The following is a 57,671-nucleotide window of genomic DNA, read 5'->3' as shown; positions in this document are numbered from 1 at the left end:
ATAACGACCATATGGACAAGGGCCGCAGTAAGCGTGAAACCGCTAAGCTGGTAGTACAAGCACTAATAGGTGTTTGGTTAATCATTGGTCTTGCTACACACATGGCGTCAGTGGGCCTTATTGGTCTGTCAGTTATTGTACTTGCTACTTCTATGAGCGGTGTTATCGAAGAACACGCACTTGGAAAAGCGTTCGAGGAAGCACTGCCATTTACCGCATTACTTTGCGTATTCTTTGGTGTAGTAGCCGTTATCATTGACCAAGGCCTTTTCCAGCCGGTAATCCATTGGGTACTGTCGTTTGAAGGCGAAACGCAAATGGTTATGTTCTATCTTGCTAACGGTGTGCTTTCGATGGTGAGTGACAACGTGTTTGTGGGCTCTGTTTATATCACTGAAGTCACAGCGGCTCTACAGGCCGGTCAAATCACACGTGACCAGTATGATATGCTTGCTGTAGCAATCAATACGGGAACCAACTTACCAAGCGTGGCAACACCAAACGGTCAAGCTGCTTTCCTATTCTTGCTGACCTCAGCCATCGCGCCACTGCTTCGTTTGTCGTACGGCCGTATGGTTATGATGGCATTGCCATATACCATCGTGCTGACCATCGTTGGTTTGTTAGCAACTTACATTGGACTTGCTGATGCTACTCAGGTGCTTTACGACATGCACCTCATTGAACACCACACCGCTGCTGAAGCGGGTGCTCAAGCGGTAGGTCACTAGTCTATGCGCGGAATCATTCACAGCATTAGCCAATGGGCAGAGCACAAGTCTTCATGGCTTGTGCTTTTCGCCACGTCATTGGCATTAGAAATTGCTGCGCTTTACTTTCAGTATGGCATGGGTTTAAAGCCGTGCATTATGTGCATTTATCAACGAACCGCCATGTACGGTATTGTTTTGTCAGCACTTATTGTCGTTATTAAAAACAATGGCTTTACACGCATGCTTGGTTTCGCTGGTTGGGCTGTATCTGCAGGATGGGGCTTCTTAATTGCCAAAGAACACGTTGGCATTCTCAATGCTGCGAACCCATTTTTTGCCAGCTGCGAAATTGTGCCAAACTTCCCTTCGTGGTTACAACTTCACGAGTGGCTACCCGCTGTATTTGCTGCTGAAGGTGACTGTTTAGAAGATTCATGGCAGTTTTTGTCTATGGGAATGGCTGAGTGGATGCAGATTATTTTTGCTGCCTACTTTGCTGTATTCGCTATTGTGTTTGCATGTCGATTATTGGATAAGAAACCCTTTTGATCGACTTATCCATTCTGCCCTCTCGCCTGCCTCCTATACATACTGAGCAAGGCCCGATTAGCATTCAGCGCATTGCGGAGAAACACTGCTATGCGCTTTGTGAGGCTGGGCAACAGTCTATCCATCACGTAAAACCTTGGTTTGGTTCAGCGGTTTGCCCTGTTACGCCTGCACTCTCCAAGCAGTGCATCGCCAACATGGAAAAGGCCCGAGATACAGGCTATGGACTTACCTACTTGCTAATGCACGACGAAAAGTGCTTAGGTATGGGCATTATCAATCATATTCACCACACGCACCTTACCGCTAATCTTGGCTACTGGCTCAGACCAGACGCATGCGGGAAAGGTTTAGCTACCGCGATTTGTGAAGCCTTGAAGAAGCTTGCGTTCTCTCAAATGAATTTGCATCGATTAGAATGCTTTATAGAGCCTAACAACAAGGCAAGCATACGTGTAGCAGAGCGAATTGGTGGTACAAAAGAAGGGCTTTGTCGCAAACGTGTATTCGGGCGCGATGCGTTGCTTTATGCGATTGTTAATGGCGATTAACGCGCGTTCTGCGCGTTAATCTAAGTCTTCTAAAGGCCAAATGGCTATATAGTCTTCAAAATTATTTAAATCCACATCGGTTTCAAAAACAGTCTTATTGCGTACCGACATGCCCTTTGCGTGCATCACGTGCTTCTTCCCTTTGTTTAACAATGGGTGCCACGATGGTATGCCCCTTCCCTCATAAAGACGGCGATAGGTGCAGCTATTAGGCATAAAAAAGATATCCTTCAGATTCTCTTTTGTCAGCTTCACGCAATCAGGCACCAGCTCTGTTCGCCTTTCATATTGGGTACATTCACATTTTTTTGTGTTCAAATACGTACACACAATATTGGTATAGTGAATCTTCTCATTATCGTTAATATGATCGGTGACTTCGTATTCTTCTACCGCGTCATCATCGATAAATTTTTGCAGACAACATTTACCACATCCATCACAAAGTGATTCCCATTCCTTTTGGGTCATCTCTTCTAAAGATTTGGTTTCCCAAAACGCGGCTGTCATTCTGCTATTACCTCGGTTTCCACAGTTAAATGATTGTCTAGCGTTGCAACAATCGTATCTTGCGAGCAAAGCTTACCTACCCCTTTGGGCGTGCCCGTTAGGATCACGTCGCCGCTGTCTAACGTAAATATAGATGACATATGAGCGATAAGTGGGATGATTTTGTGTAGCATCAGCTCGGTATGTCCCTGCTGTCTAACCACCCCGTTTATGGTTAAGGTAAAACGCAGGTCTTCCAAGTTTTCTATTTCACTTAACGGCACAAAGCCTGACAGCGGTGCACTGTTATCAAAAGACTTCGCTCTTTCCCAAGGCTGGCCTTGCTTTTTAAGCTCGGCTTGAACCTCGCGAAGGGTTAAATCGAGACCAAGTCCAATACCCCATATCGCGGCTTTTACGTCATCTACACTCGCATTCTTCAATGATGATTTTAGCAGCACAGCGACTTCAAGCTCGTTGTGACACTCGCCTTTGTCGGTAGGAATGGCAATAGGCTTCTGCATATAACATAAGGCAGCCTTTGGCTTCATAAACAGCAAGGGTGCTTCAGATACGGTAGAATTCATTTCTTGAATGTGGTCGAGGTAATTTCTACCTATACACACTACTTTACTAACGGGTAGTGATATTTCATTGCCTTGAGAATCGATGTGACGATAAGCCATTAGTAACCTCCTTTTATCCGCTCTGATAAATACCCAACCGAAACGCCAAAGTAAGACGAGCGGTTCCACTTCATCAGTGTGTGAAAATTGTTATACACCAAGTAAATTCGGCCTTGCTCACCATCTGGCATAATAAGCGATGCACTGATTTCTGCATTGGGGAGTTCATTTCCGTTGTAGCGCTTGACGCCATTCTGCTGCCAAAAGGCCAACGGCTTCATGTTAGATTTCGCTAACCCTGAAAAAGGTACTGGTTTGGTTAGTATTACTTGGCGTCCCCACGTCCCTTCACTATCCCAACCTTCAGATGATAGATAGTTGGCGATTGACGCAAATACGTCTGCCTTGGTCCCCCAAATATCCTTTCTGCCGTCGCCGTCGTAGTCCACTGCGTAATTTAGAAAGGATATGGGCATAAACTGTGTTTGTCCCATCGCACCGGCCCAAGAGCCTTTAAGCGCCTCTACAGAGATATGCCCTTCATCTAGAATCTGAAGTGCCGCAAAAAAATTGTCTTTAAACAGCTTTTCTCTTCGCCCTTCATACGCCAAAGATGCCAGTGCAGACAGCACACTAAAGTTGCCCTGAATTTTACCAAAGTTAGACTCATTACCCCACAGCGCAACAATAAAGCGGGCCTGAACCCCGTATTTTTGAGCAATTTCGTCAAGCAGTACTTTGTGTTCATTGTACTGCTCAACCGCCTGCTTCACTTTCCAGTCGGGTACTCGCGTTGCTAGATAATCATCTAACGTAATTTTTTTCTCTGGCTGGCTTTTGTCAGACTTGACCACCGTGGGCCTGAAAGTAATGTCAGCAAACGCTAAATCTAATTTAGTCTTATCTATGCCCTTTTCGGCCGCTTCTTTTTTCAGTTGAGCAACGTAGCTTTTGAAGCCCGTCTCACTAAGCCCACTGTCATTACTTGGCTGATTTTCGGCATGAACTGTCAGTGAAAAGCTTAAGGTTATACTCGATAAAACTAGGGCAATATTGCGCGGTTGAGGAAATAAGCTACGGTTTTTACGCTTAGCTATAAAGGTAATTCGGTTAACTAAGCGGTTTAGAGTCTTTAATAACATGGAAATTTAAAACTTCTTATCGGGCGTTTTTGACAGCCCAAGAGATTCACGGTGTTGCTCTAGCAAGTTATCTTCTTTTGGCGGCATTTGAAGGTAAAAGCCTTTTTCATTAAGCTCGTCGATAAGTTTTTGCTTATCAACCATGCCAAGTTTCTCGCGCTTTTCTAGGGCGATGATAGTCACTAGCTCTGGACGACCAAACTTTGCCATAAGCGGCTCTGGCACGTCTTCAAAATGGTCTTTCTTTGGCACGTACAAATACATGCCGTCTTTCTTTCGCGTTTTATAAACTGCGCATAACATAGAATTTTTACTCTTTCTTAATTCGTTTGTTTAGTTCTTTTGGGGTCACTATGCAGATTGAATTGGCCAGAGAACATACACCTCTCGCCAATACTGCTCACCCATATTGCTTTTAAGGCACTATTGGGCCGGAGCGTCGCCAAGTAGACGAGTTACGTGAGAGCGAAACAATGGCTCTCTCCACGTCGACAGTACATCGGGCATTAGTCCCTGCACGCGGGTCTCATCAACCGAAAACCAGTACCATTTTAACAGTTGATTCAGCTGTTTTTTAGAGGCAATAACATCACTATTTACAGCATTGTCTTTCGCTATCTGGTCGCTGATAACTTTAAGCTCGGCCAGCGTTTTTTTGTACTTGGCGATATCAATTAACCGCAGCACAACCGGAAGTCTGAGCTTTTCTGGTGTTTGCGCGTACTTTGCTCTCGCCTCTTCAATTAGCGTGATGATGGTGTCGCCGTAGCGGCGTACCGATTGATGATTCACGCCGTTAATACGCGAAAGGCCAGATTTACTATCGATAAGACGCTGCGCCGCTTCAAACAAATGCCCTTCTTTGAACACGAAGTTTAGGGCCAGATCTTTTTTTCGTGCGGTATTCAAGCGCCATGCCGCTAGTGCCTGTAATACGGTGAGCTGCTCGCTGTTCAATCGCCAGTTATTCTTAATGCTTAAGTACGCAAAATCTTCAGGCATTTGAGCGCGCTTCTTATCAACTAGCAAAGCGATCTCTTGGTAAATCCAGTGCACTTTCCCCGCCTCTTGTACTTTACTGGCTAACTGTTGGTAGCAAGGCAGTAAATACAGCACATCATTCGCTGCGTAGCTAAGCTGCGCTTCACGTAGTGGTCTGGCTAACCAATCGGTTCGCGACTCCCCTTTGTCCAAACTGATATCACACAGCAACTCTACAAGCTTTGCATAGCCAAGTGACGGTCCCATGTCCAAAATACTTCCCGCAAGCTGCGTGTCGAACACAGGCGTTGGTACGGTATCAAAAGCGGTAAGGAACGCCTCAATGTCTTCAGAACACGAGTGCAGTACTTTTACGACTTCGGTATTCTCCATGAGATCGATAAATGGCTGCATATTGTCTATGGCGAGCGGATCAATGAGTACCAGCTGATGGCCATCATAGAGCTGGATAAGGCCTAAATGAGGAGTGAGGGTTTTCGTTCTTACGAATTCGGTGTCTAAGGCTACCGCCTCTTGACGCTGTGCGGCAGTGCACACTTTTTCGAGTTGTTCAGATGTTGTAATTAATTGATATTGCATATTTTTGCACAGTAATAAAAAAGCCGGCTTACGCCGGCTTTCACAAAACTATTTCAACGAAATTAGTCTCGAAGCTCCCGACGCAGTATTTTACCTACATTGGTTTTTGGTAAGTCGTCTTTGAAAACAACTTGCTTAGGCACTTTGTAACCCGTTAAGTGATTACGGCAATGCGCGATAACGTCTTTTTCAGTAAGTGAGTCGCTATTTCGAACTACGAATAATTTCACAACTTCACCACTGACTTCATGAGGAACCCCAACCGCAGCTGCTTCAACAATGTTTTCATGCATTGCAGCCACTTCTTCAATCTCGTTAGGAAACACGTTAAAGCCTGAAACTAGGATCATATCCTTTTTACGGTCAACAATATAGAAGTAACCTTCATCATCTACCGTAGCGATGTCACCTGTGGCTAACCAACCGTCTTTTAGAATTTCTTCTGTCGCTTCTGGTCGGTTCAAATATCCTTTCATTACCTGAGGGCCTTTCACCCACATTTCACCAGGCTCGCCCTTTTCGACACGGTTACCGTCGTCATCAAGAAGCTTAATGTCTGTAGAAGGAACAGGCATACCGATTGCGCCTTTATAAGCTTCAATCTGTGGTGGGTTAACCGCTACCACAGGCGAACACTCTGTTAGCCCGTATCCTTCAAGAAGCACTGTACCGGTGACCTTTTCCCACTTTTCTGCTACGGGACGTTGAACAGCCATACCGCCGCCTAAACCAAACTTAAACTTGCTGAAATCAAGTTCGCTGAATCCAGGCGTATTTAACAGGCCATTAAACAAGGTATTTACACCAGGTAAAATGGTGAACGGATATTTGCTAAGTTCGTTTACAAAAGCCGGCATGTCACGCGGGTTGGTGATAAGCAAGTTACGGCACCCGTATTTAACGAACATCAAGCAGTTCGCCAGTAGCGCAAAGATATGGTAGAGCGGAAGCGCGGTAACAACAAAGTCTTCGCCTTCTTCAATCACTGTTTCTAAAATTCCCGAGACCTGCTCAAGATTAGCCACCATATTGCGATGAGTAAGCATGGCACCTTTAGAAACTCCAGTCGTGCCACCTGTGTATTGAAGAAACGCTAAATCGCCGCTATCGATGTCTGGGCGTTTATATTCAAGAGATTGCCCTTTTTTAACCGCCGACATAAACGATGTCGTTTCAGGAAGATTAAACGAAGGCACCATCTTTTTAACGTACTTCACTACTGCGTTCACGATCCAGCGCTTAGGTGCCGGAAGCATATCGCCTAAAGCGGTCAGAAAGACTTCTTGTAGATTTGTATCTGCGATGACTTCTTCTAGAGTACACGCGAAGTTTTCAACAATAACGATGGCTTTCGCATTAGCATCATTTAGTTGGTGCTTTAACTCACGAGCTGTATAGAGAGGGTTTACGTTAACCACAACCATCCCTGCGCGCAAAATACCAAACATGGCAACAGGGTATTGAAGAAGGTTGGGCATCATAATTGCCACAGCATCACCGCGTTTTAGTCCGCTTGCCTGCAAATAAGCAGCAAATTGAGCTGATAAGGTATCTAACTCTTCAAACGTGATTGAATGCCCCATATTTATGAAGGCTTCTTTATTTTTGAACTTCTTTACCGACTGCTCGAAAATGTCTACTACAGATGCGTAACGATCGGCATCAATTTCTGCGGAAACGCGAGGGTCGTAATGCTTAAGCCAGGTTTTTTCCACCAAAACCTCCTCTACTTTATTCTTATACTATTTTATAAGCGCATGGGGAGCTGCACTTATATAACTGGTCTGATAACTTGCGAATAGTATAGGATGTGTAAAAAAAAATAAACGGCACAATTTACAATTGCTCAACAAAATGACGAATTAATACCCCTACATCGTCAGTATTTTCCATGTGAATATGGTGACCGCCTACTAATTGTTCGTATTGCGCATTTAAAAACCACCCCTTGCGATTGGGGAAAACAGTCTCAAGGTTTTTAAAACTGTTAGATGCACCAATAAAAAGAATTGGGCATACAATAGCACGCATTAGCGATTCTGCCTGCTTTTCTGTGAGTCTTAGTGTAGATTTTGTACGAAGCTTCGGGTCGCTCGACCAGAAGCAATGTCCCCCCGCATCTTGGGTTAAATTTCTCGATAAAATAGAACGCGCGTGTTCGGCAGGAATATCGGATACCTTGCACCTGGCTTTAACTGCGTCGTCTAAATCAACGATTCGCAGTTTATTTCGCGACTTCGCGTGACGACTCACTATTGCGTCACGCATTTGTGCTGCGGTTGTTTCTTCAGTTTCGGTAAGCGGCCCACAAGCATCAATACTTATTACAGCAGTGACTTTTTCCGGAAAAAGTGCGGCGAAAAGGCTCGCTAGTATTCCGCCGAGAGAGTGTCCTAATAAAATGACTTCTTCCCACGCTTGAGATTCTATTAGCGCATAAAGGTCTTGCAGGTAATCAGCTTGATTGTAATGTGCGCCTAGTGCACGGTGACCAGAACGACCATGACCAGCTAAATCTAGCGCAATAAAGCGGTGAGTTTGAAGGTATGGCGCTAACAGCCGTAAGCTCTCTGCGTTATCCAAGTAGCCGTGTAAACCAAGTACGACTTTGCCGACACCTTGATTATCTAACGCAGCTAAATGTAATGCCCCAATGTTAAATTCTGTTTCAATCATCTTTCATCCTTTGCGGCAATAAATCGCCGCGCGCTTTCCATGACCGTCCTAAAAATAAAAAAAAGGCGGCAATATTTTGCCGCCTCCATGATGAGATTTTTACTTCGCTTTATCCTGCCTTGCGGGCTGTATCGTTGCTTTTGTCTTGCTTCGTGTAGACTTAGATTTAGAAGGAAGCGTGGCCTTGCTCGGCGCATTTTCGTAACGAATTACGCGCGTTCGATTAAAATGCGGATACATCCAAGGGCCATTGAAGCGATAAAAGGGTGAATACCAACCTGTGTGGTAATTGAAGAAGTAAGTATTTACATCATAAACCTCTTGCTTCCTCCACATGTGGTAGTCATCGGCAATGATCGTGGGATAAATGTAGGGCTGCTCACCCACCATGCCCGCAGTTGGAGCGGTAACTGTACCTAGAAACGTTGCCGCACGCCCTTCTTCAAAAACAATTGGGTCGACGAAGCCATCAATTTGTACTTTGAATCGACCCGACGTCTCTCCATTTGTTGAAGGCTTGCCATAATGATTTAGCGGAAAATGAGCGAGTTCAATGAACGTTTTGTTGGGCTTATTTTCAACACCAACAATCATTCCTCCCCATCTGGCCTTTTGGCCTTGCGCGTTCGCCCCCGACGTAACCGCTTTCGAATAGCTAACTAGCTGCGTTCCTTCAGGCACTTCTATGCTATCTGGGACTATTGTGCAGCCCGCAAATAAAAAGACTGTAAGTAAAACTAAATACCGAGACATCGACGAGCTCCTATAAATCCTAGAAAATGCTGCGTTTGAATAAAAGTCAGTCTACAAGCACTGGGTTGTTTAAAAAATACAGTGAAATTTCGATTACAACCCGCCTCTACTTTCATGTATCTCTTTATGAGAAAAAGAAAAACCGAATACCAACAACCAAACATTAGCATTTATACGAATGGACAACCACTGCCGTTCAAACACTATGTCGCTTAAATGAGATAGATCATCCCAACCAACAATTTGTAGAGTATGTACGGTAGGCTTTTGTTCAAAATAAACAGCGGGTTTTAACAATTTGTTAAATTTATCTACGGTGTGAATTATGGTGCTTGGAATTGAACTACGCGTAGATGTCCACGCCGAACATAGATTGAATAGACTCGCGTTGCTGCTGCTTTTCAAAGCTTGTGTATGACGCTATGGCATTTTGAGAATACGTGTTGCCATCTTCACGAATGAATTGTTGGTACGCTTTGGCGTTATCCGTTCCCTGTTCGTCGGGCGCAACAACAATCGCCCTAGCAGACGATTCGCTTTGCCCTTTACTTTGCTGTTCAGGGTCTTTGTTAATTTTAGCGACACGGCCTTGCGAAGGTTCGGAAGACGGTACGGCGAAATTATTATTGATAATCATACAGAGTTAACTGAGGCAAGAATCGTACCATTGGGAAGCGAGCTTTAACCTTAAGACTCGCTCCTCTTTTCCCGTTGCTCGATTTATTTATTGTTAGTAATGGGCGCCCAATATTTGGCAGCGTGTCGTTACTCTCTGCCTGGTAATTTTTTCCACGTAACTTTATCGCGCAGATATACAGGTTCTACATTCACAGCATCAGATACTTCGCCTTTACTATGTGCATCTGTTGCAAGTTTAAGCATGTATTGCGCGTTTGGAAGTGTGATGTCAGACGCTACCTCACCACATACTTCAGACTTCCAGTTATCAAGCTCCTCGTAGGCAGACCAGCCGGTGCCAGCTGCAATCACAGCCGCGCCGTTTTCTTCTCTAAGTACTTTTAGCTGTTCAATAGCCATTTCGGGCGGACAAACTTGCTCTTCAACGCAAAGTACAAGCCCATTTTGCGACTGAGAGTAAACCGCGAAGTACACTTCCCCCATACGCGCATCAGACGCGACGGCAATCAATGCATCTTTGTGCTGAGTTTTAGACGCTACTTCAAACGCCATAGCTTCAAGCGTACTCACGCCCGCTACTTTTAAGCCTGTCCCTAACGCTAAACCTTGAATCATTCCCGACGCTATGCGAACACCGGTAAAGCTGCCTGGGCCTCGACCAAAGGCCAGTAAATCTAGGTCGCCCAGCGAAACCTTTGCTTCTTTTAACACCTCATCGACCATAGGAAGAAGTCGCTGACTATGCTGCTGAGGGCATATCTCGAAACGCGTTATGACGGTGTCTTTGAATTGAAGCGCAACCGAACAAGCTTCGGTTGCGGTATCTATAGCTAAAATGTTCATGTTTATCTCTTATTTCATATAAGCTGAAAACGGGGCTAATGGCGTAATACACGCTTACCGCTTTTTCAGTGCTTTAACTTAGGCTTCATCAATGCCGGCTAAAAATTTTTCCACTTCGTCCAAGCTTCTTGTTCTTTTCATATCTGGCAAGCTTCCGACGAAGGTTTTGGCGTAAGGCTTCGTCACTAATCGATTGTCACATATAACCAGCACGCCTTTATCTGAAGGATCTCGGATGAGTCTTCCCGCGCCCTGCTTTAACGTAATAACAGCTTGGGGAATTTGAATAACACCAAACGGGTTTGCTCCACGTTTTTTTACATCTTCCATACGGGCTTGAAGCAGCGGGTCATCAGGTGACGCAAAGGGCAGCTTATCAATCATCACGCAAACCAAGTCGTTGCCGCGCACGTCTACTCCTTCCCAAAACGCGCCTGTGCCCATTAATACCGCTTTTTCATCTGCAAGGTACGCATCCAGCAATGCTTGCTTGGTGGTAGTCCCTTGCACCAGTAGCGGATTATCTATCTCATCTTCTAGCTTCTGCGCAATTTCTCGAAGCATAGCGTGACTAGTAAACAACAAGAAACATCTCCCGCGACTTGCTTTGATTAGCCGTTTGGCTGTTTCTAGCAAAGTTTCACGCATAGCGTAGCTGTTTGGTTCTGGTAAATATCGGGGCACGCAAAGCATGGCCTGTTCAGGATAATTAAACGGGCTATCTAATCCTAACGTTTCTGCGTCTTCTAAGCCCATGCGGCGCTGAAAGTGATCAAAACCGCCGTTTACCATTAAGGTTGCCGAGGTAAAAATCCACCCGCGCGGCGGCGATGATACGAAACGTCTGAATTTAGCGGCAATTGATAAGGGCGTTAAATGCATAATGAGGTGGCGCTGAGTAGTTTCATACCACAAACTTACATTTTCTTGCTTATTGTCGCTTAACGCATCTAACTGCTCTCTTGCAGCCACAACACGTTCATACATGTTGTCTAAATCTTTATCGCGGCCAATATGTAGCTTACACACTTCATGCAGTACACCCAGCGCTTCGGCCAGCTTGCCCACCTGCATGCGTACGTCGTCACGGTCTAACGCCTCAGCCCAGTTGCCGCGTTCAGCCGTATCTGGGAATAATAACCGTAAGTCAGAGGCAATCATCCTGCATTTGTCAGCCGCTTTATCTAGCTGACCAGCATCTTTTAGCACTGTTCTGAACAACAGCGTGATATCTTTCGCAATATCGTGAATTTGTCTTGTCGAAAGTGACTCGCCAAAGTAATCGCTGGCAATATCGGGAATTTGATGAGCCTCATCAAAAATAATCGCATCAGCTTCTGGAATAAGTTCGCCAAACCCTGTGTCTTTCAGTGCCATATCAGCAAAGAAAAGGTGGTGGTTTACCACAATAATATCAGCATCCAGCGCCTTTCTGCGCGCTTTTACCAAGTAGCAATCTTCATAATCTGGGCAATCGCGGCCCAAGCAATTATCCACTGTAGAGGTAACCAGCGGTAAAACACGGGCATCTTCGGGAAGGGTTTTAAGCTCCCCCATATCACCTGTTTTCGTAGTACTAGACCAACGTTTCACTTCTGAAAGCTGACCCAATACCTCTTTTTCAACCAGCGTAGAGTTGCCGCTGTGCTGCGCTACACGGTGTAGACAAAGATAGTTTGAACGGCCTTTTAACAGTGCAGTTTTTCGCTTGCTGCCTAAGGCCTTTTTTACCAGCGGTAAGTCGCGGTGAAATAGCTGTTCTTGTAAGTTTTTAGTCCCTGTAGAAACAATGGCTTTTCCGTCGCTCAACAATGCCGGAGCGAGATAAGCGAAAGTCTTTCCCGTTCCTGTACCGGCCTCTACTATTAAACTACTAGTGGTATCAATAGCGCGCTTAACCGCCTTTGCCATTTCAGTTTGAGCTTCGCGAGGTACAAACCCCTTGATAGCACCTGCAAGGAGGCCATCTGAAGAGAATACGTTATTAATTGTGGGCATGGTTTAAGCGCTGTCATTACTTTTCTACTTTAGGCCGCGCATTATGCCAAAAAGCCTATGGAATGCCCATTAAAGGTTTGCATTTTAGCGTCAGTATTTGCTACATGACGCCTTTTAGAGTCAAAGCAATTGTTAAATTTTTGATGAAAAGAATTTGTCTTCTAGAACAAAAAAATTAGCTTTTTAATCTTAACACTTAGGCGCAATATCCAGCTTGTAAATGTTTATACTCAACTATTAAACGAGGTAATTATGAAAGGTTTACGCTTTATAGGTTTAGGCTTAGTAGGTTTAAGCGCAATGGCGTTCTCTGTAATTGCAGCTGCGTCAGAAGAAGCACCTGCAGAGCTGGTAGCGGAATTAACCCAGTTCTGCAAAGAAATCGCTGAAGAAGAAGGTACAAAAGGCAAATCGGAAGACGTATTTGTATTAGAGTGCGTAAATGATGAGCTAGAAGCTGAAGGTTACCAGAAACTGAAATCTTTAAACTGATCTATTAAGGTGAGTTACTGATTCACTTTAACTGAATGATAAAGCCTCGCCAGAAATGGCGGGGCTTTTTTGTGCCCTGCTTTTGAGATGCCTTTTCGAGTTCCCTAGCATTGTATATAGCAATGCATGCGAAGGTGGCTTTAGTTAAACGCATCAGCGTTCAAAAAATGCATCAACCAAATCGGCGAGTGACTCCTCTAGCTCTTCTTCGAAAGCATCGATATCAATACCAAAGCTATCCATATATTTAGCCGCATTGTCACGGGAAAGTACGGCATTTTTTATCTGGAACTCAAGCTCTGGCAGTGTCTTGTCGTAGCGGGGCTTAATGGTCCATCGCAAACAATGACCATGGTTGTCTTTTAGCCTTTTTTTGGCAAATACACAAAACTCCTCGACGTAGTCAGCACCTTGCGGCCCAAGACATCCCGGTTCTATGCGGTACATTACCAGCAGCTTTTTATATAGCGGAAGTCGCGTTTCCATCACATCTTCAATTAGCTTAAAGAGTTGATTATCGGAAAGTTTGGAGGATTTTGCCAGCCAAGTAAGGGGAGAATGCGAGAAATTTCACACTCCCCCGTATCATTACTCTGCAAGCTCAGGATCTTTTATGAACAAGATGTCCATGATGATTGCAGGATCCCACTCGCGCATTTCTGCTTCGCATTTCAGTCGAATTTCGTCTAGCTCACTGATCGTTGCAATCGAGAATGCGTCATCCACGATAATATGGACTAACAGATAGACATCCCTACCCCGCTTACTAATTCTCACTTCCACATGTTCGTATGGGACGTCAGCCAACGTTTTTTTGAATTTTTTCTCGATTACCGCCGAGATAGCTTCAGGCGGCGCTTTGTTAATTACTTCATTAAGGCTTTCACGCAAAATCTTAAAAGGCACCGGCAACATTGCCGAACCAAGAATAATCAATAAAACAGGATCAACGTACGGCGACAGTGTTCTATATTCCGTCAACTCTAACGCGTAGGCCAAAATAAAAGCGAACAAGATGGATGCACTTAGCACGCCGTCTATCATCCAAGTGTGAGAATCCACTTTTACTAAATCAGACAGTAAATGCTTACCTTTTACTCGCATGTACAGAGAGATACTAAAACAGCCAACCGTTGCCACAACACCGTAGACCATACCAATACCATACTCAGCTGCGTGCCCACCTGCTAATAAACTCTGAACAGAGCTCGCGACGGCATACACACACGTGGCAATGATAATAAGCGACTTAAACATGTTTAGCGTAGGTTCAATTGCCGTGTAACCAAAGTGAAACCGGTCATCGTCAGGGCGTTGAACCAAATTGGCCACTTTAAGCGTTAGCATTGACATAACAAAAGCGATTAACGAGTACGCGGCATCAAATAAAATAGCGCCTGAGCTCGTTAAAATGGCAAAACCAAGCGCAATAATGACAAATGCGCCGGCAATATAAAAAGAAAGCGTTAATAGACGCTTCTCTTCAAGGTGATGGAAGCCAATGTCCATGAAAATCACTTCGAAATTAAGGTGCGCGGATTCTACTCCGATATTTTAAAAAAAATAGTGCTTTAAATAAAATATTGCTATTTTTTTAAGCAATTCAGTGATACATAGCGCCTATATTATTTCGACTCAACGCACTGCGTTTTTAGCACCTGTTTTAAACTATGAAAATCGTTACCCATCCTTCTATAAAAAGTTACTTTGATGCTGATGAAAGCCGGCAGGAAGTCGAGCAGGCATTCTCTCGAGGGCTTGCTTATGCGGGCCATTCCCTAATGGTGCCAGGGAAGTTTAGCTATCAAGTACTGCCTCACTTTAACGACCGTTATGTGTTATTTAATCAGGGTGAGAACTATGAACTTATATCCAATGTTTGCTTACATCGACAAGCTCAACTTCTTGAAGGGCAAGGCCGGGCACGCAGCATAGTTTGTAAACTCCACTGCTGGGGCTATGACAATACAGGTCAGCTTAAAGGTGCGCCCCACTTTAAGGATGCCCCTAGTGGTCAGTTGAAAAAGGAATCACTGTCAGTGTGGAACGGTCTTCTATTTCGAGGGCGATCTCCTAATATGGACTTATCTGCCCTTGGGCTTGAGGACTATCTCGACTTTACCGATTTCTTTTACGCCGGTTCTGAAACCACGGAATATCAATTTAACTGGAAGACATTCATCGAAATCTATCTAGAGAACTATCACGTGTACTCCATGCACCCTGGGCTTCGCCAGTTTGTTAAACCCGATGATTTAGAATGGTCGTTTGGCGATGATTTTTCAGTTCAAAAAGTTGGGCTAGGCGACCAGCTTACCAAGCGCACAACACCGCGTTACAGAGAGTTCCAAGACGCATTATTGGCACGATTTGGGCAAACACTTCCTCGCTTTGGCGCAATATGGTGCTTTTTGTACCCTAATATTATGATTGAGTGGTACCCAGATATTATTGTCGTCAGCACGATTTATCCCAAGGGTGCAGGCGCATGTGTAAACCACGTTGAATTTTATTATCCCGAAGCACTTTATAAAGATATGCCAGACTACTTTGCAGCGGAAAAAGCGGCCTATATGGAAACAGCGGTAGAAGATGAAGAAGCCTGCCTATTGTTAGAGAAAGGTCGACGTGCACTTTATTTATCAGGCGAAGAAGAACACGGTCCCATAGAACCGTTTTTAGAAGCAGGCGTGGCGCATTTTTACGATTGGCTTGCTAAACAGTAGCAGTCTTGGTGCTTTAAATAGTGTTATTTCACAAAAAAGGAGTTTTGATGAACAATTACAAAGGGTCTTGTTTGTGCGGTTCGGTAACTTTTAAAATTGAGGGTGATTTTGACAGTTTTTATCTGTGCCACTGCAAACATTGTCAAAAGGATACAGGTTCGGCCTTCGCAGCCAACCTGTTTTCAAGTTCGGCTATATTAACTTGGGCATCGGGTGTTGACGCTGTAGTCAACTTCACGCTCGAGAACACGCGTCATAGCAAAAGTTTCTGTAAAATTTGTGGTTCAGCCCTTCCGTGTACTCAACTCGGTGACATTCTAGCCGTACCCGCTGGGTGTCTGGATACGAAACTACTAATTAAACCTACTGCACATATCTTCGGCGTAAGCAAAGCTGCGTGGGAAGTAAGCTTAGAAACCATCACAAAATTCGAACGTTTACCGTAACAAACATTGAGTACTCATTCGAAACCTAATGGCTTTATACTAAACAAAATTCGCTGCTTGAATAACGGCAGCTCGATTGTTGCTCGCATTCACAACATTCTCCGCTTAACGTGTTCCGTTTTTGTCAAAAATAGCGAGTAACTTTTTCAGAAAATTCTATAGTTCTCACAATTCCGCCTGTTGTCACCCAACCATTCAAAAAACATAAACCAATGATCTAAAAACATTTTATTGAAATGGCATATGCTGTGAATAACTCCATGTGAATACTCTCCTCCGTTTTTAAGCAGTATGGAGGCCGAAAAACCAAGGAGTTAGATATGAAAAAATTAACAATTGCTACACTAATCAGCGCCGCACTTTCTACTGCCGCGTTTGCTGGCAATGGTATCGAAAAAATAGACACCACATTTGCCGATTTGGATAACGATGACAACGGCTATATTTCACGAGAAGAAGCTGACGACGATGAGATTTATGCGCACTTTTCCAAAATTGATACCAATTCAGACATGCAGCTTTCAATTAAAGAGTTCAATGCTCATGTAACGAAGCACCCTCAACATTTCGATGACGACGTGCTTGCAACGGTACAATCGATGAAAGAGAGTATGGGTACAGAAGGTACAATGGAAACGGAAGTAAAAGTTGATACTGATGTCGATGAAGTGGTTGCCGCGACGAAAGACAAAAGGCTGACTCACGAACTAAGAGCTAAGACTGAGTTGAAGGCTAACGGAAACTTAGAAAAGACAAACGTTGACAAAGTCGCTGAAGATACTGTTGTTCACGATAATACGGTTATCGCAGATGAAGCGGTCATTGCGCGCAGTAAATTTGAGATGATGGACGCTAACAGCGACGGTAAGCTTACTAAAGCTGAAGCCTCGCGAAGTGGTGTAACACGTGATTTTGATAATATTGACGCAAATGACGATGAATTAATTACGCGTACGGAATTTAAGCGTTATCAGAGTAAGTCTGAAAGTAACTCAAGTGATAGTTCTGAAGAGTAATGACTAAGTTGTACTAGCTCAGATTAGATCTGAGCTAGATTCTTTAGCATCTAACTTTCGGGTGTTGACTTAATCACTTCCTCGATTTCACTGTTACCACTCAAGCGTGCGAGATCAATAAGATAACCTTTTTCTAGCTTATCCAAAGTGTGTCCTTCAAGTCGCGCTTTTACCTCTTCAACATCACCATTGGCAATAGAAGTTTTAAGCGCTGCATGATTATTTAACGATCGGTCTTCTGTTTTTTCAGCTGAATCATTCGCAGTCATAGTTCATCCTTAATTTTCACTTAGTAAAAAAAACATTAGTGCTTTTTACCTTTTGTAGTTAAAGATGACACTAAACGATCACACCGTCATGCCACCCATATCTCGAACTGCCAAGGCGTGAGTTTACACACTGAATCAGCTCCGAAGGTTTTCTTTTCGTCGCGCTCCCAGTGCGCATACTCACCTTCAAACAATGGTTCTTCAAACGTTACATCAAGCTGCTCATTTGAAAAATTAATCGCAACGAACACTTTTTCATTTTCATTACAACGTACAAAACTAAAAACCTTATCCATCTTAGAGTTTGGCACCTGTATCATTCTTGCCCCGTACTCTCCGTTCCCTAGCACGGTTTTGGACTTTTTAAGAGCAATTAGCTTACGGTACAAGTTGCCTATTTCATGTTCTTGCCAGTGTATAGGATCGTGCTCAAAGAACGCTAAACGCTTGGTTTCCCCAGCTTCTTGCCCGTTGTGAATGAGCGGCATACCTTCACCTACCACAGACAACGCAATGCAGGCTTCAAGCGCATCACCAAATTGTTCGCGCTGAGTGCCATCCCAGGCATTTTTATCGTGATTGCTAACAAAGGTCATTCTGTAAGCGGAGTGAGGCCAGCTGCGTTCGTTCCACGAATAATACTTGCGCAACCTATCCAGCGAACATTGTCCGTGTGCGAGTTCGTGTAGCGTCTCGTTCCAACTCCATGCGTATGTCATATTGAACGCATTTTCGTGAAGATCTCGATTCTCCCATTCAGCCAACATGAAGACTCGTCTGATTGCGCTTAGCGTTTGCACTGCTTGCTGCCAAAAATCGTTGGGGACATACCCCGCTACATCACAGCGAAACCCATCAATGTCGAACTTTTCAACCCAATAACACAACGCGTTAATCATGTATTTGCGAAGGCCAACGTGTTCATAATCAAACTCTATGATATCGCTCCAATCCCACCACGGAGATGGACGAAAATCTCCTTTGTAGTCTTTGGCGTACCACTCGGGGTGCTGTTCAACCAAAGGATTATCCCACGCACTGTGATTTGGCACCCAGTCTATGATGACTTTTAGCGAAAGCTTGTGCGCTTCATCCACCAGCGCTTTGAAATCCTCTTCGCTACCAAATTCAGGGTTAATGGCCAGATAGTCTTTTACTGCATAGGGGCTACCAAGCTCCCCTTTCCTGTTTTTTTCCCCAATAGGATGTACAGGCATTAGCCAAACAATATCAGCGCCAAGTGATTTAATGTGGGATAACCCCTTTCTCACTCCTTCAAAATTACCTTGCTCTGAAAACTGTCGAGTGTTGACCTGATAAATAACTGCGTGAGATGACCATTCTGGCTGAAGCACGTTATATCGTTTCTTTGGGACAGGATTGATATCCATATTATCTTTCCTTATCGAGATTAGCGTTTAGAAAAAGAATGTGGTTCTGCGTCGCGTTACTTTTAGGCTTTAAACTGAGGTGAGCTAAGCTGTTAACTGCCGCAAGCTCGTGGCTTAAAGAATAGGTAAACTTGTAACACCTAAAATTAGTACCCAAATACCGAAAAAAAGTTTTAGACGCTGAACCGAAAATGCTAAAACAACAAACTTTGCAATCGTTCCACCGACTATTGCACCTGCCCCAGCAAACAAAACAACCTGCCATACCACAGACTCGCTTATAAAAGCGTGATATGGCAATGCAGACCACACAGTAAAAGCCGACAAGATAACCGCGCTGGCAATAGACAAAGTTACATTAAACCCTCGAATTATGAGGTAAACAGCGACTAACTCTCCTACTCCTACCGAAAGCCACGCGGTGATAATGCCGCCTAAAAAACCAATGAAAGGTAAAAGCAAAAGATCTTTCGTATGTAAGTCTTTTTTGAAATGGGTACGCTTCATTAGCGGAATAGAAGCAAATATTGCGATTGCTAATAGAATAGAAAAACTACCAAAAGCGATGTGAAGGTTATTGGCCCCACCCCACAAATGCTCTAGAAGCCTTGTACTTTGAGAAGAATACTGAGCGAATCCTATGCCGCATATTGACGAGGGAACCGTTAACATCAGTACACTGGGTAATGCCTTCCAATACTGATCATACTTGTGTTGGTGTTTATAATACGCGGCCCAAGTTAGTGCCCCCGCGGTCATACCACAGCATTGGATGGCGAAACTCGTTGCCACAACGCTTTGCGCAGAAAATGACAGGTAGTTAAAAAACGGAACGAAAACCACGCCACCGCCAGCTCCAGTGGCATTCGCAAATATAGCACCAATAACGCCAAGAACGCTGAAAAGCCCGAACTCTTTAACAAGCTCAATAGGGGCTGGTTGCGCTAGCAAACTGCCGATCCATAAAAATAAAAGTACTATCAACGCTGTTTTACCAGCGTTTTGCTTGATGAGAGAAATCACATACGTCCTTAAGGCAGAAAATACGGCAAGTTACACGGCATGACTTTTTTAAGTACGCAGCCAACTAGCACCTGTACAATTTTCAAACTATTGTTATTCAACTACGTATAAGGTTTTACTTACACAGATATCATATACAGCATTTTAAAAAACATGGTTGAAGTATCTACATTTGAGCATCAGGTGCAACTGCATCTTTCGCCAAACCGCTCAGCAACATGGCAACAGACAAAGCACCTTATTGCAGCTTTTGCCCTTTTTATCAGCTCGATAGCTATTGCTTGGTCACTGGCCGGTGCGTGGGTCATATTACCTTTTGCAGGATTGGAGGTCGGGTTACTAACGCTGATTATGTATTTAGTTTCTAAAGCGACATACCGCTGGGAGACGCTCTTAATTTCATCAAACAGCATTCAAGTCACTAGCTCAACCGGTATAAGCATAGAATTCTTCCGCCCTGATACGTCCTTGTACTATAAAAAAGACTTGAGCTTAAAATGTGCGCCACAGCTTGTGCTACAAGCCCCTCTGCAGCAATTTGAAGTGGGATCATTTTTAAATTTAGAGGACAAAGAGCGTGTCCATAAATGTATGCAAAAGGCAGGGGTCGCAGTATGTTCGAATAAGTGGTGGTAATTCGTGTTGCTTTGAAATGCAACCAATGCGTAAGGCTCCTTATCGTGCATGACACAAAATTAATGATCATTGTGGCTATTTTCGACTAATTAGATATAAGACGCAGCGATAACGAGTTGCGACCTAATGAGGGTTACACTATGAACTTATACATCGAGTCACTAGAAGGCGGCAATTACCTCGCATCAACCGGTATGGGCGCCTCACGCACCTTGGTTCGCGACAACAAGTCACAACCTAAAACGTTTCACTGTTTGAACGAGATTAGGGAGCATTTTGACTCTCAAGCCTTTGAGAAAGTTTGGCTCCGTCAAAGCACACCGTATGAAGAAATGGTTGGTCAAACCGATCATCCCGGTGCGTTAGAGCTTGAAATTGAGTGGTAGCGACTTGCAGGTGTACTAGCAAGTAAGACCAATAGTTTTCAATGTTCAATGCACCACTTAGCACGTTTTTTGCGTACAACTAATGTGACGTAAATTAAAACGGTATTTTATTGAATTAGAAACAGTAAGAATGGTCTTCTTCTGTAGTTAATAAAATACCTACATGCTAAGGAGAATTGCATGAAAATAAGTAAGTTAGCTATAAAATCTGTGTTTGTGGCTGCCGTGTTAGCCTTGACGGCGTGCGCTTCGATGGGCGACGGAACTGTTGCTGAAAAGCGACAAGCTATTTTAGATATGCAAGATAACGCGCTTGCCCGCCTTTATTCTGAAAAGCCCGATACGCGCTCTCAGGTAAAAGACGCTGCCGGCTACGCCGTATTTACCAATGCTAACATTAACGTATTCTTTGTGGCGGCGGGCACAGGCTACGGTGTAGTAAACAATAATGTAACCGGCGCAAAAACATATATGAATATGGCCGAAGGTGGCGTAGGCCTTGGCTTAGGCGCAAAAGATTACCGAATTGTTATGGTTTTCCACACACAAAAAGCGATGAATCACTTTATTGAAAATGGATGGACCGTAGGTGGTAACGCGGATGTAGCAGCGAAAGCCGGTAACAAAGGTGCATCTGCAGAAGGCGAAGGCTACTTGGGTAACGTCACAGTGTATACTATGACTGAAAGTGGCCTTACATTACAGGCTACTGTTAAAGGCACGAAATTTTGGGTAGATAAAGAACTAAACTAATTCTGCCCTAACTATTCCTAACCATATTAGCGATTAGCGCTCCAACACACCGAAGGCCTCTTGAATGCAAGAGGCCTTTTTATTTTTTCTGCACAACTGCCAGCTACCGCTCTAAATCTTTAGGCTGTCTGAATCACAGTAATAGGCAGTGTCGTGTTCCCCATAGCTTCTCTTACCACCGCCGTGTATACGAAAGTCTAAATTTAGGGGGAAACCCTCATAACTGAATTGAACACTCGTGACTACGCTTTACTTGTAAAAGGCTCGCTTAGCAGCACGCTAAGCCATAAACGAGGGTTTCATCATGCAACCACAAAACAACAAAGTGATAAGAGCAGTAGTAAGAACGATATTAACGAGCGCATTGTTCGCTTCGGCGACGGTAGGCTTTTCAACTAACGCGGCAATAATAGGCAGCAGTTATGGGAATGCAGTCCATGTCGATCTTTCCATTACAAGTAATGTAGGAGGTATGGTCTCTGTAATCGCTAACTCAACTATCAACTTAGCTCATACCAGCGGTAGTGCTCCTGAAAATTATTCTCAGATTGACACTATCATTGGCGCAAGCGCAGATGCTTCGGGTACGTTGGGCAGCCCCATCGACGTTACAGAGTTTGATGGCGCGCTATCCACCGCCATTATTGAAGGCGAATCTCAATCGTCTTTAGCGAGTTTTGTTCCGGCAAGCTTTTTTACGTCAGGCCGCGGAACCATAAACGACCTTAATCTTGACTTATTTTCAGACTTACTTGGAATAAGTGGCTTTTTAACGCTAAGTGCTGATGTACTTTCCACAGTCTCGCAAATTGACGGAAACGCCACGACCGGCTCAAACGTGAATCTATCTACAGCAGGTTCATCAGACATCGTGGATGTGGAAGTGAATCTTTGGGGAAATACCGTAACGGCTACTGCACTTGAAAATCAGTCTCTCTTTGCGGGTTTGAATATCGCTGACTTTGGCTTGGGAATATTTGTTAATGAAGTCGAAAAGTCGTGTTCCAACACCTCTTGCACAGAATCACGCAACGCGGTTAGAGTATCTTTCGATGATTTCTCACTAAATGCATTTTACGATGCGCTATTCCCTGCTGGCGGGCCGTTAACCGGGCCTGTGTTTAACTTGACCAACAACCCTATTGTCAACGGCGAGATCATTTTAGCTAGCTCGTTTGCTACAACCTCTTCTTCAACTGAGGTAAGTGCACCCTCTACGTTTGCAATTTTTATTTTCGCAGTAGGCTTATTGAGTGCAAGAAGATTTAATAAACACAAAATGCTACAGAAATAACGTTTGAAAATCTCAAGGCAGAAGGAGCAAGTCTACGGTTTCTCTCTTTCTTGCCTTGAGAATCATATCGCTCACATTTTACTGAGCACGGTTTTCCTCAATCTGCATCCACTGTGCTCTTGTACAATTCTCGAGAAGCTCAAATGCTTCAACAACCACATCTTCTCCTTGTATAAATGGATGTGCCTGATTATCTTTCCTATCCGTTAACGCCTTAAGCTTATCTCTTGTTCCGTCTCTTCCAGGGTGATTTGACAAAAATACATCAATATTTTGTTCTTTCACCAACGCTTTCATTGCATTGGCCGAGTTTGTATAAGACTTTATTTTGCATTAAACCATAAACAATATTTTGCATAAGCACTTTTAATTGGGCATATTTTAAACACAACTGACGAAGGGATTTCTTATGATAATCGTGGTGTTTAATCAAAAAGGCGGCGTAGGCAAATCGACCATTAGCACCAATTTAGCTGCGCAAAGCGCTAAGCTGGGTCATAAGACCTTATTGGTAGACTTAGACGCTCAGGGAAATAGTACTCACTACGTGGGATTTAACGCCAGAGAACAAAGCCTTACCGTGGCCGATATGTTCAAACAAGTAGTTGGCATTTTCAGAACAGCCAAGAAGCCTAACGCGTTCGTGCATGCAACGCCTTATGAAAACCTCTTCGTTATGCCTTCTTCTCCTGCGTTGGCGGAAGTCGAGCGAGAGCTCGAATCACGATACAAAATTTTTAAACTTAAAGACGCGTTAAAGGAGTTAAAAGACGAATTCGACAACATTTTTATCGACACGCCTCCTAATTTTAATTTTTATTCTAAAGCGGCACTTATTGCTGCTGATGGCTTTTGCGTCCCCTTTGATTGCGACGACTTCTCGGCACAGGCGATTGAGCGTTTACTTGAAAATGCAATGGAATTAAAAGAAGACCACAACCCTGAACTGCGTTTGTTGGGTATTGTTGTTAATCAATTCAATAGCCAAGCAAAGCTTCCAAGAGAGTTAATTGAGACACTTAAGCAGCAAGATTTGCCAGTGTTAGAAAGTTATATAAGTGCCACGGTAAAAGTGAAAGAGTCTCACTCTAAGCGAATGCCGCTGCCTTTCTACTTACCTAAGCACAAAGTGACGAATCAAATTGCGGCTTTATTTGAAGAACTCAATGCGAGCAAAACCTAACGCTAACAAGTTTCGCTAAACATCAATATCAATATGCTTAAGCCCACCCTCGCTGTTACCTCGCTCTTTATCTTTCGAGTTTTCAGCTGATTTTTCGATAATCTCAGTTCGCTTCACGTCTTGAAACTGATCGCGCTCTTCTTCACTGAAATGCTCGGACTTTTTGGTCTTTTGCACTTTCTTCACGCGGTCGTCCGTCTCAATCGGCACTTTTGTGTTGCGAGGCAAAATGGGAAACAGTAGATCGTTGCTCATACGCCCTCCAGAAGTTTGCATTTGTCTCTATAACTTATCGGCAACGAGTTGCCTAAAATTACGGTTCAAAACTAATTCATAACGAATTGTTTTATTATATACACATTAAATTAGAGTTAATGTGCCAAAAGAGTTCACTTTAACCTTGCAAATCCTAATTCAAAACGCTAATGTTTCAGCCGTTCGAAATTAGGAATTAAAATTTTCAAAATGATTAACTGCGCGACGAAACATCACCATCACCACAAAGCATAACCTTTCAGGTTCGTGCTGGAAGGTCTATGTATCCTTCCAGTGGCGCAGATAAAACAAATTCTCGACCCTCGGAAGGAAACTTCCGGGGGTTTTTCGTTTTAGGCGCAATCAAAAGTTAAAACACAACGTGTAAGGAACGTTTCAATGAGTAACAGCAAAAGACTTCGAATTGCCGTACAGAAATCAGGTCGATTGAGCGATGACAGCATTGCTCTACTGAAAGCTATAGGCATTAAACTCAATATTCGTGATCGCCTGCTGATTGCGCATTCTACGAACCAGCCTATTGATTTGCTTCGCGTGCGTGACGACGATATTCCAGGTCTTGTTATGGATGGTGTAGTAGACCTAGGCTTTATTGGCGAAAATGAGCTAGAAGAAAAAATGCTAGAGCGTAAAGCTGCGGGCAAGCCATTCGAATATGAAGTATTGCGTCGTCTAGACTACGGCGGCTGCCGCTTGTCTATTGCGGTACCTAATGAGATGGATTATCAAGGAATCCAGTCGCTAGAAGGCAAAAAAGTAGCAACAACTTACCCCTACCTACTTGAGCGCTACTTTAAAGAACAGGGCATAAATGCAAAGGCTGTAATGCTACAAGGTTCTGTGGAAGTGGCCCCACGAGCAGGTGTAGCTGACGCTATCTGTGACCTTGTATCTACCGGTGCAACCCTTGAAGCTAACGGTCTTGTTGAAAAAGACGTTATTTTCCGCAGTAAAGCGGTACTTATTAAGCGCGCTGATGGCGAGCTTAGCGACGAGAAAGAAACACTGGTTAACCGACTAATGCCACGTGTTGATGGCGTATTACTAGCAAAAGAAAGCAAGTACATCATGCTACACGCACCGAAAGCGTATTTAGAGCAGGTGAAAAGCCTACTTCCAGGTGCTGAAAATCCTACGGTTCTACCACTTGCTGGAAATGAAGAACAAGTTGCTATCCACGTTGTTTCTACAGAGACCTTGTTCTGGGAAACCATGGAGAAACTTAAAGCCCTTGGTTGTAGCTCTATTCTTGTAATGCCAATCGAAAAAATGATGGGCTAAAAGGCAGGCAATTATGATTACTTGGTCATCTCTTTCGGTAAATGAGAAAAAACAGGCGCTAGCCCGCCCGGCTATGGCCAATAGCCAACAGTTAAAGCAGACCGTGGGCGACATTATCGCCCGCGTTGAAAAAGAAGGCGATGAGGCAGTACTTGATTACACACGTAAATTTGACTGCCCAGACTTAACTAGCCTTGTACTTTCACAAGAAAACATTGATGCTCTTGCTGCGAAGGTAACGCCAGAGGTAGCAAGTGCTATCGATACTGCGTTCAACAACATAAAAATGTTTCACGAAGCGCAAATGCCTAGTGATATCGCGCTAACCACAACGCCTGGTGTTAAATGCGAGCTGCGCTTCACCGCCCTTGATGCAGTGGGTCTTTATATTCCAGGCGGCAGCGCGCCGCTTCCTTCTACCGTATTGATGCTAGGCGTACCTGCATTGGTGGCGGGCTGCGAAAATAAGCTACTTTGTACTCCACCAAACAAAGAACAGCTTATCGCGCCTGAAATTGCGTATGCGGCCAGAAAATGCGGCATCGACAAGATCTTCTTGTGTGGTGGTGCCCAAGCAATCGCCGCTATGGCCTTGGGAACAGACAGCGTTCCTCAAGTAGATAAGATTTTTGGCCCGGGTAACAGCTTTGTGACTGAAGCTAAACAGCAAGTAAGCCAACGTGCTGATGGTGCAGCTATTGATATGCCGGCCGGCCCATCAGAAGTGTTGGTACTTGCTGATGAGTTCGCAAACCCTGAGTTTGTAGCGGCCGACCTGCTTTCCCAAGCCGAGCACGGTCCAGACTCGCAGGCTATTTTGGTGTCTAACAGCGCTACACTTATTGAAGAAGCAAAAGCCGCGGTTGAACGTCAATTAGCAACCCTATCTCGCGCTGAGATTGCACGCCCTGCTATGGAAAATGCGCGTTATATTTTGGCTGATTCCATTGAGCAAGCCATTGAAGCAAGTAACGCCTACGCCGCTGAGCACTTAATTGTACAAATAGAGAATGCCCGTGATTATTTGCCAAAAATTAAATACGCAGGCTCTATATTCCTAGGCCCGTGGTCACCAGAATCTGCAGGTGATTACGCGTCGGGCACTAACCACGTACTGCCAACCTATGGCTATGCTAAGAATTACTCTAGCCTTGGATTATTAGACTTTATGCGTCGCTACACTATTCAAGAACTAAGCGCAGACGGCATGCGTAATTTAGGCCCTGCGATTATGGCACTGGCCGCTGCCGAGGGCTTAGATGCACACGAACAGGCCGTTGCACTTCGCATGCAGGCACTTAAGCAAGGAGACGCCTAATGTCGGCACTTATCGATAACCTAATTAACGAAAATTTAGTACCGCTAAAGCCGTATGAATCGGCTCGTCGCTTGTTTTCAGGTGGTCAAGACTGGCTTAATGCCAACGAGTCACCTTATGCCAACGAATACAGCGTAGATAGCAGCAACTTTAACCGCTATCCGTCATGTCAGCCCGAAGCGGTAGTGAGTGGCTACGCTGATTACGCAGGACTCGACAAATCGCAGCTTATTGTTACCCGCGGCGCAGATGAAGGCATTGAGTTACTTATTCGCACCTTCTGCACGCCGGGTAAAGACAGCATTCTGATATGCCCGCCTACCTACGGTATGTATGCAATCAGTGCAGAAACCTGTGATGTGGGCATTAAGAAAGTACCGCTTAACGACGACTTCAGTCTTAACGTGAATGCTGTATGCGCTGAAGATGACGTTAACGTGATTTTCATCTGTGCGCCAAATAATCCAACCGGTACGCCAGTTGCTCGTGAAGACATTAAAACCGTGCTCAATCACTTTGCCGATAAAGCACTGGTTGTTGTAGATGAAGCGTATATTGAGTTCGATGCCGACAATACGTGGGCAAATGAGATTAACAACTATCCAAACTTGGTGGTACTTCGTACGCTGTCTAAAGCGTTTGCACTGGCTGGGCTTCGCTGTGGTTTTACACTTGCTCAGGCACCCGTCATTCAAGCTCTGCTTAAAGTGATAGCGCCCTATCCCATTCCAGAGCCAGTAGCGCAGATTGCTGCACAAGCATTGTCGGCTGAATCGCTAACGTTACTTGAGCTTCAGGTGGCTACCATTAACCGGGAAAAAGAGGCCCTAGCCGAAGCGCTGGAATCTATCGAAGGCTTTGAATTAGTGGGTGATAGACGAGCAAACTTTATCTTATTCCGCTACGCAAAAGCGCAAGCCCTAATGCAGTACTTGGTAAGCCAAGGCATGCTTATTCGCGATCAATCAAAACAGCTTAATTTACAAAACTGTTTACGCGTAAGCATAGGCACTGAAGAGCAAAACCAGCGTTTAATGCAGCTAATTAACGAATTTAAAAATAATGAGGACGCGGCATGAGTCAGCAAGCCATTTTATTTATTGACCGCGACGGTACACTCGTAGAAGAGCCGCCAGTAGATAAGCAATTAGATAGTTTAGAGAAGCTGGTATTCGAGCCAAACGTTATTCCTGTGCTACTTAAACTAAAAGCAGCTGGTTATAAACTCGTGATGGTAAGTAACCAAGACGGCTTGGGTACAGACAGTTTCCCACAAGAAGACTTCGACAAGCCACACAATGCCATGATGGCCATTTTCGAAAGCCAGGGCGTGGTATTCGATGACGTGCTTATTTGCCCGCACTTCGATGCTGATAACTGCACATGCCGCAAACCAAAGCTTGGCTTAGTACAAGAATACCTACAGCAAGGCAAAGTGGATTTCACCCGCTCGTTTGTGATTGGTGACAGAATTACCGATGTACAGCTTGCTGAAAACATGGGTATTCGCAGCTTTCAGTACAACCGCGAGAGCTTAAACTGGAATGATATTCAGAAAAGCTTGCTTGCATCTTCACGTATAGCAGAAGTGGTACGTACCACCTCTGAAACCGACATTCGCGTTCGCGTAGATTTAGACTCGCAAGCTAAGTCGACAATTCAAACCGGCATGGGCTTTTTTGACCACATGCTTGACCAAATTGCGACCCACGGTGGCTTCGAGCTAAACCTAACTACTAATGGTGATTTGCACATTGACGATCACCACAGTGTAGAAGACACCGCGCTTGCCCTTGGTGAAGCGCTTAAAAAGGCACTAGGCGACAAACGCGGTATTGGCCGTTTTGGTTTTGCGTTGCCAATGGATGAGTGTCGTGCGGAATGTATCATGGATATTTCTAACCGCCCTCACCTTAAATTTGAGGCTGAATTTAGCCGCGACCAGGTAGGTGAAATGGCTACTGAAATGGTGCCGCATTTCTTCTACTCGCTTGCACAAAGCATGGGGCTATCGTTACACCTATCCACCAGCGAAGGTAATGCTCACCACCAGGTAGAGAGCTTGTTTAAAGTATTTGGCCGTGCCCTACGTCAAGCCATTACCCGTCAAGGCGATGCACTACCAAGCAGTAAAGGAGCCCTGTAATGTCAGTGGTAAATACCAGCCAGCGACAAAAAATAGTCATAGTAAATACAGGCTGCGCGAACATTTCATCAGTACGCTTTGCCCTTGAGCGCTTAGGCGTTGAAGTGGACGTATCTGACGATGTAAACGTGATAAAAAACGCTGATAAAGTGTTTTTACCCGGCGTAGGAACAGCGGCAGCAGCGATGGCAAGCATTAAGCAAAAAGCGCTAGTGGAAACCCTGCAGTCGCTTACCCAACCTGTGCTAGGCGTATGTTTAGGCATGCAACTTATGGTTGAAACCAGCGCTGAAGGTGGTTTTCAAGGTACAGGCAACATCGACTGTTTAAACCTAATGCCAGGTCATGTGGCTCGCATGGAATCAAAAGGCGTGCGCTTACCTCATATGGGTTGGAACACAGTCTCTCATAAAGAAGAAAGTTTATTTAAGGGCATCCCACAAGATACCTACTTTTACTTTGTGCACAGTTTTGCCGTTCCTGAGTACGAGCACACGCTTGCAAGCTGCACTTATGGTAATACGTTTTCAGCAGCTATAAATAAAGACAACTTTTACGGGGTGCAATTTCACCCAGAGCGTTCTGGCGAGGCCGGAGCACAATTACTGACTAACTTTGTGAACCTATAATGATTATTCCAGCGATTGATCTTATTGACGGACGCGTAGTACGCCTTTATCAAGGCGACTACGAGCAGAAAACCCAATACGAACTGGACCCAGTAGACGTGGTTCACGACTATGCCGACCAAGGTGCAACCTGGCTGCACATTGTTGACCTAACAGGCGCTAAAGACACCAGTAAACGTCAGCTTTCACTAATTAAGTCTATGGTCGATACCAAGCGCATGAAGTTTCAAGCCGGCGGCGGTATTCGTAGTGAAGAAGAAGTAGCGCAATTACTAGAAACGGGCGTAAGCCGCGTAGTGATTGGTTCTTTGGCGGTAAAACAACCCGAGCTTGTGAAGTCTTGGGTAGAAAAATACGGCCCAGAGCACATTGTGTTAGCGCTTGATATCAATATTAGCGACACCGGTGAAAAGCTGATTGCTACCCACGGCTGGCAAGAGAATTCTGGCGTAGCCCTTGAAGGCTTACTTGAAGACTTCGCTACAGTGGGCGCAAAGCATGTGCTGTGTACCGACATCAGTCGAGACGGCACACTACAAGGCGCAAATACCGAACTGTATCAAGAAATGGCGGTCCGCTTCCCACATGTTAGCTGGCAAGCGTCTGGCGGCATTGGCAGTATTGCTGATATTGAAGCGCTAAAACCTACAAATGTTGGCGGCGTTATTTTAGGCCGCGCGTTGCTTGAAGGTAAGTTCACGGTGAAGGAGGCTATCGCATGCTGGCAAAACGCATAATACCGTGCCTAGACGTACGCGACGGCAAAGTTGTTAAGGGCGTTCAATTTAGAAACCACGAAATCATCGGCGATATTGTACCTCTTGCCGAGCAATATGCGAAAGCAGGTGCCGACGAGTTAGTATTTTACGATATTACCGCAAGTTCTGATGCTCGCGTGGTAGATAAAAGCTGGGTAAGCCGTATTGCACAGGTTATTGATATCCCATTTTGTGTAGCTGGCGGCATTAAAAGCATTGAAGACGCTGGGCGCATTTTGGAAATGGGGGCGGATAAGATTTCGATTAACTCCCCTGCCCTTAATAACCCAGATCTAATTAACCAGCTACACGACGTATACGGTCAACAGTGCGTCGTGATTGGTATCGACAGCTTTTATAACGAAGCAACCGACCAATACGAAGTGTACAAATTCACTGGTGATGAAGCGCGTACTCAAAAAAGCCAATGGCAGACCATCGATTGGATTAAAGAAGTTCAGTCGCGCGGTGCGGGTGAAATTGTTCTGAACTGCATGAACCAAGACGGCGTGCGCAAAGGCTACGATGTGAAGCAGCTGAAAGCCGTGCGCGATGTCTGTGAAGTGCCGCTAATTGCGTCGGGTGGTGCAGGTGAAATTGCCCACTTTACGGATGTGTTTCAACAGGCTGACGTAGATGGCGCGCTTGCAGCATCAGTATTTCACAAGGGCATCATCAATATTGATGAGTTGAAAGCAGAGTTGACCAGCAATGGCGTTGCCATGCGTAAGCGTCACGGATTAACGGCGCAAGCAGAAGGAGTAAACCCGTGATCATTACTAACGAAAACAGCAATAAACTGTCTTGGGACAAAATGGACAACCTACTACCCGCCATTGTGCAAGACGCACTGTCTGGCAAGGTATTAATGCAGGGCTACATGGACCAAGACGCATTGGCGAAAACCCTTGAAACGGGCAAAGTGACATTCTTCAGCCGTTCAAAACAGCGTCTTTGGACCAAGGGTGAAACATCTGGTAACACGCTAGATTTAGTGAGCGTTGCTTGTGACTGCGACCAAGATTCACTGTTGGTACTTGCCAACCCTAACGGCCCGACATGCCACACTGGTGTTGAAAGCTGTTGGTTTGAGGGCAACACTCCAGCCTTTACGTTTCTTGCAGATTTAGAGCGTGTATTGGCTGCCCGTAAAGACGCTGACCCTAAAAGTAGCTATACCGCTAGCCTCTACAACAAAGGCATTAAGCGCATAGCGCAGAAGGTGGGCGAAGAAGGTGTAGAAACCGCATTGGCGGCTACTGTGCACGACAAAGAAGAGCTTAAAAACGAAGCCGCTGACTTGTTGTACCACTTAACGGTACTGCTTCAGGCGAGCGATATGTCGCTAAACGATGCACTTGATGTGTTGCGTGAGCGCCACAAGTAATCCGCTGTAAAACTCGTTTATTATTTAAAATGCCCTTCTCGTTTTCTACTCGAAGGGTATTTTTGTATCGCAGAGCTTTGCACTTTATTGAAATTAACACTGCTTAGCCTGTTTAAAAACTGAATAAAAAAATAATCCATCAGTTAAGGAAACGAGACTAGCGCGGCGTTCCCAATATCCAATCTATTCCATGGATAGCAACGGTGGGAAATACGGTCGCATGCGACGCGCCGCCGATAACATGCAATTGTAGTGTTATGTTTTGATCTGCCTTAGCGTTGATTTTACTTGCCAATGCTTTGCTCCCCGCAACCATATCTTGACCCTCGCCAAACTCAGGCGTTTCAAAGCTTCCCACACCAATGTAAACACGCGTGGGCGATTGAGTTTCAGCCATTTCTAAGGTTAGTAAGTAATCGTCATTAAACCACACTGAAGGGCTAACAAGCACATAGTTAGAAAAGGTTTCAGGGGATTGCATGAGCACGTAGCCGCCAAATAGCCCGCCTAATGAATGCCCAATAAAAGTCCGTCGATTGGCGTCTACTCGATATGTAGACTCAATAAATGTTAATACATCTCATCTAATAAATGACAGATACTCAGCAGCAAGACCGGTTTCCAGTTTCCAACTATCGGCTATGGCAGGAGTGTAGTCCCTTACTCTACTCTCTACGCCTTTTGATTCTAGGGAATAAGACAACCCTACTATGACCGCTTCTTCCATTTGGCCTACGTTTACTGGCATTCGCATAGAGCCTACAATAATAGGAAAACTGTAAGGCGCATCTGTTGTGTATATTACGGGGTAATCCTTGGAAGGAGATGCGTTATAGCTTTTTGGCAACTGTACAAATAACGTATATTTACGTGCAGTTTCCGTATCTTCTATTGTCACCATTTTGCTTCTAGGTAACGAAACAGACGCTTCAGAAATGATAGGTTTAATGATTGATTCAGCAAAAGCACATGAAAATGCACTTCCGACAAGAATTATTGCTGTTAGAAAGCGAAGCACCGTAACCCCTTAGTGGCTTAAACGGCATGTTATAACGCAGCTAATTTCAATTAACCACTGTTTGCACACCAAGGGTCACTTTTTGACTTCTCTATTTCTCGATTTCCCTTACCACTTGGCCATAAGCCAGCAGCGCGAACAGTCCCGTTCCGCCCACAATATTTCCTAGTAATGTTGCACCAATGAGTGAGAGTGTTTCAAGAACGCTTATTTTATTTTGCAGTGCTAACAAGAAAAGTTCTGTTGAACCGGCTATCACGTGCGTAAAATTTCCTATAGCAATTAAATAAGTAAAAATAACTATCATCAATATTTGAGAATGCTTAACCGATGGCTTCATCCATACAATAGCGGCAATGATAAACCCTGACGTAATGCCGTATGAGAAAGCGTCTGATGGTGATAGCTTGGCATAATGTTCAGAAATAGCGGTCATCCCTTCAACCAGCTCTGGTGGAACAGATTGCAGCGAAAAGCTGAAAAACGCAGCCAAAAAGGTGCCGAACATATTGGCGGTGAAAACGATGAACCACAGGCGCGCAATGCAAAAGCCCATATTGAACGAAGGTTTACTCAACAAAGGAAGAATGACCGAAAGCGTATTTTCGGTAAACAATTGAAGTCGACCAACAATCACCAGCACGAAACCAACCGTATAGCCCAAGTTTTCGATAACAAACTGATTGGGAGAGTTTGCAAAGAGGTGATGCAGAATTCCTTCAGCAAGAATTGAAATCGAGATGCCAATGCCTGCCGCCACACCAGACCACCACAATGACATCATAGGACGCTGAAGTTCTTCTAACCCTTCCCTGTGGACAATGGCATACAAAGAAACAGAATTTAAGCTCTGATTATCTCGTACATCTTTTTCTTCAGTATGACTAAGGGCAACGTCTTGCTCTTGGCGCCCAGACTCCTTTATTTTTTCCGTCACTCATGTCTCCTGCAACTCTTTGCTTAACTAGGACGTTTGCCTCAATTACATAGTATTTGGTCTACGACACAGTTATTTAACAGGCACTAACAGACCACCCTATTCGGTTACGTTGATTAAGCACGTTTTTGGTCACAATAATTTTGCCTATTTCAGATATAGCACTCATTTTAATAAAAAAGCCCGCGTGAACGCTGTTCACACGGGCTTTGATCTTATTAACGGCCGTTATAATGCTCGCAAAACGTAAAACATGAACTAAGGGTTCAACAAGGTTGGTTGCCCTAACCCAAGCGCTTTTAAACGTTCAAACTGGGTATCTTTGTCCCCAACTATCAAATAAATCATTCTATCAGGATGTACATATTTACCGTAAAGGCGCTTTATCTCACCCACGGTTAACGCTTTTACCTCAGCTTCTTGCTGTAAAACGTAATCATTGGGCAAGCCAAAATCGCTGATTTCGCTAACCATACTCAGTTTAGCGCCTAACGTTTCAAACGCCCTAGCGCCAGATTTGAGAGTAAATCCTTTCGTAACGTCTAAATCTTCATCTGAATAGTTTGTGCCAAACGCTGCTAATATATCCATGATAGCTTGCGTTGCTTCTAAGGTAACGTTCGACCTTACGGCGCTTCGTATGGTGAATTCACCCGTATATTGATCGCTAGAGAACGACGAACGAATGCCATAGGTGTAGCCTTTGTTTTCACGTAGTTCCTGCATAAGCTGTGAGGCGAAACCGCCCCCGCCTAAACGATAATTCATCACACTGACTTTATAAGCATCATCATGAGTAACATTCGGGGCGGAATGGCCGAAATAAAGCACTGACTGTTTAGCCCCAGGAACGTCATAGAAAAAGAGTTGGGCGCTTTCTGGCAGCTTGGGCTCTGGTACCTTCGCAAAAGTAACATCTTTTGGTAACCATCGCGCATTAAGTGGCGCTAGGCTTTTTACAACGTCCTGTTGTTTGATGTCTCCCACAACATGGAACTTTGCCAATGACGGTGTGAAGTATTTCTCGTAATACTTTTTAACATCTTCGAGCGTTGTGTCATCTACAGTTTGCTTATCACCAAGAACCGTTTGAGCAAACGGATGCGCCTTTCCGTAAAGCAGTGTTTTAAACTCAACCGATGCAATGGCATTAGGGTTCGCTTTTATTTGTTCAATCTGGTTGATTGTATCGTCTTTAGCTAATTCAAACTCTTGTTCATCAAAGCGAGGAGAAAGTATCACTTCAGTGACAAGCTGCATTAAGTCACTGTAGTGCTTAGACAATACCGTTCCGCTAATAGTAATGTCAGTTTCAGAAGCACTGGCCTCCAGAGAAGCGCCTAAAAGCTCAATTTCCTGTTCCAGCTGCTCGGGTGTTTTTTCCGCCGTACCTTTAAGCAAGGTTGCGGCAAGTAAATTGGCGGTTCCTGTTTTACCTTCTGAGTCTAGAAGCATGCCACCATCTAGCTTTAACTCAAACGCGACCAATGGCACTTCGTCATTAGCAATACCCGTTATTTTGATGCCAGACGACAGTGTATTTTGCCAAACCTTAGGTGGTGTAATTTCTATTGATTCACCATAAGCAGGCTCTTTCGTGCGATTAAACGATGACGGAGTACGTTCGTATTCAGCCGCAACTGACGCATCAAAGCTCTCTTCCGCACCCGCGACAATTTGCTCCTCCACTACATTAGCTTCAGTAGAGCCGCTTAACACCAACTCTTGCTGTCCCTTAGGTACAAAGCTAGTGGCGACAAACGGTTTATCCTTGATATAGGTGCTATAAACACGCATTACATCTTGTTGTGAAACGCCCAGAATTTTCTGAACATCTTGGCTGATAAATTCAGCCCCGCCCGCAAAGATTTCGTATTGCGCCAATTGAAAACCTTTACCTAAGACGCTTGAAAGTCCTTGATAAAATTCTGTTTCTTGACCTGCTTTTATGCGCGCCAAATCCTTGGAAGAAATCCCGGCTTTCTCAAAGCGGGCGAACGCTTCGTTAACTCCATCTGCAACAGTGTTTAAGTTCACGCCATTAAATGCCATAACCTGCAGCTGTAGCTGTCCAGCGATCTCAGCATCATAGCCATAAAGATAAACATCACTGGTGAGCTTCTTCTCGTCAACAAGCACCTTGTTCAGCGGAGCATTTTTGCCTTGGCTTAAATACTGAGAAAGTACTTGAAGTGGATAATAGTCATCGTGATATTCAGGTACGGTTGGCCACACCATAGTTAAAAGTGGCGCTTGTGCAAAATTATCTATATGGAATCGTTTTTTAGTCTCATTGAGCTTCGCAGGTTGAGGCGGTAATTTATTGATTTGCTCTCCCGCAGGAATTTCATCGAAATACTTTTTAACCCACGCTTTAGTTTGATTTACGTCAATATCACCCGCGATGGTAAGCACCACATTATTAGGTACATACCATTTTTTGAAAAACTCTTTCACGTCAGCAAGCGTTGCGTTTTGCAGATCATCTAACGACCCAATCACTTGCCAACTATAAGGATGCCCTTCAGGGTAAAGGTTTTTATCAATCACATATTGATTGTGACCATAAGGACGATTATCCACACTCTGGCGCTTTTCGTTTTTCACCACCTGCTTTTCTTTGGCGAGCACAGGGTCTGTTACGGTATTAATGAAAAATCCCAACTTATCGGCTTCAGCCCAGATCATTTTTTCTAAAGCATCAATGGGTACAGTTTGGAAGTAATTGGTACTATCACGACTCGTCGAGCCATTTGCACCTGAGCCGCCAATTTTCGCACTGAGTTTATCAAGACCGCCTTTTCCCAAGTTCTCTGATTCGAGAAAAAGTAAGTGTTCAAACAAGTGCGCAAAGCCTGTTCGCCCTTCTTTTTCTCTGGCTGAACCCACATGCGCAGTGAGGGCGACTGCAGCAACGGGATCAGACCTGTCAACGTGCAGTACAACGGTAAGCCCGTTATCCAGAGTAAAACGCTCGTAGTCCACGTTGAACAGTGACGTATTTAGGGAAGCAGTACTATTATCTGCATTAGTGGTTGTTTCGCTGGTTATATCGGAAGCAGTTCGTACATTTTGTGGATCATTGGTGTTATGCGTACACCCTGTCGAAACTGCACTTAATGTTATTACAGCAATTGCAGTGTACATTCTTGTTCGTTTGAATGTTTCAAGCATTATGTATGTTCTTTGCGAGTCAAAAATGTAACAAGTACCACAAGTGCACCACCAGTGCCATGACATTCCTTTTTCAGACATTTTAAGCATGCCTAAACGGGCGGCGTTCATCTTTTACAGAGTGAAATATAAACATATGATTTACATGAGTTTTATTGCTTTTTTTCAACGCTCAATACCCTGTAGCTAGAGCAACCTTAATTAGCTACCGACATAGTTCGTTACATTTTCCACACCTCAATTTTGAACAAATTAGGTAATTTACAATCTACATCTATTACACAAGCCATGTCGTGATAAAACTTTGATCCAACGAGCAATCTACGAAAAGTGAGAACCGAAGCCGTGTTAAATCTAAAACAGAGCGTTAAGAACAACCTGCCTTTCATTTTATTTATGGTTTTGCTTTTCTCGTTTCGAAGCAGTGTTGCTGATTGGTATTATGTCCCTACAGGCTCTATGGAGCCCACCATTCAAGTAGGCGACCGCGTAGTGGTTGATAAATCAGCCTACACGCTAGAACTGCCGTTCACAGACGTTGTTGTCGCGAAAACTGGTAACATCAATCGCGGTGACATTGTAATTATTGACAGTAATGCAGCTGATACCAGACTCATTAAACGTGTGGTTGCCATTGAAGGTGATAAGGTCAAATTAGAAAACAACGTTCTTTTTATCAATGGTGAAAAAGCAACGTTAAGCGTCAAAGGTCACAATCTTTATTCCGAGCAGATTTTAGGCCAAACACGAACCATAGCGCTTAACCCATTACCTAGCCCTGCGAAAAACTTTAATTTGATCACTGTGCCCAGAGATCACGTGCTGGCAATGGGGGATAATAGGAACAATAGCGTTGATTCTCGTTATTATGGCTTCATTCCAATTGAAGAAATTCAGGGCAAAGCCAACTCGGTTGCATTTTCACTAGATCCGGACGATATGTATTTACCGCGAAAAGACAGGCTTTTCACATCACTTCAGTAGGGCTGAACAATACCGTTACTTGCAAAAAGGCCAAGCTAGACCTTTACTTGCGTTCAATTTTTCGGCAAAAAAAATCTGGTCAGATCTGATAAAGCGGTGATATTCACGTATATGAAGAAAAATGTAGGAGCAATTGCATATACGTAAATTCTTACTAATGAATTACAAATAGCGGTCTTGTTCCTTATCAAATTCCCACTTCCTCAACACCAATTAACTAAGCCGCAACCCTTTATTTTTACGCTGTTTTTAGTTTAACTTCACGGCCGCTTCATCCCGCTTCACATTTAAAAAAGTAATACATGGTTTACACACTTTGTAACCAAGTGTCACATCTTTCGTGTTTTACCCTATTGCAACTTAAGTATTAGGAGTGCTATTGATAAATCTGCAACATCATCGTGTTGCAAAAACACACAACAAGTAAAATGGAAATAAGGAAATAACAATGAAACAAGGTCGTAAAGTAAGTGCAATTGCAGTGGGATTAGCACTTTCAGGATTAACCTCTCTATCTCCTGCGTATGCACAGCAAGCTGACGAAGAAGCAGCCAACCTTGAACGAATTGCAGTCACCGGTTCTCGTATCAAACGTACAGATATGGAAGGCCCTTCACCTATTCAATCAATAGATGCAACAATGATTGAAGGCATGGGCTATGAAAACCTTCAACAACTACTCGAGCGTATGCCGGCCACAGGTGCGGGTACCTTCTCGACGCGCAATAACAGCCAAGACTCTACAGCCAATGGCGCGGCAGCGGTATCCCTCAGAGGTATGGGGCCAGATGCAACGCTTGTTCTAATAAACGGACGTCGCGTGGCAATTAGTGCCTTTGCTGAAAGTATCACTAACTCATTCGTTGATATTAACTCTATTCCTGTATCCGCCATCGAACGTATCGATATCTTAAAAGACGGCGCCTCTGCGATTTACGGCTCAGACGCTGTTGCAGGTGTAGTAAACGTAGTACTGAAGAAAGACTACGAAGGTCTAGAGATTAATGCAGGTTATGGTGGTACAACAGGCCCAAGCTATGATGAGACCACCGCCAGTATTCTATGGGGCTCTCAAAGCGAAAAAAGCAGTGCTACAGTTATCATCGACTATTTCAACAACAGCACGCTCGGCGCTGACGAAATGGGTCGTTACGGTACAGCCAACCAATCTCCTTATGGCGGTATGGATTTTCGTTCATCACGTGGGTACCCGGGTTATTTTTATGTTGATGGCGTAAAAACTATCGACCCAGACTGCCCGGAAGATAGCGCCACAGCGTCTGGTAGTTGTTTATTCGACTACGGCCCGTTTGGTTTAACGATTCCAGCCTCTGAGCGCGTAGGCTTTATCGGTCAATTCGACTATAAAATTGGCGATGAAACTACCGCGTTTATGGAAGTTGCTATGCAGCACAATACGTCTGAAGCAGGCGGTGCAGCAACGCCCCTTGATGAAGACGCAGGCTTGACAGTTCCAGGCACTCACCCTGATAACCCTTTCGGACAAGACATTGAAATAGGTCGCTACCGCCCTGTGGATGCTGGCGCTCGCCGTTGGGATATCGAATCTGACACCCTTCGTTTAGTCGCTGGCCTTCGTGGCACGTTCAATGATTACGATTGGGAAGCATCTGTACAAAAAGGCCGCAGCCGTTCAGAACAAAGTGGTGATCAGTCACAAGGTTGGGTTCGCGTTGATTGGCTTCAGGAACAAATTAACCTTGGTAACTACAACCCGTTTGGTGGCGTTACTAACCCACAAAGTGTAATTGATGATATTACTACTAGCCTTGTGCGCCGTGGTGAATCTCGAATGACCAGCGTTGACGCTCACATTACCGGTGAAGCATTCAGCTTCGGCGACGATGTTGTCATGATGGCAGCGGGTGTTGAATACCGTGAAGAGCAAGTGTCTGACGTTCCAGATGTTCAGTTTCAACGCGGTCTGATCTTTGGTACTGAGTCAGTATCAGCTTCAGCAGAACGCGATCAATACGCAGCATATTTAGAGCTTTCAATTCCTTTGGCTGAAGAGCTAGAGCTGCAGCTTGCAGGCCGTTACGACCACTACAGCGACTTTGGCAGCACGACTAATCCTAAAATTGCGTTACGTTGGGCACCAAGCGATGAAGTAACCGTGCGCGGTTCATGGGCTCAGGGCTTTAGAGCACCATCTCTTGCACAAGTTGGCCTTGGCCCATCACAGAAAAGTGTTTTCTTCGTAGACAAATATCGCTGTGATGCAACAGGTCAAGATTGTGAATCGTTGGATTACAATATCGAGTTTGCGGGTAACCCTAACTTGGATGCAGAAGAATCAGAGTCATGGAACGTGGGCGTAATCTATGCGCCTATTCAAGAACTGGGCCTAAGCATCGACGTGTGGAGTATTACTCAAGATAACAAAATTGACGAACAGCAATTTGGTTTGGTTTACGACGCTGAGTGTAATAACCAAGACAGCACAATCTGTGTTCGCTTAGATCCGCAGCCAGGCGAGTCATTAGGTGTAATTCAAAAGATTTTCAACACCTACCAAAACGTATCATCTCAAGAAGCGTCTGGTGTTGATTTCAGCGCTAACTACCGCATGGAGTTGCAAGAGTTCGGTAACGTACGCTTTAACCTTGATTGGTCTTACATGAACGAGTTCGAAAAAGACGGTCTTGAGTACACTGGCGAATATGGCTATCCAGAACACCGTTGGTTATTCGGCACAACCTGGTCTAAAGGTGCGTTCGATGCCAACTTGAACATTAGCTTTGTTGGTGAGTTTGAAGACACGCCTGACATTGATTTCGACGGTGTGTTGGACTTTGAAGAAAATACCTCGAGAACAGTTGATTCTCAAATGTTGGTGGACTTGCAGTTTGGTTACAACTACAGCGATAACCTTCGCCTTGTAATTGGTTCAAACAACTTGCTTGACGAAGAGCCTCCGTTTGCTATCGGTGATGGTGATGGCGACTTATACGGCTATGTAGGCGGCGTGCACAACCCGCGTGGCCGCTTCGTATACTCTAAACTAACTTACCGCTTCTAAAAGCCTATAAGACGAAAAAGCGCTCAACGGCATTGCTTAACAATGGCATGCCTTGAGCGCTTTTTTTTCATTCATGTATTAACGTGTGTTTAGAAAAAAAGATATTCAAAGAGCACCGTAGTGAGCCATGCGAGAATCACAGGCAATACAATCATCACATAAACCATTACCTCAGACCCCACCTTTTCGGCGCGCCATGCCTCCATCATCTTCACTTTAAACCTACGCTTCAGCAAGTAGGTGTAAAAAACTAGAAATACCAAAATTATAAGAATCTTTAGCATTTAGACTCCAACCGAATCGGTTAAACGGCCAAACAGGACGAAACTCTTAGGTGGCGAAAGTTCCGTCAAGTCGCTTCGTTGCGTTTTTTTCTCTGTTGCAGGGACTATACCTTCGCAATACACACAGCGAACCTGTCCACAATATCTGAATTAGCTCAACCTGATTGGAAATGAGGTAAAAAAAATGCCTGCTAAGCTGGCATTTTTTCTATATGTATTTACTTCTTTTGCAACGCTTACAATCCGAAATGAATGAGCACCAAATTACCTATTGCTGCACACAGCATAGCAAGGAAAGTCAGGATCATACCCGCGAAGCGCTGCCAGCTAACGCCTGAGTGACGACCTAAGCCATAGGCATGTAATACACGGCCAAATAACAGTGCGCTCCCCAATGCGTGAACAGCCCACACTTGGCCAGTATTAGCTTCAAAACACGCTATCATAATAAGGGTGATGGGTACGTACTCGCTAAAGTTGCCGTGCGCTCTAGTCAAACGACTTAGATCTTCATGACCACCATCGCCAATTCCCACTTGGTGGCGACGTCTGGCGCCAATGACTAAAAACGACAAATACAGGTAGCAAATACCCAGTAAGCTGGCGTAAAACGCCGTGATTGGCAAAACCATGGTCTACTCCACATGTTCTAGTTATATCGCGTTGTATTAATCAGCGCTTAATTCAACATTCATGGTTGTCATTAAACGTTATCCGCTAATAAGTTACAAGCAACAAAAAAGGCCGCCTAAGCGACCTTTTGTTGACGTTGTTGGCAATTAACCTAAACGTTCAGCAAGTTCAGCACTCACTTCTTCAACTGGGCGCGTACCGTCAAGCTTGTGGTACTCACAGTTTCCAGCTTCCGCTTCAGCGCTGTAGTAGTTCACAAGCGGCTTTGTTTGCTCATGGTAAATCGCAAGACGCTTGCGCACTGTTTCTTCTTTATCGTCATCACGAACGATAAGGTCATCGCCTGTTTCATTGTCTTTACCTTCCACCTTTGGTGGGTTGTAAACAACGTGGTAAACGCGACCTGATGCAGGGTGTACACGACGACCACCCATACGTTCTACGATTACATCATCAGGAACGTCAAACTCGATGCAATGATCAACAGTGACACCTGCTTCTTTCATTGCGTCAGCCTGAGGAATAGTGCGAGGGAAACCGTCTAACAAGAAACCGTCTTTACAGTCATCTTGTGCAATACGCTCTTTTACTAGGCCAATGATAATCTCATCAGATACTAGTTTGCCTTCATCCATTACACGCTTTGCTTCAAGGCCTAGCTCTGTACCTGCTTTAATTGCAGCACGAAGCATGTCGCCCGTTGAAATTTGTGGAATGCCATATTTGCCCATTAAAAACTGAGCTTGTGTGCCCTTACCCGCGCCAGGAGCGCCGAGAAGAATGATTCGCATGAGTGCGTTCTCCGCTTATGATTTTTAAACTTTTTACTTCGGGCACTTTACACATTCAACACTGGGGTGACAAGTGTAAGCAGTACCGTAAAGTTAATCTTAAGACTAATGGCGAATATATGTTCAGCTTATAGGCACTTTTGTAAATTTGCGCCTACACCCATTCAGTAACTCATCTTATTTAAGATGAATAAGCTAACTCTTAATATGATTAACTTGAAATTTTAGACCGCCAAAATATAGCACAATAAAATGGTTAAACTTACTTTTGTTAGTCGTAGAAATAAAAAAACGGGCATTACGCCCGTTTTTAAATGTAAACCTAATGGTTTATTGCTCTATTTAGCTAACTTCATTAGAAGCGTGTTCAAGTTCTGTACAAAACTAGATGGGTCTTTCAAGCTACCTTGTTCTGACAATGCAGCTTGGTCAAACAATACGCCTACCCACTGATTAAACAGCTCTTCATCTTGGGTATCTGCCAGCAGCTTCACCAAGCTATGCTCAGGGTTAAGTTCAAAGTGATACTTCACGTCTGGCACGGTCTGCCCTGCTGCCTGCATAAGCTTCATCATTTGCGTAGTCATGCCATTGTCATCTGCTACGATGACCGCAGGTGAATCTGTTAAGCGATGGGTAAATTTAACGTCTACAACCTTATCGCCAAGTGCAGTTTTAGCTCGCTCAAGAACACCTTCAACTTGCTTTTCTGCTTCTTCTTGCGCCTTCTTAGACTCTTCGTCTTCTAAGTCGCCTAAATCTAAGTTTCCTTTCGCAATTGAGACAAACTGCTTCTCGTTAAACTCAGTAAGGTGAGACATTAACCATTCGTCAATGCGCTCGCCCATCAATAGCACTTCAATTCCTTTCTTGCGGAAAATCTCAAGGTGAGGACTAGACTTGGCAGCTTGCAAGCTATCTGCTGTCACATAGTAAATCTTATCCTGGCCTTCTTTCATTCGCTCAATATAGTCAGCTAATGATACGGTTTGTGCATCAGACTCACCGTGTGTAGAAGAGAAGCGTAGCAAGCCAGCAATTTTCTCGCGGTTACTGAAATCTTCAGCCGGCCCTTCTTTTAACACGTTGCCGAATTCATTCCAGAACGACTGATATTTTTCATTGTCGTTCTTCGCCATTTTTTCAAGCATCTGTAATACGCGCTTAGTACAACCTTGGCGTAGCGCTTGCGTTATCTTATTGTCCTGTAGAATTTCACGAGACACGTTAAGCGGAAGATCATTGCTGTCTAGCAAACCTTTAACAAAACGTAGATAAGTAGGCATGAACTGTTCGGCGTCGTCCATAATGAAAACGCGTTGAACGTAAAGCTTAAGACCATGACTTTGATCGCGATTCCACATATCAAACGGCGCTTTAGAAGGGATATACAATAAACTTGTATATTCTGTTTTACCCTCTACTTTGTTATGCGCCCATGCAAGCGGATCAGCAAAGTCATGAGATATATGCTTGTAGAATTCGTTATACTCGTCATCAGAAATCTCAGACTTTTCACGAGTCCAAAGAGCGGTGGCTTTGTTTACAACTTCCCATTCACCAGGCTGGCCTTCAATTTTTTCGCCATCAGGGCCTTCACTTTCAGGCACTTCATCTTTCCACATCTGCACAGGAATACTGATGTGATCAGAATACTTACTTACGATAGAGCGTAAACGCCATGCATCAGCAAATTCTTTTTCGTCTTCGCGTAGGTGAAGCGTAATCTCGGTGCCGCGTGTAGGCTTGTTGATTTCGGCAATAGTGAATTCACCTTCACCGTCTGAAATCCACTCAACACCTTGCGATGCATCTGCACCAGCAGCACGAGTTCGCACCGTTACTTTGTCAGCTACGATGAACGCAGAGTAAAAGCCAACACCGAACTGGCCAATGAGTTGTGAGTCTTTAGCGCTATCGCCAGAAAGTTTGCTAAAGAAGTCTTTAGTGCCTGACTTAGCAATTGTACCCAAGTTCGCAATGACTTCATCGCGAGTCATACCAATACCGTTATCGGTAATGGTGACGGTATTTGCTTCTTTATCGACGCTAAGCTTTACGTTTAACTCGCCATCGTTTTCGTAAAGACTGTCATTTTCTAGCGCACGAAAGCGTAACTTATCCGCAGCATCTGCCGCGTTTGACACTAACTCACGTAGAAAAATTTCTTTGTTTGAATACAAAGAGTGAATCATCAGATGAAGAAGCTGTTTTACTTCTGTTTGAAAACCGTGGGTTTCTTTTTGGGCTGCTTCAGCCATAATCCAATATCTCCTCGTTGAATGGATCACGTTTGATGTTAAACAGGTAAGGTCGCTCAACGCACTTTTCAACGTTTAGAACGAAAATTTATTTTTTATAAGGAGATTTATCTTCAATAAAGTTTGATGTTGAGTATTTTGTGGGCGAGCGATAAGAGAGAACGTGACGTAGGCCCGCCAGATGCAGACCCACGTTGAGTGTTTTAATTACTAAGAATGGGTATACCCCAATTTACAGTACTATAGTTTGCGGCGACCCGAAAATGCGTGGGTGAGAGTATTACCATCAATATACTCGAGCTCTCCCCCAACCGGCACGCCGTGGGCAATTCGAGACGCGTCAACGTTATGGCTTGCACAAAGTTGAGCGATATAATGTGCCGTGGCCTCCCCCTCTACAGTCGGGTTTGTGGCGAGGATAACTTCATTTATCCCACCTGCGGCAAGACGAGCCTCAAGCTCAGTAAGACCAATTTCTTCTGGCCCAACGCCGTCAATAGGAGACAAATGACCCATAAGCACAAAATACTGCCCCTTGTAACTTAAGGTTTGTTCGATTGCTAATACGTCTTGTGGGCTTTCAACAATACATAACAAGCCACTTGCTTCTCTTTCAGGGTGACGACAAATGTCACATAGCTCGTCTTCAGTAAATGTCCTGCAGCGCTTACAATGATGAATATGCTCCATGGCATTGTGTAATACGTTGCTTAAATCAATTGCCCCAGTGCGATTACGCTCTAATAGGTGGAATGCCATACGCTGAGCGCTCTTGTTGCCAACGCCGGGAAGGCACGTTAGTGCCTGAATTAATTCTGAGAGTAGCGGACTGAACTTCATAGTATTTACTGCTTTGGTGCTTTTTCTTTTTGATTCGAGCTTTCGCGGTATTTAATCACGTTCCGCTTTGCTTGGTCGAGCTTAACTTCATAAATGTTGCCCCCAAATAACCCCTTGTACTCTTCATCGGTGAAAACCAGCGTGTTGTCGTCATAAAACGTCACTGCCTCTTTTTGTGTGACTACGCCTAAATCAATACGCGACACATCGCCACTGAAGAAGTTATCGCCTTCGAAATTTTCAAATAACCACAGGCTTGTTGAATCTAACAGCACTAGTTTCGTCCGATCAGGGCTTATTGCAGCCGATGTGATCCAGCATAACTTTTCAAGGGTGGTACAGGTTTTAAATTCGCCGATGAGCTGTGCGTCAAAGTTAGCGGCATGGTCTCCCACCTTATACAACTTGGTGATGCCATCGAAGGGTTTTGTTCTATTTTTTGTAAACAGGTAGAGGTTACGCTTGTACTCTACGAACGCTTCCAAATCGTAGTTCTTGTCTTTCGGTTTTACTTTTCCTTTTCCCATTTCTGGGTAAGTAAACTTAATGATTTCTGCTTCTGTGGTATCGGTTTTTATGTCAATGGGGTTTTCAATTTTGTAAATCGTTAACCAGCGTCGCTTGTTGTCATTGTTACCGAAGTCTCCCAAAAAGAAATGACCGAAACTGTTTTGTGTCATGTCTTCCCAGTCGACGTTTTTGGCATTTGTAACTGTAACTTCCCTCTCAATAGTTCCATCTTTATTGAGCATATAAAGGATAGGTCCATCGCCACTGTCGTTAATGGCCCAAAGCCTTTTGTATTTATCGTATTCTATACCTGAAATTTCCTTAAGCTTCGGGTCGACCGTTACTATTTTCATTTTAAACAGGTCGTGAATACTCATAAAAAACAACACGGTTGCGATGGGTAGTAAAATAACCGTGGTGATAACTAAGCCTTTCCTTAGCACTACTAAAACCTCTATTTTAACGAGTTAACTTTCACGATTAGCGGTTAACTGAACACGTTGAGTTTTCTGAAAGATAAAAAACGCAATGATACAACGATCATTCAACTATTTGGGACACTTTTTCTACCGAACAACGGTTAAATGAGATTTTACTGTTAATGTCGATGAGTTGGGCATGCGCTCAATATTTGTAAGCTGTGTATCAACCCATAATTATCAACGTATCATGCTGAAAACAAGCCTAACCTTTATCAGTAAGTAGACGTTGACGTCCATCTTTATTGAATACGGTTTCATCGTGATTTATGAATTGTTCAATGATTGACTGCTCATGGTCAGTAAATGCAGTTTCAAAATTTTGATGACCAACGCTCACTGTAGCTTTTTGCCCATTTGCTAACTTTTCGTTAGCCAGCGCTAACTGACTAATGAAATCATTTAACGATATCCGATTGTATGTAAAGATCCCGGGCTTACTCAATGATGCAGGTGTGAGTAAGTCATCATGTTCAAGCATAAAGGCGTGTTTGAAAATTGCTTGAGACTTTGTGAAGCAGGCAGTAGGGCTGCGCAGAGTAGCAGCTTCTGGAAGCGCTTTAATACGGATGCTCTGACCATTGTCTGCGGTTTGCCAAGTTACACCACACACACTAACACTAAATGCATCTACCTGATTAGCAGTTTCCTTTCGCGCTAGCGTTGAGACGGTATCTAATGCTTGAAGCTCAGCAAGAACTTGAGGTAAAGACGTCATTGAGAGCTTTTCAACTGTTATCTTTCCTGCGTTGGACTGATAAGTAAGCTTCAGCGTGTTCTCTAAATAGTAGACTTGGCCTGTGTCCTTCCAAAGGGATACAGCGGTATTATTGATAGATGGGTTTTCGACGGCACAATCACGTTGGGCCTGAAAGCGTTTTAACATTTTTGCTAACACAGCATCCTCCCTCATTTCGAACTGCCACATTCTATTATTTGTGTTCCTTTGCTATGCGCAAGCTAAATGACTGAATGTGACAGTGTTTTAATGTTACGGAAGAAAGGCCTGGTTGAACTATTGCTAAAAATACTTATTTAAAACTTATAGTACGTTAGCGTTTACGTGCGTATACCGACACCACAAACGGTAATGATAACTATTATCATATTGTAAAGTGTGCGAGAATGCAGCATGGCTTGATGACTAAGTAAGTAGGAAAACGAATGCGAAATCTTATAAACGCAACCGTAACCCAAGTTCACCATTGGAATGACACTCTGTTTAGTTTCAAAACAACGAGAGAATCATCTTTTCGTTTTGAAAGTGGTCAATTCGTTATGATTGGTCTTGAAGTAGATGGTAGGCCACTGATGAGGGCCTACAGCATCGCAAGCCCAAATTATGATGAGGAATTGGAATTTTTTAGTATTAAAGTGCCAGATGGTGCGCTTACTTCTCGCCTTCAAAATATTGAACCTGGTGACCAGGTAATGATTAATATTAGGCCTACAGGTACGCTCGTGCCTGGTTTCTTGTTACCCGGAAAACATCTTTATTTGCTCAGCACTGGTACAGGTCTAGCACCATTTATGAGTATTATCAGAGATCCTTTCATTTATGAAAGCTTTGAAAAAATCATATTAGTTCACGGAACGCGTTGGCGCTCTGAACTTGCCTATCAAAACGAAATTGAGCACCAACTTCCTAACAACCCTTATTTCGGTGACGAAGTGCGTGAGAAACTCATTTACTATCCTACTGTTACGAGAGAAAGTTATGAGAAAAACGGTATCGCTCACGAAGGACGGATAACGAAGCTAATTGAAAGCGGAAAGTTGCTGGATGATATAGGTATGCCTGAATTAGACACTGAAAATGACAGATTCATGCTATGTGGCAACGACAACATGCTACAAGACCTTATGTCTATGCTAGACGACAAGAGCTTCTCGAAAGCTAACTCGCGTCGTCAGGGGCATTATGTAATTGAACAAGCATTTATAGAAAAGTAATGCGCAACGCATTGGCCTGACCATAGGCAACATTTTAAGTTTTCAATAAAAATCGCCGGCGTGTTGCCGGCGATTTTCTATGATTTCACTCGCAAAATACTTGCAAGCTGTATCGCTTCTAGCTTTACATAATTATTTAAAACGGCATTTTAAAGCCAGGAGGTAATGGCATTCCGCCAGTTACATCACCCATCTTCTCTTTGCTAGTTTCTTGAACTCGACGTACCGCGTCGTTAAATGCTGCAGCAACCAAATCTTCAACCATATCTTTGTCGTCGTCCATCAATGACTCATCAATGTCTACACGACGTACGTTGTGGTTGCACGTCATGGTTACTTTAACCATGCCTGCACCCGCTTCACCTGTTACTTCAATTTTGGCTAGGTCGTCTTGTGCTTTTTGCATGCGCTCTTGCATTTGCTGCGCCTGCTTCATGATATTGCCCATTCCACCTTTAAACATAATTTTTGTCTCGCTTCGTTTTGGTGTTAATAATTCTGCTATCGCGCTTTAACCGAATCGGTTAGCACTGACGCATCGAAAGTCGATAGTAATGCTTGAATTGTATCGTCGGTTTTAATCACCGAGTGTGCATGCGCATGGCGCATGGCATGAATCTCTTGTTGTAACGCAAAAGGTGTAGATGCTGGTTCACCTAACGTGATATTTACTTCAACGTTTTCACCCAACCCATGATGGATTGCATCAACCAATTGCTTTTTCGCACTATCATTTAATAAATGCGTCTGACTATGGTCAATTTCAAGGGACACTTGATTGCCCGCTCGAGAAAATGATGCGTGCAGCACCAATTGTTTGAGTAGACCAGCAACTGGCATTTGCTCAACTAGATTGCTCCATTCGTCAATTTGGCTAGCGTGAGTTAATTTGCTTCCGTCATTTAAGTACGCTTTTAACTGCCCGTCATAGGTACTGCTCAGCGGCGTATCAAAATTTAGAGCATCCCGCGCAAAAGACCGATCTCCCGCACTTTCCATCTGCTCAGGGGCACTGTCGTAATTCGAACTGCTATCAGAGGGAGTTTCAACATAGTCAGCACCTTCAACGTGTTGAGGTGGGTGATTATCGTAATCAGTAGCCCAAGGTGGCATATCCTCAACAGGTGTTTCCGAGTTTGGTTGCGCCTCAGATTCGTCATTTGAAAAAGGCATATCCTCTTCAAATTCATCAAGCGAGAAATCGCTCGTGTTGTTTGAGCTAGAATGACTCTTTTCTGACTCGCTAGTATGCATAGTGTCAGAAGAATGCGCGTGAGTATTACCTAAAGACGAGCCTGAATTTGTACTTTTCAGTTGAGGAGTGTCACCGCGCGCAACACTATTATCTTTATGTTCTGAGCCGCTATCTATACGCTCCGGGGTGTTCTCTCTAAGCTCTGGGCTATTATTTAGAGGCTTAGGGCTACTATTTAGAGGCTCAGAGCTATGGTCTTGCAGCTCACGGCTGTCTTCATGCCCAACGGGGTTTAAATCACCACTCTTGATTTCGTTATCAGCGTTAGCCTGCCCTGCACTATTATCGCTACCCTTGTTAACTCCATGTGCAGTTTGTGCAGTACTCAAAGCCTCGGCTTTACTTCTGGTAAAGCGCGCTTGAATATCACTTGCACTTTCGGTCTTAGCATTTGCTGCGCTGGTACTTTTTGACTCTGCGTCTTGTGCTTTTCTTTGCTTTAACTTTTGACGAAGTGCCAACATATCAGCCGTAGAGGTAAGCTGCTCTTCGGCGGTTAATGAGGACGGTTCATTCTCGTGTGCCAACGACTCGCTGTTTTTATCAGAGCCTTTAGCGTTACGAGAGCCCTCAGCGTCATGAGAGCCTTCAACGTTATGAAAACCTTCAGCGTCATAAGAGCCTTCAGCGCTTTGAAAACCTTCAAAACCTAAGGAACCATCATCTTCTGACGGAGGTGGCATATCGTCCATGTAAGCATCTAACGGAGGTCCATCGAAATATTGCGCTGCTTCGTTATGGGGCGCACTGACTTCACTTGGCGTTGGTTCAAGCTCTGCAACAACGCTCTCTGTTTGTACCGCTTGTACCGCGGTGTTTTCTACGGGTTGCTCTTCAAAAGACGAAGTTGGAGCTGGCTTTACGGATTCACCATCATGTGAAGCATCACGCTCAAGTGCCGTTGTTTGAGTCGTCGTTGCACCTGACTCTGCATGAGGTAGCGCCGACAGAGTATCACTTCCACTCAACTCGCTTTCATCAGCGGCTGCGTGTTTCTGCTCTTGCTGTGATTCAAATGGAGACGTCGATTGTTCTTGCTGCTCTTTTTCACTTATTGATGTAGCAAGTGAATCAGGGGTAGATGGCGCACTTTCTAACGACTGAGCAGAGGTAGATTCAACCGATAGATGTGAAGGCCTCTCCTCCTGCACATTGGTTGCAGAAGTTTCGCTTAACGGCGCTTCCTCCTGCTTACCGACGTTTCCCGGGCCACCACTGGAAGAAGCATGATCTACAGGTAAACTATGCTCACTCCTCCCGTTTTCAATTTCACTTGCCGTGTCGTCGATGAGGGTATTTGGAGCAAACGACATCATTCGCATCAATGTCATTTCAAACGCACTTTTTCCATCCGCAGCAAACGGTAAGTCTTTTCTTCCTTGCAGTGCAATCTGATAAAGCAGCTGCACTTGCTCAGCTGGAATAGTTTTCGCTAATTGAAATATCGCTTTAGCCGATGTGGTTTCTAGCTTACATGCTTCAGGCACCCATTGCGTTAATGCTATTTGGTGCAGCAGGCTAGCCAATTCGCTGTGTACGTTGTCATAATCGGGGGCTTGCTCTGCGATGTCATTGACCAACTGCAATACATCAGCAGGACTTTTACTTACCACAGCATGAACCACTTTAAGCAACTGGTTCTTATCCATCAGCCCCAGCATATCGGTTACCACCGATGCCAACACTTGATTTCCACCCTGTGCAATCGCTTGGTCAGTTAAACTCAGCGCATCACGCATACTGCCCTGGGCGGCTCTTGCCAAAAGCGCTAGCGCTTGTGGCTCAAAAGGCAGCTGTTCATGCTCTAAAATATGCCGCAGCTGTCCAACAATCTGCTCCCGAGACATGGCTTTCAAGTTAAACTGCAAGCAACGGGATAAGATGGTTATCGGAAGCTTTTGAGGATCCGTGGTCGCCAGTAAGAACTTAACGTGTGGAGGTGGCTCTTCCAGCGTTTTTAACAGCGCATTAAAGCTGTGTTTTGAAAGCATGTGTACCTCATCGATAAGGTACACTTTGTAACGCCCGCGAGTGGGTTTGTATTGCACGTTATCAAGAAGCTCGCGAGTATCCTCAACTTTGGTTCTTGATGCAGCGTCAATCTCTAACAAATCAACGTAGTTCCCCTGCTCTATCTCTTTACAGGTGTTACATTGACCGCAAGGGTTTGCCCCTTGTCCTTCTTCGCAGTTAAGGCTTTTCGAAAAAATACGTGCAATGGTAGTTTTACCTACGCCTCGCGTACCTGTAAACAGATAAGCGTGATGTAGACGATCGTTATCCAAAGCATTTGAAATGGCAGAGACAACATGTTCCTGACCCACAAGTTCACTGAACTTGCCCGGTCGCCACTTCCTTGCTAGTACCTGATAACTCATTATTACGTATTTCGCCTTTTGCTAGTTATGCTTTATAGCGATTATTCGCCTTCAAACTCACAAATAGAGTAGCTTTCTATATCAAGCGTACTCAATTTCTTCTCGCCACCTAGGTCCGGTAAGTTAATAACAAAACCTGCATGGTTTACTTCACCGCCTAGTGAACGAATTAGTTTCGCAGAAGCGGCTATCGTTCCACCAGTTGCAAGTAAATCGTCAATAAGAAGGACTTTATCACCTGGCTCAATGGCATCTTTATGGATTTCCAATGTATCCATGCCATATTCAAGCTCGTAGCTCTCGCTAACTACTTCACGAGGAAGTTTGTTGGGTTTTCTCACTGGAACAAAACCAATGCCCATTTCGATGGCCAATGGCGCACCAAAAAGGAACCCGCGTGCTTCAGTACCTGCTATCTTGGTAAATCCCATACCTTGATACTTTTCTACAAGTAACGAGATACAGCTACTAAATGCTTTGTGATCTTCTAAAACGCTGGTCACATCTCTAAATAAAATACCTGGCTTTGGATAGTCAGGTACGGTTTTCACTACTGATTTAATATATTCTGCAGTCACAATTATGCCTTGAATGTCTGCGTTATAACCAGAAGGTGAACCAGCCGGCGATGATATGCATCAACGGGAACGCGATTAGAGTTACTAGCGATGCTAGAAAGTACCACTTGTTATAGACTTCTTTGAAATCTGAATTGTCAGCCATTTGCACTACCTAAACAATTTTGTGAACAAAAAAATGGTGCTAAATGTTAATCGAAAGCAAGCCCGATTGACAGCGCTAATATGATCGATCGCTCACTTTCAGACCAGATCCTGGCGAAAGTTTAATATAAACTAGGTAAATAGTAATGGTTACTTAGGATACTGGAAGCAGTATTCCTTTTTGTAACATGTCAGTGAGGGTCTGGTTCATACCATTTATAAGCACGTTTGAAGGAATTTGGGGAAGTTGTTGGCACAACGACTCAGTTAATTGTTCTATTTCCATCCCCAGTTCATTTTGTTCCAGCGTGTTGACTAAAATAGCCGTCACCGGATTAACATGAGCAAATTGAACGTCAAACTCACGGTCTCTGTAAACAACGTAGAACTGCTGTTCTTCGGCAGGTTGCTCTGGGATATAATCCTCACCAATTAGATGGACTTCGAACTGATATGCCGCCAACGAGGCATACGGTGACACCCTAATTGCGGTAACATTGTTTCCTTGTTGATAAAATTCAATTTCGTCTTCGTTTTTTCTGATACTGATGTCAAGCTCAAGCCACTCATAGTGAGCAAGCTCCGCAGCAAAGTCGGGCAGAGTAATATCGAAGATTGGCTCTGTTGAAAGGTACTCAACGAACTCTTTACTTATTTCAGCAAAATAAGGAGAGCGGCATTCGTGCTCAATAAAAAATTGACGCACAATACTCTCCCAGCCTTTTTCACCATACTGTTTTACCACAATAGATTTTAAAACGGGAAAACTGGTACTGACGAAATTATCGATGTTGTTAAAAAACAGGGATTGATAGATTTTCATACGACGAATGTGATCAGCGTCGGTATCACAAAATGTCTGTGGGTCTTTGATCGCATCAACGAACGTTTTTTGAGTGGTTTGAAATGACTGAGTCACGCGACACTTCCTTTAACGTTTGATGCTTGAACAGCTTCGCATTTTGCTTGAATTTGCTTAATTTTCTTCACTTCCGCTAATAATTCGCTTAACGGGGGAATATTAAAATCACGCTCTAGCAAAGTCGGAAATACGCCGTGAGTAAGGTAAGCATGCTCCAACAGCGCCCAAACTGGCTCAATGACATCAGCCCCGTGAGTATCAACTTTCAAATCCTCTGCTTCATCATAATGACCAGCAATATGGCCATACACAATTTTGTCTGAGGGCAAGCCGTTAATGAACGCTTTCGCATCGTATTTATGGTTGATACTGTTCACGTAAACATTGTTTACGTCGAGAAGCATTTTGCAACCCGATTCATTTAGTATGCTCTTGGTAAATTCAAGTTCATCCATCTCTTGGCCTGGCGCAATGTAATAAGAGACATTTTCTAAGACCAGCGGTCGTTCGATGATATCTTGAACTTGAACAATTCGAGATACTACGTGCTTAATCGCGTCTTCAGTAAAAGGAATTGGCATCAGATCGTACATATGCCCATTGCCAGAACAAAAGCTTAAGTGCTCGCTATACAATGCAATATTGTTTGCATCTAAAAATCGCTTAACGGTTTTTACAAACTCGACATCTAGTTTGTCGCTACTTCCGATAGACAAAGATAAACCATGAGTTGTAAAGGGAGCTTGCGAAGACGCTTGCTGAAATTGTTCTTGGTACTTCCCACCAAGTGGGATCCAATTTTCAGGGGCTACTTCCCAAAAATCGACTTCAGATGGCAATGTAGGTAAAAGCGCTTTTAGCATTTCCCGACGAAACCCAAGACCTGCGCCACAGATGTTTTTCATATCTTCCCCTTTACCGCATGGGATTGCACAATTGTAACGTACGTTACTAGACAAAAAAGGCCATCATTCGACAGCCATTTTTTTGCTAAGCGTAACTCGTGTAGCCTTCATCATTCTTTTTCAAGCTACACGATGCTTTTTGAATGGCGGTTACATGCTACCGCATTTGCCTTCGCCGCACTTGCCTTCTTTACCAGCTTTCTTATCGCCGCCACATTTACCTTCGCCGCATTTGCCTTCGCCGCACTTGCCTTCTTTGTCAGCTTTCTTGTCTCCGCCGCACTTACCTTCGCCACACTTGCCTTCTTTTTCAGCTTTCTTGTCGCCGCCACACTTACCTTCGCCGCACTTGCCTTCTTTCTCTGCTTTGTCGCCGCCACATTTACCTTCGCCACACTTGCCTTCCGCAGCGAATTGGCTGTAACCAGATTCTAATGCTTGCATACCAAATGGATTTACATCTGCTACTGCAACCGTTGACGCCAAAGAGCCAATTACAACTGCACCCAACGCTGTCGCTACTGATGATTTTTTGATTTGTTTCATTGATGTACCCTCAATAATATTAGTCATGTTTGACGTACAGTAAGCACGTGTACTTTAAAAGACCCTGTGGGCTTAAAGGATATTTCACAAAAATTAATTTTTTTACAATTAATTTTTATGACATTGATATTAAAAGGTTTTATATTAACAAAAGTGTATCTGCATACTTTTACAATAAGTTAACAGGAAAAGTTAAGTACAGTACCTACAAAAAGTACAGGGTAAACGCGGTGAAGCAACAATTTTATCTAGGTCAATGGCAAGTCGATGTAACCAGCAATACTCTATCTCTCGGCAAGCTTAAGAGGACTACAGAGCCGAAAATCATGGATGTTCTGCAGCTGTTGTGTCAGCAAAAAGGAGAAGTAGTATCCTCTGACGAGATCGTTGCTCGGTGCTGGCCTAGACATATTTGTTCACTGCCTCGAAATTTAGCTTTATATAAAAGCGTATCAGCCGCTTGCAACAGCGAAGTTATGTTCTCATAACAAAGGTTTTCATTCGTTGCCACTCCCATATTAACGGTGAGCTTTTTATTCGACACGAGTATGAAGTGCCTGACACTGAGTGGGGCACGGAGCCGATCGATTCGTATAGGTAACAGTTGCGTAGCTTGGTAAGGAAAGAGTTATTTATTCGCACTTCGAAAGGATTCTAATATTGTAGAGTCACTTATATGTGTAGTAACCAGATTCAAACTATCAACAAGTTCATCTTTGTACCTGCTGTGATTTGAAACTGCAAAATAGGAAGGTATGGTCAACTTGTCTGAAATACTTACCTCAACCAATCGACTACCTAAGGACTCTGTATAAAATTGGTAGGGTTGTTTGTAGCTAATTAGATAAGACGTTCTTCCAACATCAAAAAGGTGAATCGCGTCGCTACTTGTCGGCATATCAAAAAATTCAAAACCTTCTTGCTGAAGTGCCTGTCGAATACCTAAATAGTCATAGCCGCGAATTGCCGAAATTGACTTATCATCCGCAAGTTGTCCGTTATGTAGAAGTACAATAGATAAGTAAACAAATGGAGCGTCTATAAATGTAGCGTTCTGATCTAACGCTGAAGTACCTCTGATATTAATTGTGAGATCGACCTTCCCGGTCTTCACACGTTCAAACAAACGAGCCGGAGGCATGCATTCAACTAACACGTGATAATTCATTTTAGTCAATATGGCTACAGTTGCATCTATCGCTACACCATGACAACGCGAAGAGTCGGGTTCTTTAATCACTAATGGCGGAAACTCAACGACACCAAGCGTAATAGACTTTTTTGTTTTTAAATTTTCTTCAGAGCTTGCGCAATACGCCCAAGAAATAAGAATTAAGCAATAACCTAAAAGAACCTTACGTTTCACATTTTTACCGATTTATTCATTGATAAATTACTTATATAGAATTTTGCGAATAAATAATAGGAAGGAGATGTTATTACTAGATCTCTCCCAGTCAAAATATGCTTACAGCACAAGCACACAAGAAATGGGGTCAGAGTACATTTCTCTGATTTAGCGGCACTGGGGGGTAAGGGAATGACTATGTTCTGATGTTTAAAGTAATAAAGTACTCTGACCCCAATTTGAGGTTTTGCTTGGGGTGATGGGGATTAATGTACTCTGACCCCATTTTTTCTTTCTTCCAAACGCAAAAAACCCGCCGTTAGGCGGGTTTTTTTTAATGGGACCTGGCAGTGTCCTACTCTCACATGGGGAAGCCCCACACTACCATCGGCGCTAATACGTTTCACTTCTGAGTTCGGAATGGAGTCAGGTGGTACCGTATCGCTATGGCTGCCAGGAAAAACTGGTAACAATCTAGAAAACTGGATATCAATTCAATCAGTGAGTAACTACTTTTCACTCTACTTGCGGCTCTTTTCAGAGCTTAGCTTGTCTACAACACTCAGAAGTCTAAAGCTTCTTGGGCGTTGTATGGTTAAGCCTCTCGGGCAATTAGTACAGGTTAGCTTAACGCCTTACAACGCTTCCACACCCTGCCTATCAACGTCATCGTCTATAACAACCCTTCCAGACCTTAAAGGTCAGGGATGACTCATCTTTGGGCCGGCTTCCCGCTTAGATGCTTTCAGCGGTTATCCGTTCCGAACATAGCTACCGG

At 44.0% G+C, this 57,671-nt stretch carries 58 protein-coding genes, 2 rRNA genes, 1 pseudogene and 1 other annotated feature (1 of these 62 running past the window's edge); of the genes and pseudogenes, 23 read left to right on the top strand and 38 right to left on the bottom strand.

Going from position 1 to position 57,671, the window contains the following annotated elements; genetic code table 11:
• The 3 genes in view from nhaB to NO989_RS06665 are tightly spaced (at most 3 nt apart) and all read left to right on the top strand, a layout consistent with a single transcriptional unit that may run on beyond the window.
• A protein-coding gene (gene nhaB, locus NO989_RS06675; protein WP_014949997.1) for a sodium/proton antiporter NhaB crosses the window boundary here: on the top strand, positions 1 to 731 show its 3' end. 844 nt of this gene lie to the left of the window's left edge; the window shows 731 of its 1,575 coding nt (coding positions 845-1,575); the start codon falls outside the window, past its left edge; its stop codon occupies positions 729 to 731.
• Between the two features lie 3 nt (positions 732 to 734).
• On the top strand, positions 735 to 1,262 hold the full coding sequence (gene dsbB / locus NO989_RS06670) for a disulfide bond formation protein DsbB (RefSeq protein WP_014976923.1): 528 nt from the start codon (positions 735 to 737) through the stop codon (positions 1,260 to 1,262).
• Complete coding sequence (locus tag NO989_RS06665) at positions 1,259 to 1,813, top strand: GNAT family N-acetyltransferase (RefSeq protein WP_014949999.1); 555 nt, start codon at positions 1,259 to 1,261, stop codon at positions 1,811 to 1,813. The genes dsbB and NO989_RS06665 overlap by 4 nt, the downstream gene beginning before the upstream one ends.
• 15 nt (positions 1,814 to 1,828) lie before the next feature.
• Here NO989_RS06665 and NO989_RS06660 read toward each other — a convergent pair whose 3' ends face one another.
• From NO989_RS06660 to NO989_RS06610, 11 genes are all read right to left on the bottom strand, one after another.
• The gene (locus tag NO989_RS06660) at positions 1,829 to 2,323 is read right to left on the bottom strand and encodes a YcgN family cysteine cluster protein (RefSeq protein WP_014950000.1); all 495 of its coding nucleotides are present in this window, start codon (positions 2,321 to 2,323) and stop codon (positions 1,829 to 1,831) included.
• Positions 2,320 to 2,988, bottom strand: a complete 669-nt coding sequence (locus tag NO989_RS06655; protein ID WP_014976926.1) for a fumarylacetoacetate hydrolase family protein — start codon at positions 2,986 to 2,988, stop codon at positions 2,320 to 2,322. The genes NO989_RS06660 and NO989_RS06655 overlap by 4 nt, the downstream gene beginning before the upstream one ends.
• Positions 2,988 to 4,070 (bottom strand): lytic transglycosylase domain-containing protein, encoded by a 1,083-nt coding sequence (locus NO989_RS06650; protein WP_371342282.1) that lies wholly within the window; start codon positions 4,068 to 4,070, stop codon positions 2,988 to 2,990. Before NO989_RS06650 ends, NO989_RS06655 begins: the two co-directional genes overlap by 1 nt.
• Before the next feature lie 6 nt (positions 4,071 to 4,076).
• Entirely contained in the window at positions 4,077 to 4,373 is a 297-nt protein-coding gene (locus NO989_RS06645; RefSeq protein ID WP_239301781.1) for a YcgL domain-containing protein, read from the bottom strand.
• Between the two features lie 120 nt (positions 4,374 to 4,493).
• Positions 4,494 to 5,651 carry a ribonuclease D gene (rnd, locus tag NO989_RS06640; RefSeq protein ID WP_014950004.1) on the bottom strand — a complete coding sequence of 386 codons (1,158 nt, stop codon included), beginning with the start codon at positions 5,649 to 5,651 and terminating at the stop codon, positions 4,494 to 4,496.
• Positions 5,652 to 5,713: 62 nt separating this feature from the next.
• Positions 5,714 to 7,366 carry a long-chain-fatty-acid--CoA ligase FadD gene (gene fadD, locus NO989_RS06635; RefSeq protein WP_371342281.1) on the bottom strand — a complete coding sequence of 551 codons (1,653 nt, stop codon included), beginning with the start codon at positions 7,364 to 7,366 and terminating at the stop codon, positions 5,714 to 5,716.
• Between the two features lie 121 nt (positions 7,367 to 7,487).
• Positions 7,488 to 8,327: an alpha/beta fold hydrolase gene (locus NO989_RS06630; protein WP_101565146.1), complete on the bottom strand. Its 840-nt coding sequence runs from the start codon at positions 8,325 to 8,327 to the stop codon at positions 7,488 to 7,490.
• 99 nt (positions 8,328 to 8,426) lie between these two features.
• Positions 8,427 to 9,080: a Slp family lipoprotein gene (locus NO989_RS06625; RefSeq protein WP_014950007.1), complete on the bottom strand. Its 654-nt coding sequence runs from the start codon at positions 9,078 to 9,080 to the stop codon at positions 8,427 to 8,429.
• Between the two features lie 343 nt (positions 9,081 to 9,423).
• A complete protein-coding gene (locus NO989_RS06620) occupies positions 9,424 to 9,717 on the bottom strand; it encodes a hypothetical protein (protein WP_014950008.1) in 294 nt (97 codons plus the stop codon).
• Positions 9,718 to 9,845: 128 nt separating this feature from the next.
• A complete protein-coding gene (gene tsaB / locus NO989_RS06615) occupies positions 9,846 to 10,562 on the bottom strand; it encodes a tRNA (adenosine(37)-N6)-threonylcarbamoyltransferase complex dimerization subunit type 1 TsaB (RefSeq protein ID WP_283626942.1) in 717 nt (238 codons plus the stop codon).
• Positions 10,563 to 10,640: 78 nt separating this feature from the next.
• Positions 10,641 to 12,560 carry an ATP-dependent DNA helicase gene (locus tag NO989_RS06610; protein WP_371342280.1) on the bottom strand — a complete coding sequence of 640 codons (1,920 nt, stop codon included), beginning with the start codon at positions 12,558 to 12,560 and terminating at the stop codon, positions 10,641 to 10,643.
• Positions 12,561 to 12,812: 252 nt separating this feature from the next.
• Here NO989_RS06610 and NO989_RS06605 point away from each other — a divergent pair, with 252 nt between their 5' ends.
• On the top strand, positions 12,813 to 13,052 hold the full coding sequence (locus tag NO989_RS06605; RefSeq protein ID WP_039236345.1) for a hypothetical protein: 240 nt from the start codon (positions 12,813 to 12,815) through the stop codon (positions 13,050 to 13,052).
• Between the two features lie 153 nt (positions 13,053 to 13,205).
• Here the strand turns inward: NO989_RS06605 and NO989_RS06600 are convergent, their stop codons facing one another.
• Complete coding sequence (locus tag NO989_RS06600) at positions 13,206 to 13,538, bottom strand: hypothetical protein (RefSeq protein ID WP_014950012.1); 333 nt, start codon at positions 13,536 to 13,538, stop codon at positions 13,206 to 13,208.
• 102 nt (positions 13,539 to 13,640) lie between these two features.
• Positions 13,641 to 14,561, bottom strand: a complete 921-nt coding sequence (locus NO989_RS06595; RefSeq protein ID WP_014950013.1) for a cation diffusion facilitator family transporter — start codon at positions 14,559 to 14,561, stop codon at positions 13,641 to 13,643.
• Positions 14,562 to 14,722: 161 nt separating this feature from the next.
• Here NO989_RS06595 and NO989_RS06590 point away from each other — a divergent pair, with 161 nt between their 5' ends.
• The 3 genes from NO989_RS06590 to NO989_RS06580 all read left to right on the top strand — a co-directional run bounded on the left by NO989_RS06590 (position 14,723) and on the right by NO989_RS06580 (position 17,240).
• Entirely contained in the window at positions 14,723 to 15,778 is a 1,056-nt protein-coding gene (locus NO989_RS06590; protein WP_069944582.1) for an aromatic ring-hydroxylating dioxygenase subunit alpha, read from the top strand.
• A gap of 47 nt (positions 15,779 to 15,825) precedes the next feature.
• Positions 15,826 to 16,224, top strand: a complete 399-nt coding sequence (locus NO989_RS06585; RefSeq protein WP_069944583.1) for a GFA family protein — start codon at positions 15,826 to 15,828, stop codon at positions 16,222 to 16,224.
• Positions 16,225 to 16,544: 320 nt separating this feature from the next.
• Complete coding sequence (locus tag NO989_RS06580) at positions 16,545 to 17,240, top strand: calcium-binding protein (protein ID WP_069944584.1); 696 nt, start codon at positions 16,545 to 16,547, stop codon at positions 17,238 to 17,240.
• Between the two features lie 50 nt (positions 17,241 to 17,290).
• Here the strand turns inward: NO989_RS06580 and NO989_RS06575 are convergent, their stop codons facing one another.
• From NO989_RS06575 to NO989_RS06565, 3 genes are all read right to left on the bottom strand, one after another.
• Complete coding sequence (locus NO989_RS06575) at positions 17,291 to 17,509, bottom strand: hypothetical protein (protein ID WP_014976939.1); 219 nt, start codon at positions 17,507 to 17,509, stop codon at positions 17,291 to 17,293.
• An 86-nt stretch (positions 17,510 to 17,595) separates the two neighbouring features.
• Entirely contained in the window at positions 17,596 to 18,900 is a 1,305-nt protein-coding gene (locus tag NO989_RS06570) for an alpha-amylase family glycosyl hydrolase (RefSeq protein ID WP_371342279.1), read from the bottom strand.
• A gap of 114 nt (positions 18,901 to 19,014) precedes the next feature.
• Positions 19,015 to 19,923 carry a sulfite exporter TauE/SafE family protein gene (locus tag NO989_RS06565; protein WP_014976941.1) on the bottom strand — a complete coding sequence of 303 codons (909 nt, stop codon included), beginning with the start codon at positions 19,921 to 19,923 and terminating at the stop codon, positions 19,015 to 19,017.
• Between the two features lie 153 nt (positions 19,924 to 20,076).
• Between NO989_RS06565 and NO989_RS06560 the strand changes: the two genes are divergently transcribed.
• The 4 genes from NO989_RS06560 to NO989_RS06545 all read left to right on the top strand — a co-directional run bounded on the left by NO989_RS06560 (position 20,077) and on the right by NO989_RS06545 (position 22,992).
• On the top strand, positions 20,077 to 20,559 hold the full coding sequence (locus NO989_RS06560; protein WP_014976942.1) for a DUF2244 domain-containing protein: 483 nt from the start codon (positions 20,077 to 20,079) through the stop codon (positions 20,557 to 20,559).
• Positions 20,560 to 20,675: 116 nt separating this feature from the next.
• A complete protein-coding gene (locus tag NO989_RS06555) occupies positions 20,676 to 20,945 on the top strand; it encodes a DUF6482 family protein (RefSeq protein WP_257721543.1) in 270 nt (89 codons plus the stop codon).
• 180 nt (positions 20,946 to 21,125) lie between these two features.
• The gene (locus tag NO989_RS06550; protein ID WP_014950022.1) at positions 21,126 to 21,698 is read left to right on the top strand and encodes a YSC84-related protein; all 573 of its coding nucleotides are present in this window, start codon (positions 21,126 to 21,128) and stop codon (positions 21,696 to 21,698) included.
• A gap of 304 nt (positions 21,699 to 22,002) precedes the next feature.
• Entirely contained in the window at positions 22,003 to 22,992 is a 990-nt protein-coding gene (locus tag NO989_RS06545; protein ID WP_278347216.1) for a hypothetical protein, read from the top strand.
• Positions 22,993 to 23,070: 78 nt separating this feature from the next.
• On the opposite strand, the gene NO989_RS06540 is transcribed toward NO989_RS06545, so the two are convergent.
• Positions 23,071 to 23,289, bottom strand: coding sequence for a hypothetical protein (locus NO989_RS06540; RefSeq protein ID WP_371342278.1), 219 nt, complete (start codon positions 23,287 to 23,289; stop codon positions 23,071 to 23,073).
• A 112-nt stretch (positions 23,290 to 23,401) separates the two neighbouring features.
• On the opposite strand from NO989_RS06540, the gene NO989_RS06535 reads away from it, so the two are divergent.
• The gene (locus tag NO989_RS06535) at positions 23,402 to 24,175 is read left to right on the top strand and encodes a ParA family protein (protein WP_061486114.1); all 774 of its coding nucleotides are present in this window, start codon (positions 23,402 to 23,404) and stop codon (positions 24,173 to 24,175) included.
• 15 nt (positions 24,176 to 24,190) lie between these two features.
• Here NO989_RS06535 and NO989_RS06530 read toward each other — a convergent pair whose 3' ends face one another.
• Positions 24,191 to 24,430, bottom strand: a complete 240-nt coding sequence (locus NO989_RS06530) for a hypothetical protein (RefSeq protein WP_014950026.1) — start codon at positions 24,428 to 24,430, stop codon at positions 24,191 to 24,193.
• A 230-nt stretch (positions 24,431 to 24,660) separates the two neighbouring features.
• Positions 24,661 to 24,779 (top strand) — a sequence feature (His leader region).
• Positions 24,780 to 24,829: 50 nt separating this feature from the next.
• Here NO989_RS06530 and hisG point away from each other — a divergent pair.
• The 8 genes from hisG to hisIE are packed head-to-tail and all read left to right on the top strand — an operon-like array spanning position 24,830 to position 31,970.
• Entirely contained in the window at positions 24,830 to 25,732 is a 903-nt protein-coding gene (gene hisG / locus NO989_RS06525) for an ATP phosphoribosyltransferase (protein WP_014950027.1), read from the top strand.
• 13 nt (positions 25,733 to 25,745) lie between these two features.
• Positions 25,746 to 27,050, top strand: coding sequence for a histidinol dehydrogenase (gene hisD / locus NO989_RS06520; protein ID WP_014950028.1), 1,305 nt, complete (start codon positions 25,746 to 25,748; stop codon positions 27,048 to 27,050).
• Positions 27,050 to 28,129: a histidinol-phosphate transaminase gene (hisC, locus tag NO989_RS06515; RefSeq protein WP_014979738.1), complete on the top strand. Its 1,080-nt coding sequence runs from the start codon at positions 27,050 to 27,052 to the stop codon at positions 28,127 to 28,129. The genes hisD and hisC overlap by 1 nt, the downstream gene beginning before the upstream one ends.
• Positions 28,126 to 29,196, top strand: coding sequence for a bifunctional histidinol-phosphatase/imidazoleglycerol-phosphate dehydratase HisB (gene hisB / locus NO989_RS06510; RefSeq protein ID WP_014979739.1), 1,071 nt, complete (start codon positions 28,126 to 28,128; stop codon positions 29,194 to 29,196). The genes hisC and hisB overlap by 4 nt, the downstream gene beginning before the upstream one ends.
• Positions 29,196 to 29,825, top strand: a complete 630-nt coding sequence (gene hisH / locus NO989_RS06505; RefSeq protein WP_371342277.1) for an imidazole glycerol phosphate synthase subunit HisH — start codon at positions 29,196 to 29,198, stop codon at positions 29,823 to 29,825. Before hisB ends, hisH begins: the two co-directional genes overlap by 1 nt.
• Positions 29,825 to 30,562, top strand: coding sequence for a 1-(5-phosphoribosyl)-5-[(5-phosphoribosylamino)methylideneamino]imidazole-4-carboxamide isomerase (hisA, locus tag NO989_RS06500; RefSeq protein WP_371342276.1), 738 nt, complete (start codon positions 29,825 to 29,827; stop codon positions 30,560 to 30,562). Before hisH ends, hisA begins: the two co-directional genes overlap by 1 nt.
• Complete coding sequence (gene hisF / locus NO989_RS06495; protein WP_014950033.1) at positions 30,544 to 31,356, top strand: imidazole glycerol phosphate synthase subunit HisF; 813 nt, start codon at positions 30,544 to 30,546, stop codon at positions 31,354 to 31,356. The genes hisA and hisF overlap by 19 nt, the downstream gene beginning before the upstream one ends.
• Entirely contained in the window at positions 31,353 to 31,970 is a 618-nt protein-coding gene (gene hisIE, locus NO989_RS06490) for a bifunctional phosphoribosyl-AMP cyclohydrolase/phosphoribosyl-ATP diphosphatase HisIE (RefSeq protein WP_371342275.1), read from the top strand. The genes hisF and hisIE overlap by 4 nt, the downstream gene beginning before the upstream one ends.
• A 157-nt stretch (positions 31,971 to 32,127) precedes the next feature.
• Here hisIE and NO989_RS06485 read toward each other — a convergent pair.
• The 3 genes and pseudogenes from NO989_RS06485 to NO989_RS06475 form a co-directional block, all read right to left on the bottom strand.
• Positions 32,128 to 32,871: pseudogene (locus NO989_RS06485) on the bottom strand (alpha/beta hydrolase).
• Between the two features lie 208 nt (positions 32,872 to 33,079).
• A complete protein-coding gene (locus tag NO989_RS06480; RefSeq protein WP_014950037.1) occupies positions 33,080 to 33,925 on the bottom strand; it encodes a formate/nitrite transporter family protein in 846 nt (281 codons plus the stop codon).
• A gap of 258 nt (positions 33,926 to 34,183) precedes the next feature.
• The gene (locus NO989_RS06475) at positions 34,184 to 37,099 is read right to left on the bottom strand and encodes a M16 family metallopeptidase (protein ID WP_371342274.1); all 2,916 of its coding nucleotides are present in this window, start codon (positions 37,097 to 37,099) and stop codon (positions 34,184 to 34,186) included.
• Between the two features lie 330 nt (positions 37,100 to 37,429).
• Between NO989_RS06475 and lepB the strand changes: the two genes are divergently transcribed.
• Positions 37,430 to 38,083: a signal peptidase I gene (gene lepB, locus NO989_RS06470; protein ID WP_061486123.1), complete on the top strand. Its 654-nt coding sequence runs from the start codon at positions 37,430 to 37,432 to the stop codon at positions 38,081 to 38,083.
• 448 nt (positions 38,084 to 38,531) lie between these two features.
• Positions 38,532 to 41,126 (top strand): TonB-dependent receptor, encoded by a 2,595-nt coding sequence (locus NO989_RS06465; protein WP_371342273.1) that lies wholly within the window; start codon positions 38,532 to 38,534, stop codon positions 41,124 to 41,126.
• Positions 41,127 to 41,646: 520 nt separating this feature from the next.
• Here NO989_RS06465 and NO989_RS06460 read toward each other — a convergent pair.
• From NO989_RS06460 to NO989_RS06435, 6 genes are all read right to left on the bottom strand, one after another.
• Positions 41,647 to 42,042, bottom strand: coding sequence for an MAPEG family protein (locus NO989_RS06460; RefSeq protein WP_014976958.1), 396 nt, complete (start codon positions 42,040 to 42,042; stop codon positions 41,647 to 41,649).
• 147 nt (positions 42,043 to 42,189) lie between these two features.
• Entirely contained in the window at positions 42,190 to 42,834 is a 645-nt protein-coding gene (gene adk, locus NO989_RS06455; RefSeq protein WP_014950043.1) for an adenylate kinase, read from the bottom strand.
• Positions 42,835 to 43,172: 338 nt separating this feature from the next.
• Positions 43,173 to 45,095: a molecular chaperone HtpG gene (gene htpG, locus NO989_RS06450; protein WP_371342272.1), complete on the bottom strand. Its 1,923-nt coding sequence runs from the start codon at positions 45,093 to 45,095 to the stop codon at positions 43,173 to 43,175.
• A gap of 240 nt (positions 45,096 to 45,335) precedes the next feature.
• Positions 45,336 to 45,935, bottom strand: a complete 600-nt coding sequence (recR, locus tag NO989_RS06445; protein WP_014950045.1) for a recombination mediator RecR — start codon at positions 45,933 to 45,935, stop codon at positions 45,336 to 45,338.
• Between the two features lie 5 nt (positions 45,936 to 45,940).
• Positions 45,941 to 46,888, bottom strand: a complete 948-nt coding sequence (locus tag NO989_RS06440) for a hypothetical protein (protein WP_110288578.1) — start codon at positions 46,886 to 46,888, stop codon at positions 45,941 to 45,943.
• 241 nt (positions 46,889 to 47,129) lie between these two features.
• Positions 47,130 to 47,822: a hypothetical protein gene (locus NO989_RS06435; RefSeq protein ID WP_371342271.1), complete on the bottom strand. Its 693-nt coding sequence runs from the start codon at positions 47,820 to 47,822 to the stop codon at positions 47,130 to 47,132.
• Between the two features lie 266 nt (positions 47,823 to 48,088).
• Here NO989_RS06435 and NO989_RS06430 point away from each other — a divergent pair, with 266 nt between their 5' ends.
• Entirely contained in the window at positions 48,089 to 48,877 is a 789-nt protein-coding gene (locus tag NO989_RS06430) for a ferredoxin--NADP reductase (protein WP_371342270.1), read from the top strand.
• Positions 48,878 to 49,013: 136 nt separating this feature from the next.
• Here the strand turns inward: NO989_RS06430 and NO989_RS06425 are convergent, their stop codons facing one another.
• The 11 genes from NO989_RS06425 to NO989_RS06375 form a co-directional block, all read right to left on the bottom strand.
• Positions 49,014 to 49,340 (bottom strand): YbaB/EbfC family nucleoid-associated protein, encoded by a 327-nt coding sequence (locus tag NO989_RS06425; RefSeq protein ID WP_014950049.1) that lies wholly within the window; start codon positions 49,338 to 49,340, stop codon positions 49,014 to 49,016.
• A 38-nt stretch (positions 49,341 to 49,378) separates the two neighbouring features.
• Positions 49,379 to 52,510, bottom strand: a complete 3,132-nt coding sequence (dnaX, locus tag NO989_RS06420) for a DNA polymerase III subunit gamma/tau (protein WP_278344351.1) — start codon at positions 52,508 to 52,510, stop codon at positions 49,379 to 49,381.
• A 41-nt stretch (positions 52,511 to 52,551) separates the two neighbouring features.
• Positions 52,552 to 53,088, bottom strand: coding sequence for an adenine phosphoribosyltransferase (apt, locus tag NO989_RS06415; protein WP_014950051.1), 537 nt, complete (start codon positions 53,086 to 53,088; stop codon positions 52,552 to 52,554).
• 22 nt (positions 53,089 to 53,110) lie between these two features.
• On the bottom strand, positions 53,111 to 53,233 hold the full coding sequence (locus NO989_RS06410) for a hypothetical protein (RefSeq protein ID WP_256253717.1): 123 nt from the start codon (positions 53,231 to 53,233) through the stop codon (positions 53,111 to 53,113).
• Positions 53,234 to 53,386: 153 nt separating this feature from the next.
• Positions 53,387 to 54,151: a DUF2063 domain-containing protein gene (locus NO989_RS06405; protein ID WP_371342269.1), complete on the bottom strand. Its 765-nt coding sequence runs from the start codon at positions 54,149 to 54,151 to the stop codon at positions 53,387 to 53,389.
• Positions 54,148 to 54,999 carry a DUF692 domain-containing protein gene (locus NO989_RS06400; RefSeq protein ID WP_039225174.1) on the bottom strand — a complete coding sequence of 284 codons (852 nt, stop codon included), beginning with the start codon at positions 54,997 to 54,999 and terminating at the stop codon, positions 54,148 to 54,150. The genes NO989_RS06405 and NO989_RS06400 overlap by 4 nt, the downstream gene beginning before the upstream one ends.
• 150 nt (positions 55,000 to 55,149) lie before the next feature.
• Positions 55,150 to 55,545: a hypothetical protein gene (locus NO989_RS06395; protein WP_371342268.1), complete on the bottom strand. Its 396-nt coding sequence runs from the start codon at positions 55,543 to 55,545 to the stop codon at positions 55,150 to 55,152.
• Between the two features lie 349 nt (positions 55,546 to 55,894).
• Entirely contained in the window at positions 55,895 to 56,140 is a 246-nt protein-coding gene (locus NO989_RS06390) for a diguanylate cyclase domain-containing protein (RefSeq protein ID WP_371342305.1), read from the bottom strand.
• Positions 56,141 to 56,173: 33 nt separating this feature from the next.
• Positions 56,174 to 56,911, bottom strand: a complete 738-nt coding sequence (locus tag NO989_RS06385) for a substrate-binding periplasmic protein (protein ID WP_371342267.1) — start codon at positions 56,909 to 56,911, stop codon at positions 56,174 to 56,176.
• Positions 56,912 to 57,235: 324 nt separating this feature from the next.
• Positions 57,236 to 57,351 (bottom strand): 5S ribosomal RNA (gene rrf, locus NO989_RS06380).
• A gap of 133 nt (positions 57,352 to 57,484) precedes the next feature.
• Positions 57,485 to 57,671 (bottom strand): 23S ribosomal RNA (locus NO989_RS06375); the annotation flags it as partial.

This window comes from Alteromonas sp. DY56-G5 (assembly GCF_041414725.1).
Classification (GTDB): domain Bacteria; phylum Pseudomonadota; class Gammaproteobacteria; order Enterobacterales; family Alteromonadaceae; genus Alteromonas; species Alteromonas macleodii.
This window is presented reverse-complemented; position numbering and strand designations above follow the sequence as displayed.

Excerpts from the sequence above, each read along its gene's own strand:
- NO989_RS06550 (WP_014950022.1), top strand. The coding sequence starts at position 21,126 with ATGAAAATAAGTAAGTTAGCTATAAAATCTGTGTTTGTGGCTGCCGTG.
- NO989_RS06595 (WP_014950013.1), bottom strand. The coding sequence starts at position 14,561 with ATGGACATTGGCTTCCATCACCTTGAAGAGAAGCGTCTATTAACGCTT.
- NO989_RS06655 (WP_014976926.1), bottom strand. The coding sequence starts at position 2,988 with ATGGCTTATCGTCACATCGATTCTCAAGGCAATGAAATATCACTACCC.
- rnd (WP_014950004.1), bottom strand. The coding sequence starts at position 5,651 with ATGCAATATCAATTAATTACAACATCTGAACAACTCGAAAAAGTGTGC.
- NO989_RS06535 (WP_061486114.1), top strand. The coding sequence starts at position 23,402 with ATGATAATCGTGGTGTTTAATCAAAAAGGCGGCGTAGGCAAATCGACC.
- hisD (WP_014950028.1), top strand. The coding sequence starts at position 25,746 with ATGATTACTTGGTCATCTCTTTCGGTAAATGAGAAAAAACAGGCGCTA.
- NO989_RS06575 (WP_014976939.1), bottom strand. The coding sequence starts at position 17,509 with ATGACTGCGAATGATTCAGCTGAAAAAACAGAAGACCGATCGTTAAAT.
- NO989_RS06410 (WP_256253717.1), bottom strand. The coding sequence starts at position 53,233 with ATGGCTGACAATTCAGATTTCAAAGAAGTCTATAACAAGTGGTACTTT.
- NO989_RS06645 (WP_239301781.1), bottom strand. The coding sequence starts at position 4,373 with ATGTTATGCGCAGTTTATAAAACGCGAAAGAAAGACGGCATGTATTTG.
- NO989_RS06625 (WP_014950007.1), bottom strand. The coding sequence starts at position 9,080 with ATGTCTCGGTATTTAGTTTTACTTACAGTCTTTTTATTTGCGGGCTGC.
- NO989_RS06600 (WP_014950012.1), bottom strand. The coding sequence starts at position 13,538 with ATGGAAACGCGACTTCCGCTATATAAAAAGCTGCTGGTAATGTACCGC.
- hisA (WP_371342276.1), top strand. The coding sequence starts at position 29,825 with ATGATTATTCCAGCGATTGATCTTATTGACGGACGCGTAGTACGCCTT.
- NO989_RS06560 (WP_014976942.1), top strand. The coding sequence starts at position 20,077 with ATGGTTGAAGTATCTACATTTGAGCATCAGGTGCAACTGCATCTTTCG.
- adk (WP_014950043.1), bottom strand. The coding sequence starts at position 42,834 with ATGCGAATCATTCTTCTCGGCGCTCCTGGCGCGGGTAAGGGCACACAA.
- hisH (WP_371342277.1), top strand. The coding sequence starts at position 29,196 with ATGTCAGTGGTAAATACCAGCCAGCGACAAAAAATAGTCATAGTAAAT.
- dsbB (WP_014976923.1), top strand. The coding sequence starts at position 735 with ATGCGCGGAATCATTCACAGCATTAGCCAATGGGCAGAGCACAAGTCT.
- NO989_RS06585 (WP_069944583.1), top strand. The coding sequence starts at position 15,826 with ATGAACAATTACAAAGGGTCTTGTTTGTGCGGTTCGGTAACTTTTAAA.
- tsaB (WP_283626942.1), bottom strand. The coding sequence starts at position 10,562 with ATGAACATTTTAGCTATAGATACCGCAACCGAAGCTTGTTCGGTTGCG.
- NO989_RS06630 (WP_101565146.1), bottom strand. The coding sequence starts at position 8,327 with ATGATTGAAACAGAATTTAACATTGGGGCATTACATTTAGCTGCGTTA.
- NO989_RS06580 (WP_069944584.1), top strand. The coding sequence starts at position 16,545 with ATGAAAAAATTAACAATTGCTACACTAATCAGCGCCGCACTTTCTACT.
- NO989_RS06570 (WP_371342279.1), bottom strand. The coding sequence starts at position 18,900 with ATGGATATCAATCCTGTCCCAAAGAAACGATATAACGTGCTTCAGCCA.
- hisB (WP_014979739.1), top strand. The coding sequence starts at position 28,126 with ATGAGTCAGCAAGCCATTTTATTTATTGACCGCGACGGTACACTCGTA.
- NO989_RS06530 (WP_014950026.1), bottom strand. The coding sequence starts at position 24,430 with ATGAGCAACGATCTACTGTTTCCCATTTTGCCTCGCAACACAAAAGTG.
- hisG (WP_014950027.1), top strand. The coding sequence starts at position 24,830 with ATGAGTAACAGCAAAAGACTTCGAATTGCCGTACAGAAATCAGGTCGA.
- NO989_RS06460 (WP_014976958.1), bottom strand. The coding sequence starts at position 42,042 with ATGGTTTTGCCAATCACGGCGTTTTACGCCAGCTTACTGGGTATTTGC.
- NO989_RS06605 (WP_039236345.1), top strand. The coding sequence starts at position 12,813 with ATGAAAGGTTTACGCTTTATAGGTTTAGGCTTAGTAGGTTTAAGCGCA.
- hisC (WP_014979738.1), top strand. The coding sequence starts at position 27,050 with ATGTCGGCACTTATCGATAACCTAATTAACGAAAATTTAGTACCGCTA.
- NO989_RS06610 (WP_371342280.1), bottom strand. The coding sequence starts at position 12,560 with ATGCCCACAATTAATAACGTATTCTCTTCAGATGGCCTCCTTGCAGGT.
- NO989_RS06430 (WP_371342270.1), top strand. The coding sequence starts at position 48,089 with ATGCGAAATCTTATAAACGCAACCGTAACCCAAGTTCACCATTGGAAT.
- NO989_RS06660 (WP_014950000.1), bottom strand. The coding sequence starts at position 2,323 with ATGACAGCCGCGTTTTGGGAAACCAAATCTTTAGAAGAGATGACCCAA.
- recR (WP_014950045.1), bottom strand. The coding sequence starts at position 45,935 with ATGAAGTTCAGTCCGCTACTCTCAGAATTAATTCAGGCACTAACGTGC.
- NO989_RS06650 (WP_371342282.1), bottom strand. The coding sequence starts at position 4,070 with ATGTTATTAAAGACTCTAAACCGCTTAGTTAACCGAATTACCTTTATA.
- NO989_RS06475 (WP_371342274.1), bottom strand. The coding sequence starts at position 37,099 with ATGCTTGAAACATTCAAACGAACAAGAATGTACACTGCAATTGCTGTA.
- NO989_RS06400 (WP_039225174.1), bottom strand. The coding sequence starts at position 54,999 with ATGAAAAACATCTGTGGCGCAGGTCTTGGGTTTCGTCGGGAAATGCTA.
- NO989_RS06540 (WP_371342278.1), bottom strand. The coding sequence starts at position 23,289 with ATGAAAGCGTTGGTGAAAGAACAAAATATTGATGTATTTTTGTCAAAT.
- hisF (WP_014950033.1), top strand. The coding sequence starts at position 30,544 with ATGCTGGCAAAACGCATAATACCGTGCCTAGACGTACGCGACGGCAAA.
- NO989_RS06545 (WP_278347216.1), top strand. The coding sequence starts at position 22,003 with ATGCAACCACAAAACAACAAAGTGATAAGAGCAGTAGTAAGAACGATA.
- dnaX (WP_278344351.1), bottom strand. The coding sequence starts at position 52,510 with ATGAGTTATCAGGTACTAGCAAGGAAGTGGCGACCGGGCAAGTTCAGT.
- NO989_RS06620 (WP_014950008.1), bottom strand. The coding sequence starts at position 9,717 with ATGATTATCAATAATAATTTCGCCGTACCGTCTTCCGAACCTTCGCAA.
- NO989_RS06395 (WP_371342268.1), bottom strand. The coding sequence starts at position 55,545 with ATGAAACAAATCAAAAAATCATCAGTAGCGACAGCGTTGGGTGCAGTT.
- NO989_RS06590 (WP_069944582.1), top strand. The coding sequence starts at position 14,723 with ATGAAAATCGTTACCCATCCTTCTATAAAAAGTTACTTTGATGCTGAT.
- NO989_RS06465 (WP_371342273.1), top strand. The coding sequence starts at position 38,532 with ATGAAACAAGGTCGTAAAGTAAGTGCAATTGCAGTGGGATTAGCACTT.
- NO989_RS06425 (WP_014950049.1), bottom strand. The coding sequence starts at position 49,340 with ATGTTTAAAGGTGGAATGGGCAATATCATGAAGCAGGCGCAGCAAATG.
- htpG (WP_371342272.1), bottom strand. The coding sequence starts at position 45,095 with ATGGCTGAAGCAGCCCAAAAAGAAACCCACGGTTTTCAAACAGAAGTA.